The sequence below is a fragment of the Bradyrhizobium sp. USDA 4510 genome, assembly GCF_054059095.1.
In genome coordinates, this window is sequence record NZ_JBSSBT010000001.1 from 7056645 (window position 1) to 7114315 (window position 57671).

The following is a 57671-nucleotide window of genomic DNA, read 5'->3' on the forward strand; positions in this document are numbered from 1 at the left end:
CCGGCCCTTCGGCGGGCGCCAGTTCCACCTTGAGCGTGAAGGTGGTGCCCCCGCCGGCGCGCCGGTCCGCGACGATGTCGCCGCCCATGGCGCGCGCGAGCTGCCTGACGGACGACAGGCCGAGCCCGGCGCCGCCGAACCGCGCGGCGATCGAGACGTTGGCCTGCGAGAACGGCCGGAACAGGCGCTTCACCTCCGATAGCGTCAGGCCGATCCCGCTGTCGGAGATCGCGAACGCGACGCCGATCTTGTCGCCCGACCTTGCCTTGACCATGCCCACCGGCACGATACGCAGCTCGATGCTACCCTGCTCGGTGAACTTCACCGCGTTGTCGATCAGATTTTCCAGCGCCGCGCGCAGACGGACGGGATCGCCGACCGCGAAGGCAGGCAACTGGTCGGAGACCTCGACGGAAGCCTGCAGCCCCTTGGCCGCCGCGCGGCCGGCGAGCGAATCCGCTGCGTGACGCGCCAGCGTGCGCAGGTCGAAGAAATCCTGCCGGATCTCGAGCCCCGGCCCCTCGCTCCGGGCGGCGTCGACGAACAGGGTCGCAAGGCTCGCCAGATGTTCGGCGCCGGCCTTGATGGTGTCGACCCAGCGCCGCTCGCGCTCGCCGAGATCGGATGTCGCGAGCAGATTGCTGATCGCAAGGATTCCGGTGAGCGGCGTCCGCACCTCATGGGCAAAGGCGGCAAGCGCGGCATCGACCATGCCGGGACCGGCCTTCGGGGCCGGCTTGGGCACGGCCCGCTTGCGGCGCGGCCTGGCCGCCACCTTGGCGGCGCGGGCCTTGGCAGTTCGTGTTTTGGCAGTTCGTGTCTTGGCAGCACGCGGTTTGGCGGCGCGCGCCTTCGGCGGCGTCCTTTTGGATGGCCGCTTGCTGCGCCGTGCGCGCGATTTTGACGCCATGGTCTCCGTGATCCCCACCCCGGTCAACAACATGGCATGCCAGGCGTGCCGGAGTCACGGCGACGTTTACGGCGCGCCCGCGCAAAACGCCATCATGCGATCAATTGGCCAGAATCTACGGCAAGCCGACCAGGCGGCGGATATCGGCCGGGCTCGCCCCAGCCGCCCGCAATTCGCGCAGTCCGGTCGCCTGGGTCGATTTCGACAGCTTTTGGCCGGCCGCGTCTCGGATCAGCCGGTGGTGCCGGTAGTTTGGCGCGGGCAGGCCGAGCAGTTCCTGCAACAGCCGATGCACGCTGGTCGACCAGAACAGGTCAACGCCCCTGACGACATCGGTAACGGCCCTGCAGGGCGTCATCGATCACGACCGAGAGATGGTAGCTGGTTGGGGTCTCCTTGCGCGCCAGGATCACGTCGCCCCAGGCCTCAGGCCGGGCCACGACGTCTCCGCTCTCGCCAGCCGGCCCCTCGCCCGCTTCCAGCCAACGCAGCTCACCGGCGCGCGCGCGGGCTGAGGCCATGTCGAGCCGCAACGCGAACGGCACACCCTGCCCGATCAGCCGGTCGCGCGCCGCGGCCGACAGCGATTTGGCCAGCCCCGGATAAAGCGGCGCGCCGTCCGGATCGCGCGGCCACGCGCCGCCGGCCTCGCGCTCCGCGACCAGCCGCGCGATCTCGGCCCGGCTTTCGAAGCTCGGGTAGACCAGCCGCTGGGCCGACAGGCGGTCGAGCGCCGCGCCATAGGCGCCGAAATGCTCGGACTGCCGCCGCACCGGGGTCTCCCAGGCGATGCCGAGCCAGGCCAGATCCTCATAAATCGCCTGCTCGAATTCCGGCCGGCAGCGCGTCGCGTCGATGTCCTCGATCCGCAGCAGCAAGCGTCCGCCCGACTGCCGCGCGAGGTCGTGGTTGAGCAGCGCCGAATAGGCGTGGCCGAGATGCAGGTAGCCGTTCGGACTCGGCGCGAAGCGGAAAACGGGTGGCATGGTGATCGGTCACGCGTCATTGCCGGACTTGCCCCGGCGACTCTGGTTCATGCGCCCGGACAAGACTCTGTTACGATAGGAGATCGATGCGCGGGTCAAGCCCGCGCCTGACAAGCCGATGCAGACCCCGCAAATGCTGATTCACCTCGAAACCCAGGCCGACCTCGACGACGCGATCCATAAACTTGTCGAGCAGGACCGCCGCCTGCGCCCGATCCTGGAGCTGACCGGCATGCCGGCGATCCGGCAGCGCGAGCCCGGATTTGCCGGGCTTGCCGCGATCATCTGCGGCCAGCAGCTCTCGACCGCGAGTGCGGCGGCGATCTGGGGGCGCGTCAGCACGGCGTTCGACCCGTTCCACCATGACGCGATCCGCAAGGCGCGGGCCGACCGGCTCGGCCGGCTCGGGCTGTCGGCGGCCAAGATCAAGACGCTGAAGCACATCGCGCGCGAGCTCGCCGAGGAGCGGCTGAACCTCGACGTCCTTGCCAATGAGGAGGCCGATGCGGCGCACAACACGCTGACGGCGCTGCCCGGGATCGGCCCGTGGACCGCCGATGTCTATCTGCTGTTCTGCCTCGGCCATGGCGATGCCTGGCCCGCGGGCGACCTCGCCGTGCAGGAAGCGGTCAAGGTCGGGCTCGGCTTGAAGGAGCGGCCGACGCCGAAGCAGATGGCGCCGCTTGCGGAGCCGTGGCGTCCGCTGCGCGGCGCCGCAGCGCATCTGTGGTGGGCATATTATCGCGTGCTCAGAAATCGCGAGGGCGTGATCGCCGGTGCAAAGTAGTCGTGGAGAAAAACACACCAACTGCGTGATCGCGTGATATAGAATCAGCAGAGATATAGTTTTTCAATTTGCCGGCCTCGCCCATTTTGCACGCGCAGCACGTCCTTATTGCAAGGAGACGGACCTGATTTCTTTCCGTATCCCGCTGACGCTTCTCTCGTTATCCCTGGGCGCGATCGCCGCGGCGTGGTGGTGGCTCGGCATCCCGGTCGACCTGCCGCGCGCGCCGATCGATCCGAACGACAAGGTGCAATGCATCTCGTACGCGCCGTTCCGTAACAATCAGACATCGCTTTCGCCGGCGACGCAGGTCTCGCCGGAACAGATCGCGGAAGACCTCGCGCAACTCGCGAAGATATCCGACTGCATCCGCACCTATGCGACCGATCTTGGTCTCGATCAGATTCCCGCACTCGCGGCCAAGGCGGGGCTGAAGGTCATCCAGGGCATCTTCCTCGATCGAGACCGCAAGAAGAATGCAACGCAGGTCGCCACCGCGATCCGCCTCGCCCAGGAATATCCGGAAACCATCATCGCGCTCGTGGTCGGCAACGAAGTCTTGCTACGCAAGGAAATGTCGGCTTCCGACCTTGCCGCCACGATCCGCTCGATCAAGGCGCAGGTCTCCGTGCCCGTCACCTATGCCGACGTCTGGGAATTCTGGCTGAGCAATCGCGAGCTTTCCGACGCCGTCGACTTCGTCACGGTTCACATCCTGCCCTATTGGGAAAATGTTCCAATCCGGGCGGAAGATGCCGCCGCTCACGCCGACGAGATGCGCCGGCAGATCGCCGCGGCTTTTCCAGGCAAGGAAATCTTTATCGGAGAAATCGGCTGGCCCAGCGAGGGGCGCATGCGCGAGTCCGCGCTGCCGTCCCGCATCAATCAGGCGCGAGTGGTTTCGGAGGTCCTCGACCTTGCCCGGCGCCAGCATTTCCGCGTCAACCTGTTCGAGGCCTATGATGAAGGCTGGAAGCGGGAGATCGAGGGCACGGTCGGCGGCTCCTGGGGCCTGTTCGATTCCGAGCAGCGCATGCCGAAATATCCGCCGGGCCAACCGGTCAGCAATTTTCCGCTCTGGAAGCTGCAAATGGTCAGCGGAATGGGCCTGGCGATCCTCGTCTTCGGCGCGGCATGGCTGACCTTACGCCGCAAGCCGAGAAAGCCCGCATTCGCGTCGTGGCTTGCAGTCGCGCTATCGGCGACCACGGCTGGCATCCTGTTTGGCGTCGCCGAGCAGAGATTGGTCTATGAAAGCTACGGAACGGGAGGCTGGCTTGTGTGGGGCTCGCTGCTGGTGGCGGCCACGGCTTCGCCGGTGTTGAGCGCCGACGCCCTGATGTCGGGCCGCGCACCGCCCAGCTTTTTCGAAGTGTTGGGTCCGAAGGGTCACCACACTGAATCGGTGCTGGCAACCCTGCACGGACTGGCCTTGATGATCACCGTCGTGATCGGCACGGCGACCGCAATCGGTCTCGTGTTCGACCCGCGCTTCATTGATTTCCCTTTCGCGCCTCTCACCATGGCGGCGGTGCCCTTTGCGGCCGTGACGCTGCTCAATCCTCCCACGAAGGGAATCCGCCCACTGGCGGAGTCGATCTTTGCCGGCATTTTCATTGCAACGGCGATCTACACAGGATTCAACGAAGGGGCGGAGAACTGGCAGTCGCTGTGGACCTGCGCGGCCTTTGTCCTGCTCGCGGTGACGCTGTTGCGGGCGCGTGCTTGACAACGCGACCTAGAGCGTTTCCCGTTCCGATGGAATCGGAACGGCGCTCTAGATTCTTGTTTTGACGCGTTTTCTTCACGCGAACCGGTATCCACTTCGCTCGAAAACGCTCTAGCCGCGCAGCCTGACGCGATCCTCGCGCGCGCAGTCGGTGACGAAGCCGATGACGGCGCGCACCGCGGGAAGCTCGACCAGATCGGGATGGGCGAGCAGCCAGAGATCGGAAAGGCTCGAGAGCTTTTGCGGCGCGACCCGCACCAGATCGGGGTAGTCGGCCCCGACCAGGCAGGACAGCGCGCAAATCCCGAGCCCGGCCCGCGCCGCCGCGAGCATGTCGCCCTGCGATGAACAGCGCATCACCAGCGTGCCCTGTCGGGTGATGACGTCGCTCCAGCGCGCCAGATGCGCGTTCGAGGCCTGGTCGGCAAAGCCGATCACATGGTGGCCCCGCCACTCGTCCCGCCGCTCCGGCAGCTTGCGGCCTGCCGCATAGTCGCGGGAAGCGTAGAAGCCGGTGCCGAGCCGCCCGATCTTGCGCCCGATCAGGTTCTCCTCGCCCGCATCGACCGGCCGTAGCACCACGTCGGCCTCGCGGCGGCGCACGCTGGCCGGGAACGGATGGGTGATGATCTCGAGCTGGATGTTGGGGTGATCGCGCAGGAACGGGCCGAGGCGCGGCATCAGCCAGTGCGCGGCCAGCGTCGCGCCGATCGACAGCTTCACGACACCGCGCGCCTGCCCACCGGTGGCGGACGCGGCCGCCTCCGCGCGCAAGGCCGCCGCGGCCATCGCTTCGGCGTGCTCGCGGAATTTGCGGCCATGCGACGTCAGCGACAGGCCGTCATTGGAACGCGCGAACAGGCGGGTGCCGAGTTGCTGCTCGAGCGCCGCGACGTTGCGGCCGACGGTGGGATGGCTGATGCGCAGCCGCCGTGCCGCCCCGGCAAGGCTGCGTGTCTCCGCCACCGCGACGAATGTCTTGCAAAGCTCCCAGTCCATGCCGCTCCCCTTCTTGCGACATCGTTCATTTCTGGTCGATCCGATGTTCAATATTGAACGTCATGACCGAGCCGTCCAGCCTTATATTGCCGCGCCAAGAGCGCCACCGCTCCAGCCATCACAATAAATCGCGATCCGCCCCGGCTGCCGGCCGGGCGACGCGCATGGAGGATCCGAAAATGACGCTGCCCGTTTCGCTCGCCAACAGGCTTGAACTGCCGGTCGTCGGCTCCCCGCTGTTCATCGTCTCGGGGCCCGAGCTCGTGATCGCGCAGTGCAAGGCCGGCATCGTCGGCTCGTTCCCGGCGCTGAACGCCCGCCCGGCCGAAAAGCTCGACGAATGGCTGACCCAGATCGAGAACGAGCTCGGCGAGTACCAGGCGCTGCATCCGGAAAAGAAGGTCGCACCCTACGCCGTCAACCAGATCTGCCACGCCTCCAACGACCGGCTGATGCGCGACATGGAAACCTGCGTGAAGCACAAGGTACCCGTGATCATCACCTCGCTGCGCCCGCCGTCCGAGATCGTCGAGGCCGCGCACTCCTATGGCGGCGTGGTGTTCCACGACGTCATCAATGTAAAGCACGCGCGCAAGGCCGCCGAGCAGGGCGTCGACGGCCTGATCCTGGTCTGCGCCGGCGCGGGCGGCCACGCCGGCACGCTGTCGCCGTTCGCGCTGGTGCGCGAGGTCAAGCAATGGTTCAAGGGCACGATCCTGCTGTCGGGCGCGATCTCCGACGGCTGGAGCATCGCATCCGCGCTCGCGCTCGGCGCCGACCTCGCCTATATCGGCACCCGCTTCATCGCGACCGCGGAAGCCAACGCGGATATCAGGTACAAGCAGGCGCTGACCGAATACGCCGCGCACGACATCATCTATTCGAACCTGTTCACCGGCGTGCACGGCAACTATCTCGGACCGTCGATCGCGGCGGCAGGCCTCGATCCGGGCAACCTGCCGGTCGCCGACAAATCCAGCATGAACTTCGGCTCCGGCGGCAACATGAAGGCCAAGGCTTGGCGCGACATCTGGGGCTCGGGCCAGGGCATCGGCCAGATCACCGACGCCCCACCGGTCGCCGAACTGGTGGCGCGGCTCAAGTCCGAGTTCGCCGCGGCGCGCAGCGACTTTCTGCGCACCAGCGCCTGACGCTGTTTCACAAAGTCCGGGAGTGAACCATGAAACGAGCGCAACACGCGCTTGCAGCCGCGCTTGCGGTCTGCGCGATCGCCGGCACGGCCGCCGCCGACAACGGCAACGAAGCGATCCGAATCGGCCAGACGCTGCCCTATAGCGGACCGGTCTCCGGCTTCGGCACCATCGGCCGCGCCCAGGAAGCGTTTTTCGCGAAGGTTAACGCGGAGGGCGGCATCAACGGCCGGCAGGTGAAATTCATCACGTTGGACGACGCCTATTCGCCGCCGAAGACCGTCGAGCAGACCCGCAAGCTGGTGGAGCAGGAGGAGGTGCTGATGATGTTCGGCTCGCTCGGAACCGCCACCAACAACGCCGTGCACCGCTATCTCAACAGCAAGAAGATCCCGCAATTGTTCGTGCTGAGCGGCGCGACCAAATGGGCCGACCCGAAGACCTATCCGTGGACCATGCCAGGCATGGCGTCCTACGAATCTGAGGGCGTGGTCTATGCCAAATATGTGCTGCAGGCCAAGCCCGACGCAAAGATCGCGATCCTTGCGCAGAACAACGATTTCGGCCGCGACTATGTCGCCGGCTTCAAGCGTGCGCTCGGCGGCAAGGCCGCGAGCATGATCGTCGCGGAAGCGAGCTACGAGACCTCAGCGCCCACCATCAGCTCGCAGCTCGCGACCCTGAAGGCGTCCGGTGCCGATGTGCTGTTCGGTGTCGTGCTCGGCAAGTTCACGCCGCAGATGATCAAGGGCGTGGCCGAGATCGGCTGGAAGCCGGACCTGTTCTTCGTGCCGACCTCCGCGTCGTCGATCTCGTTCCTGGAGCCCGCCGGGCTCGAGAACGCGGTCGGCCTGATCTCGTCCAGCAACCAGAAGGACACGATGGATGCGCAATGGGCCGATGATCCCGCCGTGAAGGACTATCTTGCCTTCATGAAGCAGTACCTGCCCAATGCGGACCTCAGCAACTCGAACTACTCGGCGGGCTATCATTATGCGACACTGCTGATGGCCGTGCTGAAGGCCTGCAAGAACGATTTCAGCCGCGAAAACATCATGCGCCAGGCGGCGTCATTGCGCGACGTTCCGCTGCCGCTATTGTTGCCGGGCATGACGGTATCGACCGGGCCGGACGACTACCTGCCGTTCCAGCAGTTGCGGCTGCGCCGGTTCAACGGCAAGAGCTGGATCAGCTTCGGCGAGATCCTGGACGATCGCTAGAAGACGAGGCGCGACATGATCATCAGCGGCGAAAGACAGATCAGCTACGGCGACATTCACGCCCGCATCGCGCGGGCGGCCAGCGGCTTCCGGGCGCTCGGCGTGCAGGGCGGCAAGCCGGTCGGCATGATGCTGCGCAACGATTTCGCGCTGTTCGAGGTGGTCGCGGCTTCGGCCGCGCTCGGCAGCCCGGTGGTGCCGATCAACTGGCATCTGAAGGCCGACGAGGTCGCCTACATCCTGTCCGACAGCGGCGCCGACACGCTGGTCTGCCACGCCGATCTGCTGCCGCAGATCCGCGACGGGCTACCGCCGGCAATCAAGCTGCTCGTGGTGACGACGCCGCCGGAGATTGCCGCGGCCTATGGCGTGGCGCCGGCGCTCACCCGCGTGCCCGACGGCATGACCGACTGGGACGTCTGGCGCGAGACGCATCAACCGCTGACCGACGCGCCGATCGGCGCGGCGCCGATGTTCTACACGTCGGGCACTACCGGACTGCCGAAGGGCGTCAAGCGCAAGCCGATGCGGCTCGAGCAGCAGGCGGCGGCCGCGCCGCGTCGGCGCCATCACCTATGGCGTCAAGCCGAACGAGGATCAGGTGATCCTGATGAACGGTCCGATGTATCATTCGGCGCCGCACTCCTACGGAATGCTCGCGTTCCGCAACGGCTGCAAGATCGTGCTTGAGCCGCGCTTCGATCCGGAAGATCTGCTGCAACTGATCGAGCGCCACCATGTCACCCACATGCATATGGTGCCGACCATGTTCGTGCGGCTGCTGCGCCTGCCCGAGGAGACGCGGCGCCGCCACGACCTGTCGTCGCTGCGCTTCATCGTCCACGGCGCGGCGCCCTGCCCTGTCGACGTCAAGCGCGCGATGATCGAGTGGTGGGGACCGGTCATCAACGAATATCTCGGCTCGACCGAGACCGGCATCCCGGTCTGGCATTCGTCAGCCGAAGCGCTGGCCAAGCCCGGCACCGTCGGCCGCGCGATCGAAGGCGGCATCGTCAAGATCTTCCGGCCCGACGGGACGCAATGCGACGTCGGCGAGCCCGGCGAGATCTTCATGCGTCAGACGTTGATCTCGGACTTCGACTATCACGGCAACGCCAAGGCGCGCGCCGAGGCCGATCACGACGGACTGATCAGCGTCGGCGATGTCGGCTATCTCGACGCGGACGGCTATCTGTTCCTGTGCGACCGCAAGCGCGACATGGTGATCTCGGGCGGCGTCAACATCTATCCCGCCGAGATCGAGAATGCCCTTATCGGCATGGCAGGCGTCCGCGACTGCGCGGTGTTCGGCGTTCCCGACGACGAATACGGCGAGCGGCTGTTCGCCTGCGTCGAGCCGGAAGCAGGCATCACGCTTTCGGTTGCGGCGATCCAGGATTTCCTGCGCGACAAGCTCGCCAATTTCAAGGTGCCGAAGGATATCCGCTTCATGGACGCGCTGCCGCGGGAAGCCACCGGCAAGATCTTCAAGCGCAAGCTGCGCGACCTCTACCGCGAAGGACAGCTCGGCTGAACGATCTGACGGCGAAGCGAACGGCGTTTGAAACTTAGTTGCTGTTGCAAACGGCCGGCAATCGACGCAACGATGCCGGCACATCCTGAGCCCGCATCACCGCCATGAACTCGACCGACTTCATCGTCATCCGCAACGATCTGCAGCAGTGCAAGGTGATCGAGACGCAGTTGCCCGATGCCGCGGCGCTGCCGGCCGATGCGCTGCTGGTGAAGGTGACCCGCTTCGCCTTCACCGCCAACAACATCACCTACGCCGTGATCGGCGAGCAGCTGAAATACTGGCAGCTGTTCCGGGCGCCCGAAGGCTACGGCATCATCCCGGTGTGGGGCTTCGGCGAGGTGCTGGTATCGAAACATCCGATGATCGCAGCCGGCGAAACGCTGTTCGGCTATTTCCCGATGGCGACCCATCTGGTGATCGAGGCTACCGACGTCAGCAAGCGCGGCCTGCGCGACGGCGCCGCGCACCGGCAGGAGGTCTCGCCGGTCTACAACGCTTACGCCCGCGTCTCCGGCGATCCGACCTATGCCGGCCGGCAGGGCGATTTCCGCGCGCTGCTGCTGCCGCTGTTCATGCTGTCCTTCCTAGTCGACGACTTCCTGGCCGAGAATGCGTTCTACGGCGCACGCCGCGTCATCCTGTCGTCGGCCTCGAGCAAGACCGCGTTCGGCCTCGCCCATCTCGTGCACAAGCAGGGTATCTCCGTGATCGGGCTGACCTCCAAGGGCAATGTCGATTTCGTCAGCTCGCTCGGTTGCTATGACGAGGTCGTCACCTATGACCAGGTTGCCGCGATCCCGGCGGCCGAGCCGACAGCCTATGTCGACATGGCCGGCAACAGCGCGCTGCGCGAAAGTCTGCACCGGCACTTCGGCACGCAGATGGTCTATTCCGGCCGGGTCGGGCTCACGCATCGCGCGAGCGAGCCGGAGGGAGCCGACGCTGCCCGGCGCCAACCCGGTGTGGTTCTTCGCCCCGGACCAGATCCGCAAGCGCGCCAAGGAATGGGGTCCGGGCGGCATCGACCAGCGTTTTGGCGTCGCCTGGGCGGAGCTCGTGCCGCATCTGCCCATTTGGCTCGACGTCGTCGAGCGGCGCGGCCCGGCCGCGGTGCGCGAGGCCTATCTCGATACCCTGCAAGGCCGCGTTCCACCGGATCAAGGCCTGATCCTGTCGCTGGCCGAATAGGCGCTATCTCGTCGCGCCCTTTCTGCACGCCTTCGAATGGGTATAGGCTTCGCGGAAAGGGAACGCCGCCAAGAAAATATCAGCAAGGCGGCCGATGGCGAGAAACGCTCAATGCTCGACAAGACGGACGATATTTCGGTCGCCGCCGACAATTGGCTTGTGCAGTTCGAAGATGCGCTGGCGAGCCCGGACGATGTGCTGCTGAAGCCACTGTTCCATCCCGACAGCTACTGGCGCGACGTGCTGGCGCTGAGCTGGAACATCCAGACCGTCAACCGGGCCTTCGCAATCATCGAGGAGCTGCCGGCGCATGCGCGTCGCAGCGCGCCGCATGACTTCCGCATCGATGCCGAGCGCGCGGCGCCGCGCCGCGTGACGCGCGCCGGCACCCATGCGATCGAGGCGATCTTCAAATTCGAGACGGCGGTCGGCCGCGGCCATGGCATCGTGCGGCTGATCCCCGATGCCGCCGACGACGATCGCCTGAAGGCCTGGACCTTGCTGACGGCGCTCGAGGAGCTGAAGGGTTTTGAGGAGCAGCAGGGCCACACCAGGCCGCGCGGGCAGTCCTATTCGCGCGACTTCCGCGGCCCCAACTGGCTCGACCTGCGCAAGGCATCCGCCGAATATGCCGACCGCAACCCTGATGTGCTGGTGGTCGGCGGCGGACAGGCCGGGCTTGCGATCGCCGCGCGGCTGCAGCAGCTCAAGATCGACGCGCTGATCGTCGACCGCGAAGCACGCGTCGGCGACAATTGGCGCAAGCGCTATCACGCGCTGACCCTGCACAACCAGGTACAGGTCAATCACCTGCCCTACATGCCATTCCCGCCGAACTGGCCGACCTACATCCCGAAGGACAAGCTCGCCAACTGGTTCGAAGCCTACGTCGACGCCATGGAGCTGAACTTCTGGACCGGCACGGAATTTGTCGGCGGCAGCTATGACGACGCAACGGGGCGTTGGACCGTCGAGCTGCGCCGCGCCGACGGCACGACACGGACAATGCAGCCGCGCCATGTCGTGATGGCGACCGGCGTCAGCGGCATTCCCAATCTGCCCGACATCCCCGGTTTGAAAGATTTTGGCGGCAAGGTGATGCATTCCAGCCGCTACGAGGACGGCGAGAACTGGACCGGCAAGCGCGCGCTGGTGATCGGCACCGGCAACAGCGGCCACGACATCGCGCAGGACCTGCATTCCTCGGGCGCCGAGGTCACGCTGGTACAGCGCTCCTCGACGCTGATCACCAATATCGAGCCGTCGGCGCAGCTGGCCTATGCCGCCTACAATGAAGGTACGCTCGAGGACAACGATTTGATCGCGACCTCGATGCCGCTTGTGCTCGCCAAGCGCAGCCATGTGCTGATGACCGAGCAGTCGAAAGAGCTCGACAAGCCGCTGCTCGACGGCCTCGCGCGCAAGGGCTTCAAGCTCGATTTCGGCGATGGCGGCACCGGCTGGCAGTTCAAATACCTGACCCGCGGCGGCGGCTACTACTTCAACGTCGGCTGCTCCGATCTGGTCGCGAGCGGTGCGGTCGCGCTGCGGCAATTCGCCGACATCGACACCTTCGTGAGCGAGGGCGCGCGGCTGAAGAACGGCGAGATCGTTGCCGCCGACCTGATCGTGCTCGCGACCGGCTACCGGCCGCAGGAAGAGCTGGTCAAGAAACTGTTCGGCGAGGCGATGGCCGCGCGCGTCGGCCCGATCTGGGGCTTTGGCGACGGCCAGGAACTGCGCAACATGTACACCCGCACGCCGCAGCCCGGCCTGTGGTTCATCGCCGGCAGCCTCGCGCAATGCCGCATCAACTCGCGCTATCTCGCATTGCAGATCAAGGCGATCGAGGAAGGCCTGTTGCCGCGCGACGTCGGGCCACGGGCGGATTTTTCCTAACCCCACCATCGTCATTCCGGGCTGGTCCGAAGGACCAGACCCGGAATGACGAGCTTCCGGGTTCGATGCTGCGCATCGCCCCGGAATGACGGCTCAGAGGAGAGACAACATGCCAACCACCCTCGGCACCGGCGAACACCGCTATCGCGTGGTGGAGAACTTCGCAAAACTCCCCGACGGCTGGAGCCTGACCGATGTTGCCTCCGTCGCGGTCGACAGCAAGGACCGCGTCTACGTTTTCAACCGCGGCGACCATCCGATGGTGGTGCTCGACCGCGATGGGAATTTCATCAAGAGCTGGGGCGAAGGCGAGTTCTCGCGTGCCCACGGCCTGCATATCGACGCCGACGACAATCTCTATTGCACCGATGACGGCGACCACACCGTGCGCAAATGCTCGACCGACGGCAAGGTGCTGCTGACGATCGGCATCCCGAACAAGCCGGCGCCGTTCATGAGCGGCGAGCCGTTCCACCGCTGCACCCATACCGCGCTGTCGCCGAAGGGCGAGATCTATGTCTCCGATGGCTACGGCAATGCCTGCGTCCACAAATACACGCCGGATGGCAAGCTGATCAAAACCTGGGGCGAGCCCGGCACCGACCCCGGCCAGTTCAACATCGTGCACAACATCGCGACCGACGCCGATGGCTGGGTCTATGTCGCCGACCGCGAGAACCACCGCGTCCAGGTGTTCGACGGCAACGGCAGATACGAGACGCAGTGGAACAACCTGCACCGGCCCTGCGCGCTGTGCTGCTGCGGCGGTGGCAAGCAGCCGAACTTCGTGATCGGCGAGCTCGGCCCCGGCATGGCGGTGAATCGCAAGGTGCCCAATCTCGGCCCGAGACTGTCGATCGTGGATCACACCGGCAAGCGCATCGCGCGCCTCGGCGGCGAGCAAGGCCCCGGCGTCGAGACCGGCAAATTCCTGGCGCCGCACGGCATCGCGCTGGATTCCCGCGGCGACATCTATGTCGGCGAAGTCGGCGTCACCGACTGGAAGACCAGCTTTCCGGACACCGAGATGCCGGCCGCGGTGCGCGTGACGCGGTGCCTGCAGAAGCTGGAGAAGGTTTAGATTCAGTCTCCCACCGTCACTCCATCACCGTCACGCTGAGGAGCGCGCATCGCGCGCGTCTCGAAGGGTCGACGGCCCCCGGCTGGTGGCCGTGCATCCTTCGAGACGCCGCTTCGCGGCTCCTCAGGATGACGGGTCGAAAAGCGTTCCCGCGCAATCAAATCTCGCCGATCACCTCGCGGCGGCGCTGCTCGGATTCTTCCGCGTAGCGCCGCATGGCGTGCGCTTCGGTGAGCAGGCCGATCGGCCGGCGGTCACCTTCGACCACGGCGAGCGATTCCGCTTCGGCCGCGTCGAACACCGCGATCGCCTCCTGCACGTTCATGCCGGGATGCAGCACCACATCGGCATAGCGCAGAATCGCGGCAAGCCCCTTGTCGGCCTCGATATCGGGCGCATGCGCTTCGGCGACCAGCGCAAGCCCGGCGTAATGCCCCTCGCCGTCGACCGCGACGACCTGGGTCTTCGAGCCCGGGGGGAATTCCTCGCGGAACGCCTCGATCGGCATCGCGGCGTTCACCGTCGTCATGTCCTGCCGCATCATCTTGCCGACCGTGAGATCGCGGATCCAGCCGATATCGGCGGCGCTGCGGATGGTCTCGCCGCGCAGATGCAATCGCCAGGTCGCGAACGAATAGCCGAATAGCTCGCGCGTGATCGTGGTCGAGATGATGACCGCGACCAGCACCGCGGTGGTAAGCCAGAGGTTGCCGGTGGATTCCAGCGCGATGAACGACATCGTCAGTGGACCGCCGATCACCGAGGCCGACAGCGCGCTCATGCCGATCACCGCATAGGCGTTGGGGTCGAGGTTCAGCCCCGGCCACACGATGTCGACGCCGGCGGCGAACAGCCGGCCGCCGAGCGCGCCCATGAACAGCGTGGCGAAGAACAATCCGCCACGAAAGCCCGAGCCGAGCGAGATGATCGAGGCCACCGCCTTCAGCGCGAACACGCCGGCGATGAAGGCAAGCGGCATCGCCACGATGCCGGCGAAGCGCAGCGCGCCATGGCCCGACGACATCACCTGCGGCGTCAATAGCGCCATCGCGCCGACCGCAAGCCCGCCGAGCGCCGGCCGCAGCGGCGGCCACAGCCGGCTCTTGGTCAGCAGCGCCTCGCACAGCGTCACCCCGCGCATGATCGCAATGCCGGTCAGGGCCGCGACCATGCCGAGCAGCGCTGCAATCGCAAGATCCCGTCCGAGCACATCGCCGACGGTTCCGACGCCGACGCCGAGCGGCAGCGGTTCGAAGGCATGGGCAACGAAGTAGCCGGTCACCGCCGCCACGCCGACCGGGGTCAGGCTGGCCGGCGTATAGCCGCCGATCACAAGCTCGAAAGCGTAGAACGCACCCGCAAGCGGCGCGCTGAAGGCGCCGGCGATCGCCGCCGCCGCACCGCAGCCCACCATGATTCGCTGGTCGTTGCGGCGGAGGTGAAAGCCGCGCCCGAGCGAGGCGGCGAGGCCGCTGGAGAGCTGGGTGTAGCCGGCCTCGAGCCCGACCGAGCCGCCGACGCCGCTTGACCAGATCGTCTGCAGCGCCACGATCATGCTGCCGCGGAACGACATCCGCCCGCCATAAAGCGCGTTGGCCTCGATCGGGTCGATTTCGCGGGCCGGCCGGACCCGGAGCAACAGAAGGAACGCAAATCCCAGCAGCAGGCCGCCGATCGTGGGAACCACGAGCGCGCGCACGGGATCGATGCTGGGCTGGCTCGACAACCGGTCGCCGGGCGGCAGATTGAACAGCACCGAATGCAGCACCGTGACGAGGCTGCTCATGACCGCCACCACGAGGCCGCCAATGGCGCCGATCAGCACCGCCAGCACCACAAGGCTCGTCTCGTGCGCGCGCACGAACGCGCGCAACCGGCGCGGCGCCTCGAGATAGCTTGAGGTCGTGGTCATCGGCAAGGTCCGTCACTGGCCGACAGGGCCTTGCGGCTCCCTTTACGGGCCTCGCGGGTGGGAGGCAATCGGGGCAGGAACATGGCAGGGCGCGGCGGATAAGCCGCTCATTGCTCTTCACAATCCCGTCACGCTGCCTGTAGTATGTGAGTGCATGCTGCTTCGCAGCTAATGGGAGTCAGGAGCGTTATTTGAACGCACATGTCTCGCAAGGCGGTTGGCCGGTGCTGGTCTTGAATGCGGACTTCCGGCCGCTGAGTTATTACCCGCTGTCGCTCTGGTCCTGGCAGGACGCGATCAAGGCGGTGTTCCTCGATCGTGTCAACATCGTCGAATATTACGACCGGGCGGTACGAAGTCCTTCCTTCGAAATCCAGCTGCCGAGCGTCGTATCCCTCAAGTCCTTCGTCAAGCCGACCACCCACCCCGCCTTCACCCGGTTCAACGTTTTCCTGCGCGACCGATTCAGCTGCCAGTATTGCCTGTCGGGCGACGATCTCACCTTCGATCACATCATTCCGCGCAGCAAGGGTGGCCAGACCACCTGGGAAAACGTCGTCGCCGCCTGCTCGCCCTGCAATTTGCGTAAGGGCAATCTGACGCCGCAGCAGGCCAAGATGTTTCCGAAGCAGACGCCCTACGCCCCGACCGTGCATCAGCTGCATCGCAACGGCCGGCTGTTTCCGCCGAACTATCTGCACGAGAGCTGGCTCGATTATCTCTACTGGGATACTGAGCTCGATCCGTAGAGCGCGCTGGCGCGCATCGTCGTCCCATCGAATGCAAGCCGTACTGCTGTGATTTGGATCAGGCGGGTCGCTTGGTGAGGGCCGCTTCACCCTCCTCGCGCCCGGGAACGCTGACGTGGACCTCGTGCCCCATCCTGATCGCCAGAGCCGCGGCGGCCGCCGCGGATTCGAATGCAGCTTCCTTGGTGGCGTATCCGCCGTTGAGATTGCCGTCGTGCAGGACGCCCCATTCCTCGCCGGCTGCAATCACCGCATATTGAGCCAATCCCATCGTCTCCTCCTTGCGCCAGCGGCGCTGCGTCAGGTCTCATTCCGCTTGTATCTGTCGCGGACGACCTCCTCGCCGGCCTGCACCGTGCGCCTGCTGCGAAAATGGTGTTGAAGCACGCCGAAGATCAAAGCGGTCAGCAGCACGAGCGCTCCGATGCCGTAGATGATCTCAAGGCCCATATCCATTTGGTCTCTCCAGGCCCTGTTCTCAAAGCCTTGTTCTCGAAGCCTTGCTCTCTTGCCGCCCGCCGGGGCGGCATCGTTCATCCGCTCTTCGCGGCACTGTCGATGCTTTCGCGGTGAATTTCGCGGGCGTCGCTGCCGATCACCGAGATGTAGTAGCCGCGGCCCAGATATTCCTGTCGGGTCTCCGCAAGGTCGATGGCGAGCCGCTTGGCCACCGCAATGGCTTCATCGCGGTCGGCAACCGGCTGACCGGTTGCATCGATCACGCGCTCATCATTCACGATCGCGAAATGAAAGGCGGACATTGGCTATCTCCGCGCATCAATGCGTGTTCGATTCATGCCACTTTTCCAGGTCCGGCTTCTCGTCTCCGGAGGCCTTCGCGTCTCCTGAGCGCCTCGCATCTCCGGAGCGCTGCTCCTTCTCCGGGTTTCCCTTCCACGGCTTGTCGGTTTGCGCGTGGGAACCCCAGTCGCTCGAGCGTCCGGAATCCTGCGTTACCGGCTTTCTGTTCATGACAATCTCCTCAAGAACAGAAGCATCTGTATCCCGATGTGTTCCTAACCCGCCGCGCTCAAGGTCCGCCCGCAACCGAGCATAACCAGCGCATCGAGGTCGATCCCGCAGCAGTACTGACACTCCCTCACGCAGGATCGCATTCGCGTGATCATCCGCGATGTTCGTACTATATCGTTGCATCCTAATAGTTCGCATCCTATCTAGTTTACATGCCTTCACAGTCCCATATCCACGCCGAGATCGGCCGCCTGGTGACCAGACTGGCCCGGATCTGGCGCCGCGAGTCGGATCAGGCCTTGTCCGACCACGGACTGTCCTACGCGACGGCGATTCCGCTACTGGTGTTGTCCCGCCAGGGGGAAAACGTCCGGCAAGGCGTGCTCGCGGATGAACTGGGAATCGAGGGGCCTTCACTGGTGCGGCTGATCGATCTGCTGCAGTCTGAAGGCCTGGTCGAGCGTCGCGAGGACCCGACCGACCGGCGCGCCAAGACGCTGCATCTCACCGCGGCCGGCGGAGCCAAGGTAGAGGAGATCAATCGGGTGCTGCGTCGCGTACGGGCCAGCCTGCTGAAGGATATCGGCAGCGCGGAACTTGCGGTAACCTTCGAGACGCTGCAGCTCATCGAGCAGCGGGCGAGCCGCCTGCAGGACGCCAGGACTGCGCCAGCCAGGACTGCTCCAGAGGCGAAATAGTCATGCGCGCGGAAGAGCCGTTCCTGGTCCGCCACGCGGATCTCATCTTCGCGTTGAAGACGTTCGCGGCGTCGATGCTGGCGCTTGTCATCGCCCTGGCGATCGATCTGCCGCGTCCCTATTGGGCGATGGCGACGGTCTACATCACCTCGCAGCCGCTGGCCGGCGCGACCAGCTCGAAGGCGTTCTTCCGCGTGATCGGTACGCTGGTCGGCGCGAGCGTCACGGTCGCCCTGGTGCCGAACCTGGTCAATGCACCGGAGCTACTGTGCCTCGCGATCGCGCTCTGGGTCGGGCTCTGTCTCTATTTATCGCTGCTCGACGGCACGCCGCGCAGCTATGTCTTCATGCTGGGCGGATATACCGTCGCGCTGATCGGCTTTCCGTCGGTGGCCGAACCGGGCAGCATCTTCGATGTAGCGCTGGCACGAGTCGAGGAGATCTCGCTCGGCATCATCTGTGCGAGCCTGGTGTCGACGGTGGTGTTTCCCCGCAGCGTCGCGCCGGCGGTCGGCGGCCGCATCAGGAGTTGGCTGTCGGATGCGCGCCGTCTGTCCCGCGACGTGCTGCTTGACCGCGGGACCGGCGAGACGCGCCGGGCCCAACGCCTCCGTCTTGCGACCGACATTGTCGAGATCGATACGCTGGCGACCCATGTCGCCTATGATCGGCTGGCCGACGCCGGCACCGTGCGTGGCCTCGGCGAGGTCCGGCTGCGCATGCTGATGCTGTTGCCGATCATCACGTCGATCGAAGACCGGCTTACCGCACTTGGCGAAGCGGCGCTGCAACGGCAACCGGAGCTGCAACGCCTGATCGGCGATCTCGCCGCATGGATCGTGGACGAGGACCGCCAGCGGCAATCCGGCGAGCAGATCCGCACCGCAATCGCCGAGCGGCAATCTGCGCTCGACGGCATCGCGCCGCGGGAACGCATCATCACGATCAGCCTGCTGCTCCGGCTGCGCGAGCTTGCCGACATTTCGGCCGACTGCCGCGCGCTGGGCGATGCGATCACCGCGGGCCGGGATATCTCCAGCGTCCAGCTGGCGTTCCACCCGGAGTCGGGGGCCGCACCGGTCCGTCATCGCGACCACGGCATGGCGCTGTGGTCGGCCGCGGGCGCGGCGGTCGCCATCCTGATCTGCTGCGGCCTGTGGATTGCGACCGGCTGGGCCGATGGCGCCTCGGCGCCGATGATGGCGGCGGTCGCCTGCTCCTTCTTCGCCGCACAGGACGAGCCTGCGCGCAGCATCCGGGCCTTCGGCCTGTTTTCACTGGTCGCGATCGTCATCGTCGCAATCTATCAGTTCGCGCTGGTGCCCGGCATCTCCCATGTCGAGGTCCTGATCGCGGCACTGGCGCCGACCTTCCTCCTGTACGGCTTTTTGATCGCACGACCCAAGACCGCGCCGATCGGCATGGCGCTCGCCGCCAACACCGCGACGCTGCTCGCGCTGCAATCGACCTACAGCGCGGATTTCGCCAGTTTCGCCAACACGTCGGTCGCCTTCTTCCTCGGTGTTGTGATCGCGGAGATCGTAACGCGGATCGCACGCGGCGTCGGCGCCGAATGGATCGCCAAGCGGCTGATGACGTCGAGTTGGCAGGCGCTCGCGGTCGCGGCCGAGCGGCGCGGCCACGGCGATCGCGCGCAGTTTGCCGGCCTGATGCTGCATCGGCTCGGACTATTGGTCCAGCGCATCGCCTTCATCTCCGAGAGCGATCGCCGTGATGCCGACAGCCTGGTCCAGCTCCGCATCGGGCTCAACATCATCGACCTCCGGCGGGCCCGCTACGGCCTCGCCGCAGTGACCGTGCGTGCCATCGACGACATGCTGGACGACCTCGCGGCGGCGTTTCGCGCCCGTGCGGACCAGGCAATGCCGGCCGAACTGTTGTCATGCATCGATGCGGCGCTGACCGCGGTCGTCAAGGACCCCAATGAGCGCGCGCGGGACGATGCGTTGCTCGGCCTCGTCGGCATCCGCCGCGGCCTGTTTCCGGATGCACCCGCGTATCGATCGCAGCCCGAGGAGAGCTTTGCCGCATGAGATATGAGCTCGACATTTACGGCGTGCTCGTTCCGGCGCTGCTGCTGTGGCTCATCGTTGCCTATGCGCTGAGCGCAGTGGCGAGCCGGATCTTGCAGCGCTTCGGGTTCTACCGGCTGGTCTGGCATCGCGCGTTGTTCAATTTCGCCCTGTACGTATGCCTGCTCGGCGTCGTGGTTTATCTTTCGGAGTTTCTGCCATGAAAGCGAATTTCGCCTGGCTCGGCCGGGTTGCGCTGACCGCGGTCGCCGTCGTCGCCGCACTCGCTGTCGCTCGCGCGCTCTGGGTCTACTATATGGAATCGCCATGGACTCGCGACGGCAGGGTCCGCGCCGACGTGATCCAGGTGGCTCCCGACGTCTCCGGCTTCGTCACCGACGTGCTGGTCAGGGACAATCAGCCGGTGCGTCGCGGCGACATCCTGTTCCGGATCGATCGCGCCCGCTTTGCCCTGGCGCTGAAGCAGGCCGATGCTGCGGTCGCCGGCCATCGCGCGACGCTGGATCAGGCCGACGCCGACCTCAAACGCTACAGCTCGCTGACCACCGATGCGGTGTCGCAGCAGAAGCAGGAGCAGGTTCTGGCGACGCAGCTGCAGGCCAAGGCGGCCTATGACCAGGCGGTCGCCGACCGCGCCGTCGCGCAGCTCAATCTGGATCGCAGCGAGGTGCACGCTTCGGTGAACGGCACCATCACCAATATGGACCTGCGGCCGGGCGCTTACGTCACCGCAGGCAAGGGCGTGATGGCGCTGGTCGACACCGACACGCTGCATGTGGAGGGCTATTTCGAGGAGACCAAGCTCGCGCGCATTCGCGTCGGCGACAAGGCGCAGATCCGGCTGATGGGCGAGCCGGTGCGGCTCACCGGACATGTCGAGAGCATTGCGGCCGGCATCGAGGATCGCGACCGCGCGGCAGGCGCGAGCCTGCTCGCAAACGTCAACCCGACCTTCAGCTGGGTTCGGCTCGCACAACGCATCCCCGTGCGCATCGCGCTGGACCACCTGCCGGATCGCATCGCGCTGGTCGCCGGCCGTTCGGCGACGGTCGAGATCATGGACTAGCCGGCTGGCCGGGCGCATCCGCGGCGACAGCATCGAGCCGGTGCACCTTACTGCGGCTCGTCGACCACTCGCCTATCGCACGCCGTAGCGTGTGAAATCGTCGCCGATGCTGCCCTGGATCGCCTTGGCCGCCGCCATGTCGGTATTGCCGCCGGCCTTGTCACCCTGCTTCAACTTCGCCAGGCCGCGGCCATAAAGAGCGCTTGCGAGCTTGGGATCGATGCGAAGTGCGGAGCTGTAGTCGGCGATCGCCGCGCCCAGCTCGCCGGTCTTCAGATAGATAAGGGCACGCGAGTCATACGTCGCGGCGTTGGTTGACGCCAATTGAAGGGCCTTGTTGCAATCTTCCAGCGCCGCCTGCAATTCGCCGAGGATGGCCCGGCTCCAGCAGCGTCCGTTCCACACCCCGTCGAGCTTCGGCTCGAGGCGAATGGCCTCGTCGTAGTCCTGCGCCGCGCGCGCATAATCGTTCTTCTTCAAATAGGCGCCGGCGCGGTTGGCGAAGGCCTCGCCGTAGTTCGGGTTGAGTTTGATCGCCTGATCGAAGGCGTCGGTCGCGCGATCATATTCGCGCTTCCTGAGATAGGCCACGCCGCGGTTGTTGAACGGCTTGGTGTAGGTCGGATTGAGCTCGATCGATCGATCGAAATCCCGGATGGCGCCGTCATAGTCTCCCTTGGCGGCGTAGGCGTTGCCACGGTTGTTATAGGCGATCGCGAGGCCAGCCTGGGTCATGTCCTGCCCCGCATCGATCAGCGCCGTGCAGGCAGCAATGCGCGCGTCGGCCGGTGTGCGATCGAGGCCGCTGCACAATCCGATAGTGCGGAGATAGCTGTCCTTCTTCGCGTTCTGCGCGACCGCCGGCAGCACGGGGAGCGTCGCAACGAGAAGCGATATCAGGCTGACAATTGCGCCGGCGCTTGCACGAAGTTTCATATCGGGCCTTGCTTGCACGAAACGGGCTGCGCCTGGCCTAGCACCCTCGACAGATGTTGGGATTGAACTTGTGAAGGGTGTTTTGCTCAGGTTGCTGCGGCGTTCGAGTCCCGACCTTCCTGACCTTGCTCTTGCCCTCTTCAACGAGCGTGGCGAACCTCACCGTTCCATCGTCCGATATCTCGATGCGTGGCGTGGTGCCTCGAATGCCCATCGTTGCGACAGGGGTGTCGATCTTCATGTCTCCGGTCTTCGCAATGTTGCCGGCAACGAAGGTGAACGTCCCATTGGTCAGTTTGAGCAAGGTCGAGTTCGACTTGCCGTTCGGGTCGTACACGAACTCGGTCATCGCCATCTTGGCGTTGCTCGACAGATTGAACGAAGTGCCGTCGGAGAAATTGATCCCAACGCGTCCGTCGGCTCCAGTTTGCACCACGTCGCCCAGATACACGGGGTCGCCGACCTGCGCCTGAGGCAGTTTGCCGGGCAGCCCTGCCTGAACGACGACTGCATTCGGATGCTCGATCGTGACCGAACCGGTGGCGGCTACGACCCTTCCGATGAATTTCAATTGGATATTGTCCGGTTCGGTTTGCGCCTGCACCTGGCCGGGCGTGAGCGTTGCGAGCGCCAGGACGAAGCTTGCAAGCAATTGAACAATCAAATGGATGCGCACGATCCCCTCCTCGAAAAGGTCTTGTCGTGCCGGGGCTCGATGGGTGACCGGGACCACCGGGCCGAGACCGCAGGACCTTGAGTGCCAAACGAGTTGTCGCAGACAGGCCTAAATGCCTGACGCAGTTCGACTAAAAATTAATAAGTGGACAATTTGCATGGTAATCATACTATTAATTTTGCGGGGCTGCACGCGCGATAAAGGACAGCTGATCTGACCTTTTCGTAAGGCTCCCCCGCAGTATTGGAATTCCATTTTTACTGCCGAATTTGGTTTCAATCAGGACGTTTCAGCGGACAAGCCTATGGCTGACGGCGCGGGGTTTTTCGCCGCGTGGCCGAACCAAGCCAAAATAAAAAGACTGCGGCGCCACTTTCCGCTCGAACTGCCTAACAGGCAAAAAGCCAATGTCAGTTGCGTCCGGCGTAGAGTTCGGGGACGCGTGCATGGCCGTTTTCGGCCAGCCGCCCCGCTTAGTTGGCACTGTTCGGACGGCGATCGGCTGCGGCACGATCGCGGGTGCCCGGGGCATACCGATTCAAATCGTAGCTGGCGATTCCGTTCGCCAGGGTGACGTCATCGAGGTCGGAGCCGGCGGGCGGATCGAAATCCGCCTGGTCGATGGCAGGGTGCTCAATTTGCCGGCCGGCACCCGGCTGGAGTTGGACATCGCGCAGGACCCCACCGGGGGCTTGCGGCCGGGTCTGTTCGCGAAAACCAGAAGCCTCTTCCGCCTCATCGGCAGCCGGCTCGCAGGGTCTGGCGTCCTGACGGCGGACACACCGGTTGGCACCATCCGCGCCAGCGGCCTCGGCATGCTGTCGCTGGCCGCCCTGACCTTCTCGCTGCTGGAGGACGCCCGGGCCGCGGAGCCGAACGTCACGCTCCTGGACGACGACAACATCAAATACAAGGACCTCCACCACGGCGTGTTCGAACTCGTCACCAAGGAGGCGATCCCCCGTCACATCGTCGTCGAGGATCCCGAAGAGACGATCATCCTGAGCAGAAGAGGCTCCTCCGTCGGCGTGAACCATGCCACGAATTCCCCTTCGCACATGGAGGAATTACGGGAGGCCCAACAGGAGACCCTTGCCTATTTCGAGAAAGGACCGGCATCGAAAGGATCCGGCATGCCTGCTCTCGAAGGCGGACAACTGCTGCTGCCGATCAATTTTATTCAGCAGTCCCCGCTGTCGCCGGTGCAAGATACGCTCGGGCCGCTGCCGGTAGCGACCTTCGCGAAAAATGATCTCTTCAAGCTGCCGCCGGTTCCGCCGAAGTTGAACCTCGGAGCGGGGCCGACTGAAATCGATACGGTGATATTTGACGACTTCAATGCGGCGAGCGGGACCTTTTCCGCGAGCAGCATCAAGGGCGGCGCACTGAAATTCGGCATCAGCGGAGGCGCCACAGGCGATACGGTGCTGGGACAGGCGACATACGACGTGTCGAGCGTCGGTACTTTTGGCACGCTCTATCTCAACAGCGCGACCGGAAGCTACACCTTCGTTCCGAACAATACCGCAATCAACGCGCTGAAGGCCAACACGACCCAGAGCTTCGTGATCACGGTCTCGGACGGCGCGCTTTCGGCCAGCGAGAGCTTCGACATCAGCATCCTGGGCGCCGATGACGCCTCCATCATTTCCGGCACCAAGGCCGGCGCGGTGGTGGGTGCGGTCGGCGTCAGTCATGCCTCGCCCGGCCTGCTCATCGCAAACGGCACGCTCACCGACACCGATGTCGACGATCCCGCCAATACCTTCACCGCCGTGAACGCGCCGACGACAAGCGCAGGTGGCTACGGCTCATTCACGCTCACAACGGCCGGCGTGTGGACCTATACGCTCGACAACGCCAACAGCTCCGTGCAAGCCCTCCATGTCGGCAACACGCTGACCGACAGCTTCACGGTGACCACGATCGGCGGAACCCCGCAGACGGTGACACTCACCATCCACGGCCCGCTGATCGAGGTTGGGACCGCGCCATCGCTGACGTTGAGCGAGACCCATCTGACAGCGACGACGCTGGACGACAATATCGCCGGCTCGGCACCGGACGCCGCGCTGACGACGACATCGGGCGAGTTCTCGGCGGCATTCGTCACCGAACCGGGTCTGACGGTCAGCTACGCACTGACGATCACCGGCGGCAACGGTACGGCGTCAGGGCTGATCGATTCGCATACCGGCCTCGCTGACCTGCTGGTTCTGAACGGCAACACCATCGAAGGCCATGTCGGCACGGCAAGCGGGGCGCTCGCGTTCACCATCACGGTTGACCCGGCCACGGGTCGCGTGACCTTCGTCGAGCACCGCGCGGTCGAACAATCGTCGGGCACCAGCCCTGACAGCGGCGAAGGGATCGCGCTGGGGACCGGCCTCGTCAACCTGATCGCGACGGTCACGGAGAGCGACGGCCAGTACCAGGATCTAAGCATCGATCTCGGCAAGCAGCTGACAATCACGGACGATGGCCCGCGCATCGAGGCGGCGGGCACAGCCCCATCGCTGACGCTGAGTGAGACGCATCTGACGGCAACGGCGCTGGACGACCACATCGCCGGCTCGGCACCGGACGCGGCGCTGACGACGACTTCCGCCGATTTCTCGACCGCGTTCACTTCGGTGCAAGGCGCCGATGGCGCGACCATCCGCTACGCGCTGACGATCACCGGCGGCAACGGCACGGCATCGGGGCTGATCGACTCGCATACCGGCCTCGCTGACCTGCTGGTTCTGAACGGCAACACGATCGAAGGCCGCGTCGGCGCGACCAACGGCACGCTGGCCTTCACCATCACGCTCGATCCGGCCACGGGACGCGTGACCTTCACCGACTACCGGCCGGTGGAGCAGCCGCTCGGCACCAGCCCGGACAGCGGCGAAGCCGTATCGCTGGCCGCGGGCATCGTGGGCCTGATTGCCACGATCACGGACAAGGACGGCGACTTCCAGAGCGCCGGCCTCGACCTCGGCAGCAGGCTGACCATCAGCGACGATGGCCCCTGCATCCGGGCCAATTGCACCGCTCCGTCGCTGACGCTGAGCGAGACGCACCTGACGGCAACGGCACTGGACGACCATGTCGCGGGCTCGGCACCGGACGCGGCGCTGACGAAAATTTCCGCCGAATTCTCGACGGCGTTCAGCTCGCTCCAGGGCGCCGACGGCGCGACGACTCACTATGCACTGTCGATCAACGGAGGTGACTGCACCCCATCCGGTCTGATCGATTCGCATACCGGCTGCTCCGACGTGCTGGTTCTGAACGGCAACACCATCGAAGGCCATGTTGGCACAGCAAGTGGCGCGCTGGCATTCACCATCGCGGTTGATCCGGCCACGGGATGCGTCACCTTCACCGAATATCGCGCGGTGACGCATCCGGCCTGCGCCGGCCCTGACAGCGGCGAAGCCGTGTCGCTGACCGCCGGCGTCGTAAGCCTGGTTGCCACCATCACGGACAAGGACGGCGACTTCCAGAGCGCGTGCATCGACCTCGGCAAGCAACTGACGATCACGGACGATCACCCGACCATTTGCGGCTTCCCGGAGACCTTCGTCGCCGCTCAGGATCATCAGACTGCGACAGGTACCTACGATATCAATTTCGGCGCGGATGGCGATGCCGCGATGTTCGTTGCCGTCCACAACGGTCCGGTCGGCTGCTCGGGATATGATCTGGCCACATCATGCCTGGGCAACGGCATCACCGCGGTGCACGTCACCGGACATGGCGATGATTACAACTTCTACTATACGACCCATGAGGTGGGCGGCGGCGTCGAGCTCGACGCGTATCTTACCGATTGCGGGGGTAGGTTGGACGATCCTTATTTCAAGTTGCTGATCAATCCGGATGGAACATTCTGCTTTGATCTCGAGCACGCCGGGCCGTCGAAGGACGTCACCGTCCATGGCTCCGATTTTGATGCCCCGATCTGCGGCACGCCGTCATTGACGGCTCCGGACGGACAACTGGTTATTACCGGGTCGGACTGCGCCGGCCAGCCGCTCGATGTCAAGGCATCGGACTGCGGTATTGCGGTCGGCGACAGTGGACTGCAGATGGACCCGGCCGAGCAGTTGAATCTCGCGTTCACCGAGAAGCAGTCGCAGGTCGGCTTCAATCTCACGGAATGGCAGGGCTACGGCACCGCCGGTGTGATCCTCAAGGTTCTTGATGGCAGCGCCGACGTTCACGACTTCTGCATCGATGTTCCCAGGCCGCTCTGCGGCAGTGCCGGCTTCGTGGTGCAGGAGACATCGGATGCTTCGCTGATCGACACCTACACCTTTGATGCCACGACGACGACGTATACGCTTTACGTTGACAGGTCGTTCGATCAAGTCCAGGTCGACTACGATCGGGTGGAAGCCGGGTGTCCCACCTTCGCGATCAACAACATCAGCTATACCGAAAAGACGAGCATCAATGCGGATCTGCTGTTCGATGTGACGGCGGTCGATGCGGACGGCGATTCGGCGACGAGCAGCCTTCAGGTCGATATTCAGTGCCACACGGCGGGGATGGACACCTTCATATTCGCCGCCAGCCAGGACAGCCCCGCGCCGCCGGTCGGCGCCAGCGCTCCCGCACCCGATGTTAGTCCGATGTCAACGAGTAGCCACGAGGACGCGGCGTTGTCTCAGGCAATCCTGCCCTTTGTAGACGGCGGAACGTCGGGAACGACCGAGCAGTCCTTTCATTTCGCGGAGCCTTCGAGCCTTGAACAGCAGGGAGCTTCGTCCCCTCCACAGTTTGATCAAAGCCTCGCATGGTTCGGCCGCCACGACGATTCCGCCGGATTTCAGCTGGCGCAAGGAGTTGCAACTGGTGGAACGCCGGCAATGGGGCCGGCTGTCCCGGAGCACCAAACAGATTTCTTCCCGGACCATACGCCGGACGCCGTCGTGACCCATCCGCTACACGATCTGATCATGTAGCGATCGCTTCTTGTAGCGATCCCTTCGTCTAGCGATCCCTTGGGCGCGTGGCCGGCACTCCGGCCCGCGTCGGACGTTGACGCGGGCGGCCGGCAGCGTTTCTCGTGTCAGTGCCAGCCCTCGCCGGCCTTCAGCGCCGCCGAGAGGCTGCGCACCGGGCGCGTCACCAGCGGGTCGAGGTCGAAGCGCTTTTCAAGCATCTTGAGGATCGACGTGGTGTCGAAGTCCTCGTGCGCGACGCCTGACTTGTTGAAGCGCTTGGCGATCAGGAGCGCCGGAATGCGGGTGCCCGGGCCCCACTGGTCCGCAGCCTTGGCTTCGGCACCATGGCGGTTGAACGGCGGCGGGGGAACGTGATCCCACTGCCCGCCGAACTCGTCATAGGTGATGACGATCAGCGTGTCCCTGCCATCCGGCCCCTCGACGATCGCCTTGACGAGATCGACGAGATGCTGGCTGCCTTCGGACTCGCTGGTGTAGCCCGGATGCTCGTTTTCCTCGCCGATCGGCTTGATGAAGCTGACCTGCTTCAGCCGGCCGGTCTTCGCCGCCTGGATGAACTCCGCCTCGTCCTTCAGGCGATCTTTGCGGGCCTGCGTTCCGGGCGCGTAGTTGGCGAAGTAGTTGAACGCCTGATGGTGGTACTGGAAATCCACGTCCGGGCAGTTCGGGAACACCGCCGTGGAAACATGGTTCGGGTCGGTGCAGGTCGTACCGTTGCCGTTGGTCCAGCCCGAAGCGCCGACGTCGCCGTTGGCGTTCGACCAGCCGCCCGAATACCAGGCCCAATCCACGCGCTTTGCCGACAACCGATCGCCGATGTTCGGCGTGTGCAGCGGCGGCAGGCGCTTGATGTCGGCGGTTCCCGGGGAATAGGGCTGATAGAACGGCTGCGTCGTGTTGACCGCGTAGTCGCCGCAGGCGAGGCCCGCCGGCAGGCCGGCCTGATTGCACTTCGCCGTCAGCTGCGCATCCTTCACGGTCGAGAGCGGCGTGTAGAGCGGCGTGCTGGTCGGCATGCCGTTGGCATCGACGATCGAGTGGAAATCGTTGGCGCTGCCGTCATTCAGGGCACCGACGAACTGCGGCGCCGCGGCGGCGACCAGGAACTGGTGGTTGAGGAACGAACCGCCGAAGGCGCCCTGGAAGAAGCTGTCGGCAATGATGTAGTTCGGCGCGCCGTTGCCGTGGAGATAGGTGTAGATGGGCAGCTTCTTGGTGTCGTAATAGCCCATCACCAGACCCGCCGCATCACTGCCGGTCATGTAGCGGTTTTGCCGGCCGCCGTTGAGCTGGTACTGCTCGCTGTAGAAGCGGTGCACGATGTCCGCGGTGCAGCCGCCGGGCGCGCCGGTGCCGTTGAGGAAACCGTGAGCCGCGAAAGCGCCGAGCGGCTTCGGGCAGGTCGTGGCCGAGGTCGGAATGAATTCATTGATCTCGAACGGCTTGTTCTTGAAGGCGCTCAGGATCGCGACCGTGCCCGTATTGTCGGTGCAGCTGGTCGGTTGCGGCGACGGAGAGGTCAGGTTGACGTCGTTCTGCAGCAGACAGGCATAGACGGTCTGGTTGTCCTGCCGAACCTGCAGGGTGTGCGCCTGATCGGCATAGGATGTGCCGTTGATCCGGTCGCGGCCGACGTCGCCCCAGTGACCGTAGAGGTTATCGAAGCTGTGGTTCTCCTGATAGATGACGACGATGTGCTTGTACTGGTGCACGCCTTCATGGCCCCGATCCCGCAGATCGCGCAGCTCGTCCCTGATCTCGTGCTTGAACTCATCAACGATCTTTTCGACCAAATTCTCTGCGTTTGCTACCGGCGAGATGGCAACGGCGCCAGCAACAACCGCGAGCGCCGGAATGGCTCCCCAAAGCCGCATAGTGCTCTCCTGATTTTAGAAAGAAATAGAAATGGAGCTACACGCTATGCAAAACACATTTCGCTGGGATGACTGTTTTTCGACGCGCGCGCAAACGCGCGGAAGGATGCTCGCGCACCAACAGACTTTCATCCTGTCAAACGCAGACTGCGTTGCGCTTCGCTGATCGAGCGTCATCAAACCGCAATCAAAATTCGTCTATCCAGTCAGATGGTCATTGATCCTGCCGACTGGAAACTGTCACCTCCGTGACATCTTCCGACGCACGGCAGCGCATATGCATTTGTGACAGGGGCGTTTTCGCGCAATGGCTTGGGATATTCTCGTGTCCGGCTCCGGAAAACATCGTGCGACAGCCGCCGATCGCGGCGTCAGACCGGCACGGGGCGCGTGGCTGGCGCTCGTCGTTGCCCTGCTCCCGTTGCGCGCGACGGCGTTCCCGCTCGGCGGCGACCAGACCGTGCTGCCGACCGGCACCGAATTTTCCGAGGAAGCGCTCGCGCGGCCGCGCGAACTCTTTCATTCCGAAGCCGTCGGCGGGCGAAAGTCCTATTTGGTCAATCTCGGCGAGCTTGCGTTCAACTCGCCTTCCATCCTGGGGGGCAAGGCGCGTCAGGCCGAGATGAGCTGCGGCACCTGTCACGTCAACGGCGCATCGAACCCGAAACTGTTCGTTCCGGGCGCATCCTCCCGCCCCGGCACCTTCGATACGACCAGCCTTGCCTTCAACGCGAATACGTTCAACAGCATCCTCGATCCGGTCAGGATTCCGAGCCTGCGCGGCGCCCGCTTCCTCGCCCCCTACGGACATGACGGGCGCATCACCTCGCTGCGCGACTTCGTCTATAATGTCATCGTCAATGAATTTTCCGGTCCGAAGCCGCGCGACGAGGTTCTCGACGGCCTCGTCGCCTATATCAACGATATCGATTTTCTCCCCAATCCGAAGATTGCACCCGGCGGCAGGCTTGCCGCGCAGGCGAGCCTGGCCGAGCGCCGCGGCGAGGCGCTGTTCTTCAAGCCGTTCCCGAAGCAGGCCGAGCTGAGCTGCGCCGGTTGTCATGTTCCGGGTGGTACCTTCAACGACCAGATGCGCCACGACGTCGGATCCGGTGGACTGGTGAAGACCCCGACTTTGCTGAACGCCAACTTCAACGCCCCGTATTTCCACGATGGCCGCTACGACACCTATGAACAGGTGGTCGATCATTTCGATCGTGTGTTCGACCTCGAACTATCGAGCCAGGACACCCAGGACCTCGTGGCCTATCTGAATGCGGTCGGCGACGGCGAACGCCCGTTCGACAAGGACGGCGTCATGCTCCGGATGAAAGAGGTGCTCGAGCTCTCGAGCGTCCTCGAGGTCGCGATCCCGGCTGCCGACACCGCGGTGGTGTCACTGGCCGTGACCGGGGTCGGGGCCGAACTGCGCGAACTGACCGAGCGCATCCCGGACATCAGGAACACCTCGATCGGTGGCAAGGACGAGCGGCTGGCGGCGCGCGCGATCCTGAAGGACCTCGTTCTCACCCTGCGCCGCATCGATCTCGACGTCGGCGCCGGCCGTATCAACGATGCGATGGCCGAATATCGCAACTTTGCGCAGCTGGTGCACTTCGACGTACCCGTCGCTCTGAAAAAGGCCGAACCCTGGTCGCTGTTCAACAGCAACGTGCATCAGTCGCACTACACCGCGCTCGGCCGGATCCTGCCGGTGACAAGCCAGCAGTCGCAATAACGGACAGCGTGCTCACTCCGAAGCCGGCGGCTCAACCCATACGTCACTCTGCTGGATCCGACGGATCAGCGCTTGCGGGTCGAACTTGCGCAAGCCTGCGGGGATTTCAAACGTCTGCGCCGGCTGCGGCTCGTCGCGGATGTGATCGGCAGCGATCACCGTCCCATCCGCGGTCTTGATCCGTACCGGAAATCTGCGCGCGCGGTCGATCCAGCCGACAAAGCTCAAACCGGACGGCGCGGCGATTCGAAAGACATCGGTATCGTGCCCCGCGATCCTTTCCGCTCCATCGCGCTGGCAGTGCCACGTCGCGAGGTCAATCGGCGCGGACAGCTGCGCCATCGCCAGCCATTGCCGGCAGGGATCATCCGGATCGACCGGAATGAACATCCGGGTGAGCGGGCTCGATTGCCGCGCGTCCATGTAAGCCCGTGCCGCCGGACGGACGAAATAGGCCGCGGGCTTGCCCGTATCGATCAGGAAGAACCCGTCGGGCAGCGCGCTTGTCTCGATCCGTGCTTTTCCGCCCGAGACCCGCAAGGCTCCCATGGCGGTTGCCGTGTCGTCCTTGTTCGCGACGAGGTCGGCGGAAAACTGCTGCGCCATGGCCGGGATCGCCGCGCCGGCCAGGATGGCGACGGCAAGCAGGCTAGCCGCGACGCTGCTGCTGATCGCGCACGTCTTCCTATTGCGTTTCATCGCATGTCTCCGGTCGATCAGGTGGCAGGGACACAACATGACGGCGCCGACCGAACCATTGGTTCGATCGGCGCCGCCCTTGGATGCAGTCAAGACCTCGCCGTGGGCGAGAGCTTGATCACTCGGTGTAGGACAACGTGACCGGCTTGCTGAAGTCGAACGCGTCGAACATGTCGGACAATGCCGGGCTGTTGGTCGGAACATACTCGTTGTTCTTCGAGTAGGTCGGGTTCGGCAGGTTGTCGCGGCTGCGGTTCGTGAGCGGCTGGAGAGCCCAGTTGCGCTCGATGAACTTCAGCAGCGAAACGTGGTCGGCGTAGTTGTGGTTGACCTTGCCGCCCGTCGAATAGGGCGAAAGGATCAGGGTCGGAATGCGCGGTCCGTCGCCGAAGAAGTCGATGGACTGCTGGTAGCCGGAATCCCAATAGCCGCCGGCCTCGTCCCAGGTGATGAAGACCGCGGTTTCAGCCTTCAGCTCCGGATTGTTGTCCAGCGAGTTGAGCACGTTTAGGACATAGGCCTCGAACAGATCAACCTTCGAGCTCTGCGGATGACCGTCGAGCAGGCCGTCCGGCTTGCCGAACGACACCGCAGGCAGCGTGTTGTTCCGGATCGCCGTGATCAGATCGGCAGTGTCCTTCATGTGAGCCTGACGCACGGCCGGGTTGGCCATGATCGAGGTCGCATACTGGAACGGATTGCAGATCTGGCAGTAGGCAACACCGAGCGCGTGCGCCGGATCGGCGACCGCAGCGGCGCTGAGGTTGGGGTTCGACGGATTGGCGGCAACCGCGGCGTTGGAAAGCGCCACGGCGTCGTTGAACGCGCCACCATAGAACGCCCAGGAGACGTTCTTCTCCATGAGCGCATCGCCGATCGTGCGAACCGACGACGGCGGCACGTTGTTACCGCCCGACAGCGCGCCGTTCGGCAGATAGCCCGGGTTGACGTTGTTGAGCATGTAGTAGTGGTTGGGCTTGCAGTTCGGCTCCGCCGCGTACGGCAGATTGTTGAGGTAGGTGACGATCGGCTTGACGCCGGGCTGGAAGACATCAGAGCAATTGCTCCAATTGCCGTCGACAGTGTAGCGGTTGACCGAACCCGCGACCGGATTCGGATTGGCGATCAGGTTGGCCGGCGGCGTCACCGGATTGCCCTTGCCGTCGCTCCAGAAGGCCGCGTCGCCGGTACCGAGCATGAAGTGGTTCGCGCCGGTGCCGCCGTGGAACGACTGGTGGAAGTTGTCGCTCAGGGTGAAGCGGTCGGCCAGCATCTTCAGGACCGGAGCCTGACCCTGCTGGGCATTGTAGAAGCCCATCGAGTTGGCCATGCTCTTGTTGGACGCCGAATAGGTCGCCATCACGAACGGGAACAGATCGTTCAGGCAGCCCGAATTGTTCTTCTTGGTGGCGTTGGCGGCGCTGCAGTCTTCCTGCTGCCAATCCTGATAGAAGCGATGCGTCGAGTCGCCGGTATAGTCGTCGTCGCTGATCTGCTCACCCTGCAACTGGAACGGTCCGTTCAGACCGCCGGCGCCGGGAATGCGGGTATCCAGCACACCGGTCGGCAGGCCGCTGAAGCCGGTGGTGAGGATATCGAGATCGGCCGGGTCCATGTCCTTCTCGACGCTGGCTTCGGCGATCGTCTTGAACGGGGGCGCGGTGTCGCTCTGCGCGGTCGGCGTGCCGGCCGTGTTCGGCTGCGGCATCGGGTTGGTCGCGTTGTAGGGCGACTTCGCGATGGTCGGTGCGCCGATATAGTACAAGGGCTGGCCCGCGACCGAGGACTGCTGCGCCTGCGCAAAGTTCGGTCCCGGCGTTCCATCCTCGTTGACGATGCCCTTCGACAACAGGTTGGAGATGGTCTGTCCCTTGCCCTTCGGCTTGTAGATGCCGAAGGTGTGATCGAGGCCGCGGTTCTCACCGATCAGGATGATGACGTGCTTGATCGGCGACGCGGTCTTCACGCCGTGATCGCCGTCACCATGATGGCCATGGTTCCCATGATTCGCACGATCGCCCTCTTCGTGCGCCTGGTGATTGTGATGCGGACGCTTGTCCCAATCACTGCGGCCGCCCGGATAGTGAGCAGCATATGCGGCCGTTGCGACGAGCACCGTTGACGCGATGCAGAGCGCGGTGCTGGTTCGCCAGTGCTTTTTGTAATTCAAACTCATTGTCGACCTCAGGGTGTTTGCGGTTAGCAACACACACTGCTTAGTGCGACAATATGACGCATAATTTTCGCTTACGTGAAAGCGCGCAAGAAATTTCGAAACGTTCAAATATTTTCTAAGGAGACATCTGCCGCCGCGCGGTGCATCTCCACGATTCAATCATGCAACCAATGATCGAAAATTGATCGAGCATCCGCGCCCGCAGCGCAGATCGCAAAATCACTTCAATACAACGCAATCAATGCGAAAGGTGCCTGGAGCGCATCACCTGGCGAAGTGCAGCATAATGTTGGTCATGCACGCCCTGATTGAATAGCGACCACGGCTCGGCGCTGGCCAACAGCGCCGGCACTGCAGCAGCCATCAGATTGCGATAATTCCTGAACTCGGTTGCGGCATCCGCGTTGCGCCCTGCCGCAACCGCCATCTCGATTCGCCGCAGCGTGAGCACGAGCTCCTTGAGGCCGTTGCGCGCAAGTACGCGCTGCTGCTCCCCGCCCGAGACGCTGGTGTTCTTGCGGTCGGGATACTGCTCGGTCAACTCGCGCAGTTCGCGGCCGATCGTATCGACCGCCAGCGCGACGATGTCCTTGTCACCTGCCGGAATCGCAGTCGCGAGCACCATCGAGAAATCGTTGATCTCTTTCAACGTTGCACCGGCACCGTCGCGCTCATAGGGCTGAACGCCATCGCCGACTGCCGTGAGATAGGCGACGAGGTCGCCCTTGTCCTGCGCCGAGAGCTCGAGCTGAAAGGTCCGGTCGAAATAATCGACGACCTGGTCGTAATTGTCGAAGCGGCCGTCGTGAAAGTACGGCGCGTTGAAATCGGCATTGCGCAGCGTCGGCGTCTTGAACAGTCCGCCCGAACCGACATCGTGCTGCTGGTGATCGACAAAGCCGGACGACGGAACGTGGCATCCCGCGCAGCTCAGCGCGGGATCGTGCGGGAACGGCTTTGCGAACAGCACCTCGCCGCGGCGCTCCGCGTCGCTGATCTTGCCGGCCAGCCGTCCGGCAGGACCAAGGCTCGGATTGGGCAGGAAGTCGATGTCGTGAATATACGCCACGATCGCATCGAGCGTCGCCGGCGACGGCTCGGGACCTGCGAACTCGTTGGTGATGACGTTGTGGACGAAGTCGCGCAGCGAGGCGAATCGGCCGTCTGCGCCGTAGGGCGCTAGATAACGGGCGCCGCGCAGGCTCGGGATCCGCACGGGATCGAACGCCAGATTGTTGGCCTTCGGATTGAACAGCGGACCGGTGGTGTCGAACGTGCCGGGCCGGCTCGACATCTTCGGCATGAAGAATTTGGCGTTGTTCGCGCCATTGACGTGGCAGGTGCCGCAGCTCACGCCGGCCTGCCGCGCCACCTCACCGAGCAGCCCGGGCGAATTGAATGCGAGATCGCCGAGATTCACCAGATACGACTTGGCTCCGGTCCGCTCGGACTGGAACACCTCGCGCGGCTTGTCGAGCGCATCCTCGTTCAGTTCGGTCGCGACAGGCAGCACGGTCTTGTCACCGTCGACCGGAAACGCCACCGCACGCCCGAGCAGTGCCAGGGCGATGACACCGGAGAGCAGCGTGGCCAGACGCAGGTGAAGCGATGTCATCGCGCCTGGGCCTCTAGGGTCGGCCGCTGCAGCCCGAGCTTTGCCGAGGCGCTCTGCAACGCAACCACCAGTTCCTCGCTGGTCTGGCGCAGATCGGCAATGTTGACATGCGGCAGGTCGGGCGTAGCGACGATCGCTTCGAGCTGTTCGATCCGGTTGGTCACCATCTCGTCGAGCTTGCCGTCGACCGTGTTGAGCGCGGCCGAGAAGATCGTGTGGTAGGCGAAGTCGATGCCGGCGATGTTGTTGCGCATGTCGTCCAGCGAGGTGCCGCTAATGCGCGACTCGCCGCCATCTGCCTTGCTCTCTCCGACTTCGTAGGCAAGCCGCACCGTGCCATCCAGAAGGCCCTGCGGCGTCAGCTTGATATCCTTGAGCTTGCCGTGGAGATCGTTCAGATGCTCGACAAGGCCGGTCGCATCCGTTGCAACGTCGGTGCTGGCAGCTCCGAACAGTTTCGCCTCGATGGCGTGGAACCCGCTGTCCGCGTTGGGCCAGGCGTCGATCTGCGCATCGAGCTCAGGCACGAAGCCCGCGGTGAACACCTCCGAGCGCTCCCAGCCGGCGCGCGCCGACAGCCAGGCCTTCTTCGCTCCGGGCAAATCCGCCGCTGCGGCGCGCTCGCGCAGTGCACGCGCGCCTGTCAGCGCACTGGCGACGCCCTCGATCAAATATGGCCGGTAGCGCTCGGCGCCCTCCTCGAGAGCGCCGGCATTCGCGGCGCGCACGCCTGCGAACGCTGCCAGCAAAGCAAGGCACGCCGCCACTTGCATCTTGTGCATAGTCAACCCACTCGTCTGCCACGAAGGGCTCGCGGCATGTAGCGGGGCGAACTATTGTCGGTATCCTATGCGGATTTGTGACAGCGCAGACTTTTTGTCGCATCTTTTCTGCTTCGCGATCGTCGATGACGATCACAATTTTGCAAACTCGTTCGCGCTGCTGCAGACGGATTGAAATTGGACTGTTCAACGCGCGTGAGTTGTTGCAACACAACGTCCGCATCTGTCACACTTGTCCGTCGCCATGCAGATTGATCGCGAAGCCCTTTATTTTATCGGATCTTACGGTGCGCTTTGCATGCTTTGCTGCGCGGTCGCGCTGATCGATCTTCGCCACGGCATCATCCCGAATTGGCTGAACCTTGCGATCGCGGCGCTCGGTCTCGCCAACGTCGTCGTCACCGAAGGCACGATGGCCGCCTTCACCGCCATGGCGATTGCGGTCCTGGTCGGCATCGTGTTCCTTCTACTGCAGCGTCTTTACTTCGCCTTGCGGCATGTCGACGGATTGGGACTTGGCGACGTCAAGTTTCTTGCCGCCGCGGCGATCTGGGTCGGCGCGACAGGCGTTCCGACCTTGCTGCTGATCGCGGCACTCGCGGCGCTCGGTGTTGCCGGCGGCCTGCAACTCGCAGGTCACGAGATGAAGCGCCAGACCTCGATCCCGTTCGGCCCGTTTCTGGCGCTCGGGCTTCTCGTGACGCCGGCCCTTCAGAGCTGGCTCGCGTTGAACTAGCATCTCGGTCCGACGCGCATCACATCTGGCGCCGCGCGGCCAAGGGCTTCCTTTCCGTGCTGACCGGAACCAGGCGGACATCGCCGCTCTCGTCGCCACCGGGCTGGGGCAATGTGAGCACGGCCCCCTGATCGTCCTTCTGCATCGTGACTTCGCGGCCGTTGATGGACCGCAGCTTCCATCCCTGGAAGTCGTCGCCGATCTTCAGCCGCAGCGCCGTCTTGGTCGACTGATCGAGAAAGATCCCGAAGCTTTCGTCATCTCCCGCGATGGTGCCGACCAGCGACAGCGGCGGTGGCTCGATCGCGACCTTGCGCGGCGGCGGCGGCGCCGGCTTGCTGACCTCCGGTTCCGCAACGACGGCAGGCGGAGGCCGCCGCGACGGCGAGAACACCGGCCGGTCGCGCGTGTTGGACAGCGTCTTGAGCGGGATGCCCCATAACGGATTGGCGCTGAGCGGCCGGGGCGTCGGTGCCGGCGACGGGGCCACCCGGACCGATGTCACCGGTTCGGACGGCGGCGGTGAACTCAGCACCGGTCCACCGAGGCGTGTATCGTCGAGCATCCCGGCGTCCAATGCATCGCCGGACGAGGCAGGCACCGCAGCCGGCGCCGAATAGGCCGACATCGCCAACAGCACGATGGTCGCAGCGAAGCGTCGCATCATTTGGCTCCTCGCCATTGTCCGGAGACGCCGAGCAGCACGCGCAGCTTGCCGGGATCGGCGCCCTTGGCGGCCTCGTCGGCGACGGGTTGCACGACCAGTTGGTCGATGAACAAAAACGGCATGCCGGCTTCCAGATCGTAGAGCACCTGCTGCAATTGCGCCTGCTCGATCTCGCTGCTCGCGACCATGCTGATGAAGCCGGCCTTGGCCGGCGCGTTCGGAACGTCGAGCTGCGTCGACAGCACGTTGCCGCCGGCCTTGATCACCGCACCCGACACCCGTTGCAGCAAGGTGGCGCCGGCCACCGTGACGGTCGCCCCCTCGAGATAGGCCGAGCCGGTCGGCATCGGCGGCTGACCGGGCGCGGTATTCGCCCTGGATCTCCCCTCCAGTTGCTCGAGCATTCCGGCCGCTGCCGCGACATCGCTGCGCAGGCCGATGATGTCGGAGAGTGACGAGATGACGACAAAGAGCAGCAGCACGAACAGGCCGAGATAGCTCGCGGTCGCGACCATTGGCGAGGTGCTGACAGCGGTCAGCGATCGGGATGCTGCGCTCATGAGCCGGACCCAAAATAAGCAGTGATGTTGGCCTCGACGTGGAACCGCTCGGCCGATTCATTTGCCGCACGCGTCGTCGGCGCGAAGAACGTCGCGCGGGTGAATTGCGGCGACTGCTCCAGCAACCGGATCAGGGATGGCGCATCCTGGGTCAGTCCGACCACCTGCACCTTGTTGCCCTCGATGCGAAGCTCCGTCACATAGGTCGTGTCGGGCAGCACGCGCGAGACCGCTTCCAGGACCATGACGCTCGACGGCGTCGTCTGCTTGCGCTTGGCCAGCAGGCCGAGCCCGGACGAGTCGCCATTGGCATCGAGACGCAGCGCGGCGCGGCGCTGCACGATCCGGTGTTGCAGATCGTCCTGCTCGGATTGCAGCCGCCCGCCGAGATAGATGTTCAGCAGCAGCGAGCCCGCGGCCGCGGCCGCTGTCGAGACCAGGCCGACGCGCAACAGGCGCGGAACCGAAGGCCCGGCAAGGCCGCGCAGCGACTTGTCGAGCAGCGTCACCTGCTGCGCGGCGCCGTCGCCGCCAACCGCCGGCGCGAACACCGCGATGGAGGCGGCGCCGAGCATCCTCGCCATCCGGATCAACGGATCGACCTTCGTCGCCGCGGTCGCGCCGAACGCGACTTCAATGCGGTCATTGGCGATCGGCTGCGGCGAACTCCAGCCAAAGACAGCATCGGCGGCGCTCCATGGTGTCAGCCGGTCGACCTGCGCGCGGATCATGCCGTCGAGGAAGTCGCTTGCCTGGCTCGGGAAATCGAGCACGCGGCTGACGATTTGATCCGATCGCAAACGTACCTCGATGCGGCTGCCGTCGAACGCGGTCTTCCACTCCGCCGGCAGCGGAGGCTGCGGCGCATCGTGATCGAGCCGGAACGAAACCGGCATCGAAGGCGAGCCACCCTTCGAGACCGCGAGGCGGGCGGTGAACGTGCCGTCGCCATTCTCGTCGAGCTCGATGCTGCGCCGGCGCATGAACCTGCCGGCGACGCCGTCGACGGTGGTCGCGACCGCGGTGATCCATTGCTCGAACCATTGCCGTGCCTCGGCAAGCATTGCCATCATCCTCTCTTGCGCAGCAGAACCGGGTTTCGCGGCTCGACGTCGTTTTGCCAGGACAACACCCGATAGGGCTCGACCTTGTCGCCGAGTGCGATCACCGCCTCGGATGTGGTGCGGTGACCGTTGCGGAAGCGGATCGAGATTGCGATCCGATAGCACGGGCTCTGCGCCGTCGATGCCGCACTTTGCTGGCTTGGGGCCTGCGTTCCGGCAGCTATGCCGTTCGGCGAAGCCGGGCGCGCCGCGAAGCCGTCCTGGTCCTTCCCCGACGTCTTATCGACGGCGAGAGCGACTTCCGGCGCGGCGATGGTCGGATCAACATCCGGACCGCCGTTGAACACCGTCACGAACGGCAACACGCGATCGACAAACGCTTCGGGGATGCCGGCGACCAGCGCCAGCTCGTTGACATGGGTGAACAGCCCCTGCCGCGGCGAATAGCCAAGCGCGTTGTAGCGTGCCGCCTCCACATTCTCGCTGCCCGGCGCGGGCCGGGTTCGCCAGCCGACGATCCGGTCGGCATATTCGGCGGCGGCGTCCTTGCCGGCGCCGAGCACGACGAACAGGCCGATCAGCATCTCCTTCGATGCATAATTCAGATCAAGGCGGCCGGCCTCCGACGTGAAGGTGACATCGACGCTGGCATCGTCGAGACCGAAATGAAACGTCCCCTGCTGCGGCCTCGTCTTCTCGTCCGTCAGCGTCAGCTGATAGGCGGTGAGCTCAACCCCGGCCGACACCAGCGCCTCGGTCTGCAACGACAGATCGCTGGCCGCCAGCGCGCGCGCCGACGCGGCCAGATAGGCCGAGAAGATGATCGCCAGCGACGACAGCGCCAGCAGGATCCAGAGCACCGCAACGATGACGAAACCGCGATTGGCCGGCGATCGGCCGATCTTGCCGGACGCGCCCATCACGTCTTCCCCTGATCGGTGGCACTGCCGGAACTCTGCTTGTCGCCGCAATTGCCGTCCGGCTTGGTGCAGTCGCTCGGAATCTGGACATGGACCGGCGCGATGGTCGAAACCGACAGGACGCGCTGGCTCGCCGCGTCGCGCACGGTCAGCCGGATCATCGCCGGCAGTCTGTCCGAGTCCTTCCACGCGCTCTTCCAGGCCCGGTCAGCACCGGCATAGGCGAACGACAGCCGATAGGGCGCGCGCAGCAGCACCACCGGGCTGGCGAGATGGACCTGTTCCGACAGCGACACCCCTTCAGCCAGCGGCGTGAACCGCGTCTGCGTGCGAACCGTGACGAACTCGCCGCGATCGCTCGTCTCGCCAAGGCGCACCACGTCGAGCCCCGCCCCGGCATTCGGCCCCACCGACGTGCGCACAAACATCACGGACAACTCCGATCCGTCGAACAGCGGCTTGTGGCTGTCGCGGTTGGCGGCAACGAACTCCGCGGCCGCAAGATCGGCGCCGATCCGCTCCAGCGCGATCCCGATCAATTCGCTGCGCTGGATCCGGTCGAGGCCCCTGTTCCAGCTCGGCAGCCACTGCGCCGTGATGCTGGCGAGCGCCGACAGCAACAGCCCCATCAGCGCCAGCGCGACGATGGTCTCGATCAGCGTGAAGCCGCGCTCGCCCGTTCGCTGGTCTGCCCATGCCCGGGTCATTCCGACGACCTCGGCATCAGGCGCACGGTGCGAATGTCGGACAGCGCACCGCCCGGAGATTTGACGCGAATCCGTACCAGCTCCGGAGCCCAGGGCACATTGCCCTTGGGCACCTTCCAGTCACCGCCGAGCGGACTGACATCAATCGTCCAGCGGTAGCCTTCCGCCTGCCCCGTCGAGGTGCCCGACTGCAATTCCGCGCGGGGCGGGATGCCGACCGTCATCAAGGTGCGCACCGCCTGCATCAGCGCCACGTGCTGCTCCAGCGCCCGCACGCCGCGCGTCTTGACGCCCATGACGGCGCCGATCGCAACGATCGAGACAGCCACCAGCGCCAGCGCCACCAGCACCTCGATGATGGTGAACCCCGCATCAGCGCGGTTAGTTGGCGGCGACGTCGCGAGCAACGATTTCAACCCTTCCGGTAAGCCAGTTGACGCGGACCTCATATCCAGCATCGAGCCGCGTCAGCGCGATGGAGCCGCCGCAGGAACCGCCATTGGCGAAGAAGCGGATCGTCGACAGCGCGGCGCGGCGCTGACAGCCCTGCGGCAGAACGGCATCGAGCCGCACGTCTTCGGGGATCCGCACCATCATGCGCGACGCACCGGAGTGGATCACCCGGCTCGGCGCATCGACCAGCGTCGCAACGCTGGTGCTGCGCTCGATGGCGGCATTCCGATCCGCCTTCAGCAGCGTCGCGGTCTGCAACGCATAGGCCTGCAGGCGCGATCGCGAGGTCTGGTGCGGAATGAACGGAAGCAGCACGGCCGCCAGCAGCGCGATGATGGCAAGCACGCACACCATCTCGAGCAGGGTGAAACCGCGCTGCGTCGCGTCATTCATGCTTGCCATGCATCCTTATTGGTCGTTGTTGTTGGCGGCGGTGGTCTTCTCGAGCGAGATATCGGCCGAGGTGCCGCTGCCGCCCTCCTGACCATCGGAGCCGTAGGAGACGATGTCATAGGGTCCGTGCTCGCCGGGCGAGCGATAGAGATAGGGGTGGTTCCAGGGATCGTTTGGCACGTTGCCGCCCTTCAGATACGGGCCGTTCCAGGCCGCGACCCCCGGCGTGCGCCGCACCAGCGCGGCAAGCCCCTCAGCCGTGGACGGGAAGCGCCCGGCGTCGAGATAGAACAGGTCGAGCGCGCTGGAGAAGCTCTGCAACTGAATGCGCGCGGTCTTGACCTTGGATTCGCTGAGATAGTTGAGCACGCGCGGGCCGATCAGCCCCATGATCAGGCCGATGATCGCGATCACCACCAGCATCTCGACCAGCGTGAAGCCCTCCTGCCCCGAACGCCTCTGGCTTTGCGACGGCGCGCGAGCGCGTTCCACTCGCGTGGCGAATGCCTCTATGATGGTGTTGCGCGATATCATGGCCGATGACCCCTGCTCTAACCGACTAGCTGCGTGACCGAGAGCAGCGCCGTCATGACCGACACGATCAGTCCGCCGACGACGGTGCTGATCGTGATGATCGCCAGCGGACCGACGATGCCGACGACCCGGTCCAGGCTGCGCTGCAATTTTGCTTCGTAGAATTCCGCGACCCGCCCGGCCAGCACCGGCAGCTGCCCGGTCTCTTCACCGAGCCGCAGCATGCGGACCGCCATCGGCGGCAGACTGTCCGCCACGGCGAGTGCTTCCGACAATTTGCCGCCATGGCGGACGCGGTCGGCGGCGGCGGTCCAGTTCGCCTCGTTTCCGGTCACTGACATGATGTCGACCAGGATGCGCAACGCGGCGGTGAGGTTGACGCCGCTGCCGAGCAGGACGCCGAGATTGCGGCAGAACAGGCTGGCCCGATAGAACTGGAAAGCGCTGCTGATGCCCGGCACCCGCGAAATTCCATTGACCAACGCGGCGCGCACGCGCGCCTGCCGCAGCAGCCACCATGCGAGCGCAATGGTCGCCGCGCTGATCAGGCTTGCCGCGGTGGCATTGGCGCGCAGGAAATCCGATACCGCAATGAAGCTGGCGAGCGCCGTGTCCGACTTGCCGCCGAAATCGCCGAGCACGGTCGAGAATTGCGGCAACACGAACAGCAGGAAGAACAGCATCACACCGGACGCCGCGACCAGCACGAAGGCCGGATATTGCATGGCGTCGGTCAGCTTGCGCCGCATCTGCTCGGAACGCGCGCGCTCGGTACCCAGCATCTCCAGCACAGAATCGAGCGTGCCGGAGATTTCTCCCACCCGGACCAGGGCGATGTACACCGGCTGGAACAGGGTTGGATGATCGGCGACCGCGTCGGCAAAGCTCTCGCCGGTGAGCAGGGCGGCGCGAATTTTCGCCACCACCGGACGCATCCGGCCCACGTCCGCGTCGCCCGACAGCAGCTCCAAGGCATCGTCGAGACGCGCACCGGCCTTGAGCAGCAGTGCGAGATCACGCGTGAACGTAGTGACCTCGGCCGCGCTCGGCCGGCCGAACAGGCTGCGGCCACCGGTGCCGCCGGATGCGCGCTTGTCCTCGGTGGTTTCGATCGGCAGCAGCTTGAGATATTCGATCCGCCGCGCCACCTCGGCCGCCGTCGGGGCGGAGATCGTGCCGTTCACGATCTCGCCGGCCTGGGTCAGAGCGCGATAGCGATAATTCGGCACGGCGTCACCGCACCGTTGCGACGCGGAGGATCTCGGCGGGCGAGGTCAATCCGGCGCGGCATTTGGCGACCCCATCGTCGAGCATCGTGGTCATGCCCGAGCGGATCGCCATCATATCGATCTTCAGCCCGTCGGTTCGCTCCCCGATCAGTTCGCGCAGTTCATTGGACAGTTCGAGCAGTTCGAACACGCCGAGGCGGCCGCGATAGCCGGTCCCGCCGCAGCGCTCGCAGCCGCATGGCTCGTGAATGATCTCGTCGGCCTTGAAGCCGAGCGCGGCGAGCCGGGGGTCCTCGGCGAAATCGGCTGTTGCAAGCGGCCGCGCCGTCTTGCAGCGCTCGCAGAGTTGCCGGACCAGACGCTGCGCGATCACGCCGCGCAGCACCGAACGCAACAGATAGCCTTCGACCCCGAGGTCGAGCAGACGCGGCACCGCGGCAGCCGCGGTCTCGGTGTGCAGCGTCGTCAGCACCAGATGCCCGGTCAGCGCCGCATGCACCGCGACATGCGCGGTCTCGGAATCTCTGACTTCACCGACCATGATCACGTCAGGGTCCTGGCGAACGAAGGACCGCAGGGCGGTGGCGAAGGTCAGCGCCGATCGCGGGCTTGATCTGGGACTGGTTGACGCCGGGAAGCTCGTATTCGACCGGATCCTCGATGGTCAGGATCTTGCGGCTCGGCTCATTGAGGATCGACAGGATCGTCGCCAGCGTCGTGGTCTTGCCGCTGCCGGTCGGCCCCGTGATCACGACCATGCCGTGCGGCAGCTTCAAGAGCCGCCGCAGCTTGGCTTCGTCAGGCTCGGAGAATCCGAGCTTTTCGACCACCAGCAAGCCGCGATCCTTGGGCAGGATGCGGATGACACAGGATTCGCCGTGCTGCGTCGGCATGATCGCGACGCGGATATCGATGTCGGTGCGACCGGCCCGCAGCCGCGCCGCGCCGTCCTGCGGCAGGCGGCGCTCGGCGATATTGAGGTTGGCGATGATCTTGATGCGGGAGACCACCGCCTGGGGCAGCACGCCCGACAGCGCGGCGACCGGCCGGAGCAGACCATCGATCCGTAAGCGCACCATCAGCCCGCCGGAGAACGGCTCGATATGGATGTCGCTGGCGCGAAGCTCGACCGCCTTTTCGATCAGATCGTTGACCGCGCGCACCACCGGCGCGCCGCTGGCGAGATCGCGCAGGCTCTCGATGTCGTCTTCGCGGGGCAGCGCCGCCGCGCTATCGGCGGCCTCGGCCTCTTCAGTGCTGGAAGAGTTGTTCAGCGCGATGGCGACGTCTTCCGACGATGCCACTTTCACATTGATATCAGCGCCAAGCACGATCTGTGCCGCGCGCAGCGTCGCCTGATCGGTCGGGTCGACGACGGCGAGCACCGTGGTCCCGTCGACCGCCCGGCACGGATAGACCATGGTCTCGCGCAGGAAGCGCGGCGAGAACGCCCCGACCAGCGGCTCGGCCGACGTCATCTCCTGGAGCGTCAACCGGCCAAGCGCAAAGAAGCGCGCGGCTTCGTCGGCGAAGTCGGTCGGCGAGAGGCTGGTGACCTCCCACAGCTTCGATTGCCTTGCGTCGGCGCCCTGCCCGGTCCGCTCGGCCGTTCCATCGCTCGGCGCCAGGTGATTGTTCTGACGCAGATAATCCACGAACCGAACGGACAGGTCGTTGGCCATTCTCGATATCCCGCCACACTATCCCGGATCAGTTCGTGCCAAGTGCCGCTGCGTGCCGTCGCGTTCGGCTCCCGGCAATTGTGCGGTTATCGATCCGAAGTGTGACAGCTGTGCGAAGTCACATCATTCGTCGCGCTCAAGAAACTTTGAGGGTGGCATCGCGGACACAAGCAGCGCGCCGGCTGCACAGTTTAGGTGCGATGCGATGGGCAGGTCGCGAACGACAATCATGTAACCAATTTATTTCTGTCATGTTCGATCGCTAAGAGTCGCTCCGGGGCAGGACCGATCGTCGCAAGCAATCGAAATTTCAGTTAGTCAAAGCGAAGGGCCTTCATGCAACGCGTAGGCACAGTGGGCCGCTGCCCGACGATCCGTGGCGGCCTCGCAGCCATTTTTGCCTTGACGTCATTGGGGCTGTTGGCGTCCTGCAATTCTGCGACGGTCGGCGAGAGCGTGGACGCATCCCAACTCGACGTCACCGACAAGGTGCGCTCGCTGGACCTGGCGCAGCGCCAGCCGCAACCGGCGAACGCACTGGCGGCGACGGGCGGCAGCCAGAGCGGCAGCGTCCGCGCAGCGATGTATGACGGAAGCGAAGTGACGGCGGTCGCGGACGCGCGGCCTCAGCCGGCGTCGAACGGCAATGGCTTCGATCTGAATTTCGAGAGCACGCCGGTGGCGACCGTCGCCAAGGTGGTGCTCGGCGACATCCTGCATGTCGGCTACACCATCGACCCGCGGGTGCAGGGCACGGTCAGCCTGGTCTCGGTCCGCCCGGTGCCGAAGTCCGACATGGTGTTCGTGCTTGAAAACGCACTCCGCCTGAGCGGCGTTGTGCTGCTCAAGGATACGGCAGGCTATCGCCTGACGCCGCTCGGCGACGCCGTCGGCGGCGGCCGCGTCGATGCCGCGGCGGCCAATCCCGAACCCGGATTCGGCATCTCGGTGGTCCCCCTGCAATATGTGTCGGCGCAGACCCTCATGAAGCTGACCGACAGCTTCGCCACCAGGGCGGGCGCGATCCGCGCCGACACGACACGCAACCTGCTGCTGATCCAGGGCACCGGCGCCGAGCGCCGCACCGCGGTCGATACCGTGCTCAGTTTCGACGTCGACTGGATGCGCGGCCAATCCGTCGGCATCTTCCCGATCTCGAGCGGCTCGCCCGCGCCTGTCATTGCCGAGCTGGAGAAGATCGTCGATTCCGGCGAGAACGGCCTCAGCCAGAATGTCATCAAGTTCATGCCGATCGCGCGCCTGAACGCGATTTTGGTGGTGACCAAGAAGCCCGACATGCTGCACACGGCCGCGACCTGGATCAAGCGCCTCGACCGCAACGACACGGCGCGGACCTCGGTCCATGTCTACCGCGTCAAATACGGCGATGCGCGCCAAATCGCGCGGGTCCTGACCGACATGTTCCTTGGCGGATCGTCCGGCAACCTGCTCGACAGTGCCGACAGCCAGCTCGCGCCCGGCTCCGGCACCTCGTCGACCTCGAGCGTCGCCGACCGTCTGTCGCTCAACAACAACAACGGCGCAAATTCAGGCATGAGCGGCTTCGCATCCCGCGGCACGTCGGGGACAGGCGCAACAGGCCAGGGCCTTGGCCAGGGATTCGGCGCCGGCGGGCAAGCGAACAATCCCAACAATCCGGGCCAGGGCAACAATGCCGCGCTGGATGCCGGACGCGGTGCCGGCGGCGGCAACGGGCAGCCCGTCATGCAGGACGTCCGCATCACGCCCGATGTCGTGAACAACAATCTCCTGATCTATGCCGACCAGGCCAACTACCGCATTATCGAGTCGACCCTGCTGCAGATCGACGAGCCGCAGCTCCAGGTCGCGATCGACGCGACGATCGCCGAGGTCACGCTCAACAACACCTTGTCCTATGGCGTGCAGACCTATCTCACCAGCCAGAACCTCGGCCTGAAGCCGAACACCGGCTCGATCCTCGGCACCCAGGCCACTTCCGCTCCCGCGACCACCACCGACGCGACCACCGGCGCGGTCTCGGTCGCGGGGTCGCTCACCAATGCCTTCATCAACCAGAGCTTCCCGGGCTTCAACTTCCTGATCGGAAATGCAACGCAGCCGAGCCTGATCCTGGATGCGCTGCACGCCGTCACCAGCGTCAAGGTGCTGTCCAATCCCTCGCTGGTGGTGATCAACAACCAGGTCGCGACCCTGCAGGTCGGCGACGTCGTCCCGGTCTCGACCGGCAGCGCGACGGTGCTGACCACGAGCAACACGGTGGTCAACACCATCGACTATCGCAACACCGGCATCATCCTGAAGGTCTCGCCACGCGTCAGCGTGAACGGCACCGTGCGGCTCGATGTCGAGCAGGAGATCAGCAACGTTCCCCAAAGCAGCGGCAGCACGGTCAACCTGACGCCGACCGTTTCGGAGCGACGGGTCAAGAGCCAGATCTCGGTGGCCAACGGTCAGACCGTGCTGCTGGCCGGCCTGATCAGCGAACAGCAGAGCGGCGCCCGCAACGCGCTTCCGGTGCTCGACCAGATTCCGGGCCTCGGTGACGCCTTCGGACATCAGAGCAACGGCACCCAGCGTACCGAGCTGATCATCTTCATCCGCCCGCAGATCATCCGCAACGGCTCCGACGCCCAGACTGTGGCCGAGGAGCTTCGATCGAAATTGCGCGGCAGCATCGCCACGACATCGACCAATGCGCCGATCACCACCAGCTATCACTGAGCCGGGCAGCAGGATGCGCCGCGTTCTCGCACAACGGACGGGCCTCTCGGCTTCGCTTGCGATCGCACTTTGGGCGATGACCGCCTCTGTCGCGAGCGCCGACAGCGTCGCGCGCGGATCGACTGCCTTCCATCGCGGCGACTATGTCCGGGCGGCCCGGGAGCTCGCGCCGGCCGCCGAGCGCGGCAATCCGCGCGCCCTCGGCATGCTCGGCTTCTTGTACGAGCACGGCTTCGGCGTGCCGCAGGCCTACGCAGCCGCCGCCGACTGCTACTATCGCGGCGCCGTGCAGGGCGACCCGTTCGCGCAGGCCCAACTCGGCCTGATGTACGACAAGGGTCACGGCGTTCCGACGGATTTCGTGCTGGCCTACAAATGGCTCAATCTGGCTGCGGCCCGCTCGAACGGGCGGCAGCGCGATGTCTATCTCCGGTTCCGCGATGCGGTCGCATCCAAGCTTTCGACCTATGAGATCATTGCCGGACAGCGGTTCGCACTGGAATGGGCCCCCGATCGGCCGGCGCCGGACGTGCACCTGACCGTCAAGTAATCGCGCCTTACGGAGGTGTGCGCACGAGGCTCGCCGACACGCGCCTGCCTCGTACCTTCCGCCGCCGCAACCGGCGCCAGCCGATCACGATCCCGCTGATCGAGATAATCGCACCAGCCGCCGATAGCAGCCACACCACGACGTCGTGCGCCGGCCAGATGCGCAGCAGCAGCGGGACATCGAGGCTGTGCAGCGCGTTGAACAGCCAGCGGTAGGACCGGCGGCTGTCGTCGCTGCGCTCGAGGATCTCGCCGGTGACGGGGGAGATGTGCAGCCAGGTGCGGGCGGGATCGTCGAACCCGATCCGCAATACCGGAAGCTCGCGCGCCTGGTGCAGCGTGTACCAATAGGCGTCGGGTTCATCGAGCTGCCGCGCTGATGTCATCGCAGCGCCGGGCATTGCGTGTCGGGCGGCAGCGATGACCTCGTCGCGCGAGAGGGTCATCCGCGCACCGGTCACAGGATCGGCGATGCTGCGGCCGCCGTTGCCGTCGTCGAGCAACATTAACCGGTGTCCGCCGATCCAGACGAAGCGGGCCTCCACCGCAGGCATCGATGGCGACGACTGGAAGCCAGCGACGATGTCGGCCGTGTCATGGCCGCTATAGCCGATCGCGATCTCGCGGGTGACGCCGCGGCCGGAGAACGCGCCGCCGGGATTGAGCGACAGCCAGCCGCTAAACATCCAGGTCAAGACGCAGATGCCGCCGATCAGGCCGGCGATGTGATGCCAGGCCATCCAGCCGCGATAGGGCGAGATGGCGCCATCAGCGTAGCGGCGCATCAGCCGCAGGCGGAGGACGCCGATCCAGAAGCCGGTGACCGCGACGACGAGGCAGATGCCGGAGATCCACAACACCACGTCGCGCCACAGCGAACCGTCCTTGCGCAACACGGTCGGATAGATCCAGTGCGGGATCGAGCCGAGCCAATTCCAGATCCGCTCGCAACGTGTGGTGTCGAGCGCGATCTCGCCGGTGCGCGAGGAAACATAGAGCTCGGTGCCATCGGCGTCACCGAGGCCGATCAGATAGAGCGGCCGCAACGGATCGAAGCGCGACGTGACTGACCATTGGTCGCGCGTAATCGTTTCGATCAAGCGAGGCTGCAAGGCATGCGGATGATGAGCGGCAATGGCCAGCGCCTGGTCCGGCGTGATCCGGTCAATCACGCTGCCGTCGGTCGCCGAAATGGTGATCGTCCCTCCCTTCCAGCCGGTCACCCGATAGACGGGCGTGTCGTCCATCATCGAAAGCCGCAGGTCACGCGGATAACGCTCGACACCTGCGATCGCCATCGCGCGATCAGGCGTGACCCGCACCTTGCTCCAGGGAATGACAGGAAGCGCGGCGAGGCGCTCGCTGTCGGTAAGGCGCGGAAAGGCCACGTACATCATGACGAGGCCGGAGATGAACCACATCGCGAACAGGAGACACGTCGCAATGCCGATCCAGCGATGGACGATATAGAGCCACCGCCGCCCGCGCCGGATCAGAGCGTTGCGCATGGTCAGAACTTCACGTTGACGGACAATTCGGCGGTGCGCGGCATGCCGAGCAGCCACTGCCCGGTACCGTTCGAGGTCACCGCGTAAGCCTTGTCGAACAGATTGTAGAGGCGGAACGCGACCGTGGTGCGGTCGTCCGGCTTCCACCTGACGCCGCCATTGACCACGTTGTAGCCCGGACGCAGCTGGGTGTTGGCAAGATCGGAGTACATCGCACCGACGATCTGCACGCCGCCATAGGCCGACCAGTTGGGCGCGAAGTCCCAGGTCAGCCAGACGTTCGAGACCTGCTGCGGCACGTTGACCGGGACATTGCCGTTGAAGCTGACGATCTTGCCGCCGACCACCTGGCTGTTGTTGTCGTATCTGGCGCGCAACAGCGCAAGATTGGCGTCGACGCGCCAGCCGTCGCTCAGTGCGAGCCCGATCGATCCTTCGACCCCGCGGGATGATTGCTGGCCGATCTGCAATGCCAGGCCGCCGGTGGGATTGCCGGGATCGGGAATCGTGAGCCCGGTCTTGACGATCTCGTAGGCAGCCAGCGTCCACTCGCCGCGGCCGCCCCAGAACGATTGCTTGACCCCGATCTCGGTCTGCTTGCCGGTCGCAAGCTGGAATGTCTTCTGCGTGGTCGACAGTGAGATCAGATTGCTGACCGGATCGACGCCGACCGCGTACTGGCCATAGAACGCGAGGTTCTTGATCGGCTCGTAAACGAGGCCCGCGCGCCAGCTAGTGCCCGATAGCGTCGTCTCAAAACTGTTTGCCGGCGTCTTGTAGTCGGTGCGGTCCACTTCGGGGCGATCATACCTGACCCCGGTCACCAGCGACAACTGATCGGTCAGCGAGAGCCGATCCTCGGCGAACAGCGCGTATTGATTGACGATCGCGTTGAAGCCCGGCGTGGTCGCCGTCGTCGTGGCGAAGAACGATCCGGGATCGAACACATAAGGATTGACCGACGACGCGCCGCCATAGGGCGAGTTGTTGGTATGGGTGAAGTCGATCCGGTTGACGTCGAACCCGGCGACGACCTGGTTCGCAAGGCCGAACACGTGGCCGCTGAAGGTCGTATCCATCCGGTTGCCGAGCTGCTTCTGGTCGTGGAATATCTCGATATAGCTCGTGCGATCGATCAGCTGGGTCTTCGGATTCCAGGTGTAGTTCTCGATGTCGCGCCAGTGCCGCTCGCTGGTCAGGTAATACAGCGTGTTGTTGACCTTGATGCCGTCGGCGACGTCCCACTCGGTCTTGAACCGGGTCCAGCTGTCCTGATAGCGGATCGCGCTGTCCGCTGCATTGTAGTTCTTGAAGCGCAGCGCGTCCTGGATCGCGCCGTTGATCAGCGGCGTGCCGAAATAGCGCGACGGGCTGCGATCGCCGTAATCTTCCGAGAGCGTGAAGGCGAGATTGTCCGACGCCTGCACCCGCACGGCAGCGGAGACCACCGCGTTCGAGGTCTTGTCGCGATCGACCCAGCTGTCCGACATGTTGCCGGTGGCGTTGATGCGGTACGACACATTGGGATTGATCGGACCGGTGCTGTCCACCGAGAGCCGCCGCGTCATGTTGCTGTCGAGCGAAACCTCGGCCTCGTTATAGGGCGTGCTCTGCGGCTTCTTCGGAATCACGTTGATGACGCCGCCGATCGCGCCTTCGCCGTACAGCACCGAGGCCGGGCCGCGCAGCACTTCGATGCGCTGCGTCGACCAGGTGTCATAGGGGAACGTCAGCGTGCCGGAGCCGATATAGAAGCGCGTGCCGTCATACAGCGTCATCACCGAGTTGCTGCCGGCAAAGCCGCGGGTGCTGAACGACAGGCCGCCATTGCCTGGCGCCGGCGTTGCGACGAACCCGGCCGCGTCCTGGGTGACGGCATCGAGCACATTATGCTGGCCGCGTTCAGCGATGGTCTGCGCCGTGATGATCTCGACGCTGGCCGGCGTCTGCAGCGGCGTCAGGTTGAGACGACTGCCGGTGCCGCCCTGCGTGGTGGCATTGAGCGTCGGCGATGCCGATCCCGGTACGCCCGACGCCGCGACGCGCGGGGCGTTGCCGGCTGTTGCAGGCCTCGGCCGTGGCCGCGCCGCAGCGGTCATGTCACGGCTGCGCGCCGCAGGCTTCGGCTTTGGCGCAGCGGAAGGCGCGACCTCAATCGGATCGAGCCTGGTTGGTGGCGGCGTTTGTGCCGAGCCTTCGGCCGGCAACAACAATGATGACAGGGAGCAGAGAAGACCGAGGCGCCATTTGCGCGCAACGGGAGAGGACGGAGACATGAAAAGGACTCGCGGTAACGTGGCACGTCACCGCGAACGTGGACTGGCGCATTGCCAAAAAAGGCAGTGCTCCGATCCCACCAGGACGCCCCCGCCCGATGTGCTCGCGTGTGACCACGACTGACGGCAGGTCTCCTGGCTCACGGGTCATCGCCTGTCGACGCCTTCCCGGGCCTGATGGCCCAGTGGCAAATTGACGAAAGGCTCGCCGTTTACAGTTGCGGGGACAGCTGCGGCATTGGGGTTACCCTCGCACCGCATTCCCTTTTGATCCCCGAAGGGAACCGTCGGCAAAAACGATAGGTGCTGGCTGCAGAGCTGTCAATTCGATGCGATTGTCGCAGACCTGCTTTGCGGGTGATGCTGCGGCGATGACACAGCGACGTCGAGGGCTGACGCCGAAAAGCAACCCGTCATCCTGAGGAGCGCGGCACGCGCGTCTCGAAGGATGCACGGCCCGGCTGGCGGCCGATTCATCCTTCGAGACGCCGCTTCGCGGCTCCTCAGGATGACGGGAAACGTAGGTTCGCGTCACTGAGCCTCGACGCATCCCTGCATCACCTCATCAATCTCCGCGCGTGACAGCGCACCCATCTCGGCGATGAACACGATGCGCGTGCGCGGCACGCCGGGCGACGGGACGCCGCCCGCAGCCAAGGTCGCGCGGCCGCCGGCGAGTTGAAGCACGGTCAGCCGCCCGGGCTGCTCCACCGTCTCGAACAATCCCTTCGCCCGCGCCAGCTTCGGCGCCAGTCTGCCGATCGCCTGCTGCAAGCGCGGCAGCACGACGGGCCGCTCCGAGGTCCAGCTCAGCGTGTCGAAGCGATCGGACGACGGCCGTCGCGGCGCGGTCTCGCGCGGCGCCGACACATGATCGAGGTCCGCTGGGAACAGCAGCGCGGCCGGCACCTCGCCATGCAAGGCATCGACCACCACGGCCGCCGGACGCACCGCGCGCACGGCGTCGCGGATCGCGGCGCACGCAGCGGCGTCAGTCAGATCGACCTTGCTCAGCGCCACCACATCCGCCGCCCGGAGCTGCGAGCGCAGCAGCGCATCGTTCAGCATCGCCGCAGGCTGCGTCGCGTCGACCACGCACAGCACGGTCTCCAGCGGCGCCTCCTTCCAGATCACGGGATCCATCAGGTTGCGCACGATGTCGGCGGGATCGGCGATCCCGCTGGTCTCGATCACGATGAATTCGGGACGCGGATCACGCCGCAGCAACGTGGCGAGCGTGCGCAGCAGGTCGCCCTCCAGCGTGCAGCAGATGCAGCCATTGCTCAGGCTGACCACGCCGTCGCTGGCGCCGGCGATCAGCTCGGCGTCGATATTGATCGCACCGAAATCGTTGACCACGGCGGCGATGCGCCGCCCTTGCGCATGCGCCAGCAGATGGTTGACGACCGTGGTCTTGCCCGCCCCGAGGAAGCCCGCGACCAGCAGGATCGGGACCGGCACCTCAGCCCCCCGTGATAGGCCGGCGCACCGGCCGGCCGGGACGCGCCGCGACATCGAGCACACCATCGCTGATCAGCGGCTGGCCGCTGACCACGAGATGCCGCACGCCCTCCGCCGGACGATTCATCGCCGAGAAGGTCGCGCGATCGCTCAGCGTCTCGTAGTCGAACACCACAACATCGGCGTCGGCGCCGACCTGCAGCCGGCCCTTGGCCCGCATCGCCGGCGTGCTCGCCGACAGGATCTCGGCCGGGATCAGCGCGCATTTGCGGATGCCCTCGAGCAGCGACACTTTCTTGCGCTCGCGCACCCATTCACGGATGAAGCGGGTGAAGCAGCCGGCCGAGCGCGGATGCGAGGTGGCATCGTCGGGCAGCGGCCAGGCGTCGCCGCTGTAGGGGCGGCCGTCCGACAGCGTCCACGGCATCGCGTCGGAGGCGATCGCGCCGCCCGGATACAGCACCGCCATATCGAGCAGATCGCGATGATGCGCGTTGTTCTCGATGTCGAGCACATGCCACAGCACCAAGGTCGAGGGCTCTTCGGCCTGTGCCGCCAGCAGCTCCTCGCGGCTGCCGAAGCGGTGACCGTCGGTCACGCGCTGCACCGAATCGTAGCCGAGGCCGTTGCGCTCCTCGAATTTCGGATCGCTGAAGAAGGTCGCCGCCAGCACGGTCGAGCCGGTGCCGTAGGGATAGGCCTCCACCGTGATCGGCAGGCCCTGCGCCTGCGCTTTCGCGATCAGCGCGACACAGCGCTCGATATCCGTCTTGCTCGACGAGTTGAAGTGGCAGATGTGCATATGCGCGCCGGTGGCGCCGGCATAGCCGATCAGGCGGATATAGGCTTCCGCCGCGCTCTCGGGATCGATCCGCGACATGTAGGCGACGTGGGTGAAGGTCGGCACCGCATGATCCGCCGCGAGCTGGCACACCGCGGTCAATTCCTGCACGCCGGCGCCCGGCGCATAGGCGTTGAGAATGCCGATGCCGATGCCGCCCTCATTCAGTCCGTTGGCGAGGCGCTCCAGGATGCCGCCGACTTCGCCTTCGGTCGCGACGTTTTCGATCCAGCGGCGATCGCGCATCGCGGCACCAAACGATTCCAGCGAGCTCTCCGAATTCGAGCCGGTCATCGCACCGATGCGCGCGAAGGCCCAGTTGGCGGCGGCGCCGTAGTTCAGCACCCTGCCCTTCTCGGCCTGGCGCTTGTACCAGGATGCGACCGGCAGCACGCCGGCCTCGAGGTCGAGCGAGGTCGTTACCCCGTCGAACGCCTGCATGCGGTCGGCCGGAATGGTCTGGCCATGCGCGTGCAGGTCGATGAAGCCCGGCGCCACCACGAACCCGGTCGCGTCGATCTGCCGTTCGGAACCGCCGAGGCCGGTGCCGACCGCGGCGATCTTGCCGTCGACCACGGCCACATCGCCGATCGCGTCCATCCCGCTGGCCGGATCCACCACCCGGCCGCCGCTGATCACCAAGCCACCCATCTCGCCACTCCCCGCATTCCAAAACCGACCGGTTTCCAGTCGAGCACAGAGAAGCGCATCGCACTGATCGCAGCAAGCCGGCCAGGGTTGTGGCGACATGCTGTGACGGAATATCCGCCGCGCCGTGATGGCGATTGCAGAGTGAGGCCCTTCCTACGTTCCGGTTGCACGCCGCGACGGCAGCCCGCGCCAGAGATCGGGGCCGGGCTTCACGCGGCTCGCCACGAGTTTCGGCGGCGTGCGGTCCCTGGCTATCGCCGCTTCGACCGCACGCTTGAGCCTGACATTGTCGATCTGCGCCAGAAAGCGCCGGATGACAGCATCCTGATCCGTGCCCTGACCGGAGATCGCCGCGCACAGCTCCGCGGTCGTCCTGCGGAAGAAGTGGAAGGCGTCATCGGCCGCGCCGCCCACCCGGTCGACCTCGCCGGCCACACCGAGCGCGTGCATCCGATCGTCGTCGTCGAGCGTCACGGCGAAGCGCAGCACGGCAAGCTGCCAGGCACGGAGCAGCTTGCTCTCCGGTTCGGTCGCATTCTCGCGCATCAGTCGAACACCCCGCGCGCCTGACGTCCTTCGGCTGTCGAGGGAGGTCGGACGCGGCGCGACTATCCTTGCGCGGGAATAGGTTTTCGAGGGGAGCGCGCGCCCGATCGCATAGGAATCGCATAGGCGGAGCGCGCCGAGGCCCAATTCGCTCAGATCCCCTCGAACTGCAGCCGCGCCAGCCGGGCGTAGAGGCCGCCCGCGGCGACCAGTTCGGCGTGGGTGCCCTGCTCGACGATCCTGCCCTGGTCCATCACCAGGATGCGGTCGCAGGACAAGACGGTCGCCAGCCGATGCGCGATCACCAGCGTGGTGCGGTGGCGCATCAACTCCTCCAGCGCGGTCTGCACCAGCGTCTCGCTCTCGGCGTCGAGCGCCGAGGTCGCCTCGTCGAGCAGCAGCAGCGGCGCATCGCGCAGGATCGCGCGCGCGATCGCGATGCGCTGGCGCTGGCCGCCGGACAGCGTCACGCCGCGCTCGCCGAGCTGGGCGTCGAAGCCTTCGGGCAGGCGGCGCAGGAACTCGGTGGCATGGGCGAGATCGGCGGCACGCTCGACCTCGGCGTCGCTGGCATCGGGCCGGCCGAACCGGATGTTCTCGCGGGCGCTTGCGGCGAACACCACGGAATCCTGCGGCACCAGCGCGATGCGCGCGCGCACCTCGGCCGGATCGGCCTGCCGGATCGGCACGCCGTCGAGCGAGATGGTGCCCGATTTCGGATCGTAGAAGCGCAGCAGCAGATGGAACAGCGTGCTCTTGCCGGCGCCGGACGGGCCGACGATCGCGACCTTCTCACCTGACCGGACCGAGAGCGACACTTCATCGACCGCAAGCGCGTTGGGCCGGGTCGGATAGGCGAAGCTGACATTGTCGAAACCGACATCGCCGCGCGCTGGCTGCGGCAGCGCGCGCGGCGACGCGGGCGCCGCGATCTGCGGCCTGACGCGCAAGATCTCGAACAGCCGCTCGGCGGCGCCCGATGCGGCCGAGACCTCGCCCCAGACCTCGCTGAGCTGGCCGAGGCCGCTCGCGGCGAACGCCGTGTAGAGAATGAACTGGCCGAGCCGGCCCGGACTGATGGTTCCGACCAGCACATCGTGCGAGCCGACCCAGAGGATCACGACGACGCTGGCGAACACGATGAAGATGACGATCAGCGTCAGCACCGCGCGCGCTTTGGTCGAGCTGCGCGCGGCTTGATAGGCCTGCTCGACCTCGCCGGCAAAGCGCGTCCTGGCGAGCCGTTCGCCGGTATAGGCCTGCACGGTGCGGATCGCGTTGACCAGTTCGGAGGCATAGGCGCTGGCATCGGCCAGCGTATCTTGGGCGGTGCGCGACAGCCGCCGCACCCAGCGGCCGAACGCCACCAGCGGAATCACGATGATCGGGATCGCGAGCAGCACGAAGCCGGACAGCCGCGGGCTGGTGATCACCATCATCGCGGCGGCGCCGAAGAACAGCATCAGATTGCGCAGCGCAATCGACACCGACGCGCCGACCGCGGACTTGATCTGCGTGGTGTCGGCGGTAAGCCGCGACACCAATTCGCCTGATCGCGCGGAATCGAAGAACGAGGGCGACAGCGAGATCAGATGCGCGAACACGTCGCGCCGGAGATCGGCGACGATGCGTTCGCCGATCGTCATCACGAGGTAATAGCGCGATGCGCTGGCGCAGGCGAGCACCGCGACGACCGCGATCATCACGCTGAAATAGCTGTTGATCATCGCGATGCCTTCGGGCGTGAAGCCCATGTCGATCATCCGCCGCACCGCGAC

45 protein-coding genes, 4 pseudogenes and 1 riboswitch (2 of these 50 cut by a window edge) are annotated in these 57671 nt (G+C 65.1%); of the genes and pseudogenes, 18 read left to right on the plus strand and 31 right to left on the minus strand.

Annotated elements, in window-relative coordinates; translation table 11 throughout:
- Together ACVMDN_RS32975 and gluQRS are read right to left on the minus strand one after the other, a co-directional pair.
- Positions 1 to 910: the 5' portion of an ATP-binding protein gene (locus ACVMDN_RS32975; RefSeq protein WP_076827504.1), read on the minus strand. Its footprint begins 422 nt before the window's first position; only the first 910 of its 1332 coding nucleotides appear in the window; its start codon is at positions 908 to 910; the stop codon falls past the left edge of the window.
- 115 nt (positions 911 to 1025) lie between these two features.
- Positions 1026 to 1896, minus strand: a pseudogene (gluQRS, locus tag ACVMDN_RS32980) (tRNA glutamyl-Q(34) synthetase GluQRS).
- Between the two features lie 133 nt (positions 1897 to 2029).
- Between gluQRS and ACVMDN_RS32985 the strand changes: the two are divergent.
- A complete protein-coding gene (locus ACVMDN_RS32985) occupies positions 2030 to 2683 on the plus strand; it encodes a DNA-3-methyladenine glycosylase family protein (protein WP_076827500.1) in 654 nt (217 codons plus the stop codon).
- 166 nt (positions 2684 to 2849) lie between these two features.
- Positions 2850 to 4412 (plus strand): glycoside hydrolase family 17 protein, encoded by a 1563-nt coding sequence (locus tag ACVMDN_RS32990; protein ID WP_076827415.1) that lies wholly within the window; start codon positions 2850 to 2852, stop codon positions 4410 to 4412.
- A 111-nt stretch (positions 4413 to 4523) separates the two neighbouring features.
- Here ACVMDN_RS32990 and ACVMDN_RS32995 read toward each other — a convergent pair whose 3' ends face one another.
- Entirely contained in the window at positions 4524 to 5411 is an 888-nt protein-coding gene (locus ACVMDN_RS32995; protein WP_141340062.1) for a LysR family transcriptional regulator, read from the minus strand.
- Between the two features lie 179 nt (positions 5412 to 5590).
- Here ACVMDN_RS32995 and ACVMDN_RS33000 point away from each other — a divergent pair, with 179 nt between their 5' ends.
- From ACVMDN_RS33000 to ACVMDN_RS33025, 6 genes and pseudogenes are all read left to right on the plus strand, one after another.
- On the plus strand, positions 5591 to 6562 hold the full coding sequence (locus tag ACVMDN_RS33000) for an NAD(P)H-dependent flavin oxidoreductase (protein ID WP_076827499.1): 972 nt from the start codon (positions 5591 to 5593) through the stop codon (positions 6560 to 6562).
- Between the two features lie 29 nt (positions 6563 to 6591).
- On the plus strand, positions 6592 to 7782 hold the full coding sequence (locus ACVMDN_RS33005) for an ABC transporter substrate-binding protein (protein WP_076827411.1): 1191 nt from the start codon (positions 6592 to 6594) through the stop codon (positions 7780 to 7782).
- Between the two features lie 15 nt (positions 7783 to 7797).
- Positions 7798 to 9316, plus strand: a pseudogene (locus ACVMDN_RS33010) (acyl-CoA synthetase).
- A 257-nt stretch (positions 9317 to 9573) separates the two neighbouring features.
- Positions 9574 to 10507, plus strand: a pseudogene (locus ACVMDN_RS33015) (DUF2855 family protein).
- A gap of 111 nt (positions 10508 to 10618) precedes the next feature.
- Positions 10619 to 12406 (plus strand): flavin-containing monooxygenase, encoded by a 1788-nt coding sequence (locus tag ACVMDN_RS33020; RefSeq protein ID WP_076827408.1) that lies wholly within the window; start codon positions 10619 to 10621, stop codon positions 12404 to 12406.
- 109 nt (positions 12407 to 12515) lie between these two features.
- Positions 12516 to 13487 carry a peptidyl-alpha-hydroxyglycine alpha-amidating lyase family protein gene (locus tag ACVMDN_RS33025; protein WP_076827407.1) on the plus strand — a complete coding sequence of 324 codons (972 nt, stop codon included), beginning with the start codon at positions 12516 to 12518 and terminating at the stop codon, positions 13485 to 13487.
- A gap of 157 nt (positions 13488 to 13644) precedes the next feature.
- On the opposite strand, the gene ACVMDN_RS33030 is transcribed toward ACVMDN_RS33025, so the two are convergent.
- Positions 13645 to 15399, minus strand: a complete 1755-nt coding sequence (locus ACVMDN_RS33030) for a chloride channel protein (RefSeq protein WP_076827406.1) — start codon at positions 15397 to 15399, stop codon at positions 13645 to 13647.
- A gap of 191 nt (positions 15400 to 15590) precedes the next feature.
- Here ACVMDN_RS33030 and ACVMDN_RS33035 point away from each other — a divergent pair, with 191 nt between their 5' ends.
- Positions 15591 to 16148 (plus strand): HNH endonuclease, encoded by a 558-nt coding sequence (locus tag ACVMDN_RS33035; RefSeq protein ID WP_016845270.1) that lies wholly within the window; start codon positions 15591 to 15593, stop codon positions 16146 to 16148.
- Between the two features lie 58 nt (positions 16149 to 16206).
- Here ACVMDN_RS33035 and ACVMDN_RS33040 read toward each other — a convergent pair whose 3' ends face one another.
- The 4 genes from ACVMDN_RS33040 to ACVMDN_RS33055 are packed head-to-tail and all read right to left on the minus strand — an operon-like array spanning position 16207 to position 17120.
- Entirely contained in the window at positions 16207 to 16419 is a 213-nt protein-coding gene (locus ACVMDN_RS33040; protein WP_028333636.1) for a hypothetical protein, read from the minus strand.
- 29 nt (positions 16420 to 16448) lie between these two features.
- Positions 16449 to 16685 (minus strand): hypothetical protein, encoded by a 237-nt coding sequence (locus ACVMDN_RS33045; protein WP_141340061.1) that lies wholly within the window; start codon positions 16683 to 16685, stop codon positions 16449 to 16451.
- Positions 16682 to 16909 carry a DUF6894 family protein gene (locus ACVMDN_RS33050; protein ID WP_057017740.1) on the minus strand — a complete coding sequence of 76 codons (228 nt, stop codon included), beginning with the start codon at positions 16907 to 16909 and terminating at the stop codon, positions 16682 to 16684. The genes ACVMDN_RS33045 and ACVMDN_RS33050 overlap by 4 nt, the downstream gene beginning before the upstream one ends.
- A 16-nt stretch (positions 16910 to 16925) precedes the next feature.
- Entirely contained in the window at positions 16926 to 17120 is a 195-nt protein-coding gene (locus ACVMDN_RS33055) for a hypothetical protein (protein ID WP_076827404.1), read from the minus strand.
- A 212-nt stretch (positions 17121 to 17332) separates the two neighbouring features.
- Here ACVMDN_RS33055 and ACVMDN_RS33060 point away from each other — a divergent pair, with 212 nt between their 5' ends.
- From ACVMDN_RS33060 to ACVMDN_RS33075, 4 genes are read left to right on the plus strand one after another with little or no spacing between them, the layout of a single operon-like run.
- Positions 17333 to 17818, plus strand: a complete 486-nt coding sequence (locus tag ACVMDN_RS33060) for a MarR family winged helix-turn-helix transcriptional regulator (RefSeq protein ID WP_057017738.1) — start codon at positions 17333 to 17335, stop codon at positions 17816 to 17818.
- Positions 17819 to 17820: 2 nt separating this feature from the next.
- The gene (locus ACVMDN_RS33065) at positions 17821 to 19872 is read left to right on the plus strand and encodes an FUSC family protein (protein ID WP_076827402.1); all 2052 of its coding nucleotides are present in this window, start codon (positions 17821 to 17823) and stop codon (positions 19870 to 19872) included.
- Positions 19869 to 20075: a DUF1656 domain-containing protein gene (locus ACVMDN_RS33070; RefSeq protein ID WP_076827400.1), complete on the plus strand. Its 207-nt coding sequence runs from the start codon at positions 19869 to 19871 to the stop codon at positions 20073 to 20075. Before ACVMDN_RS33065 ends, ACVMDN_RS33070 begins: the two co-directional genes overlap by 4 nt.
- Positions 20072 to 20938, plus strand: a complete 867-nt coding sequence (locus ACVMDN_RS33075) for an efflux RND transporter periplasmic adaptor subunit (protein WP_076827398.1) — start codon at positions 20072 to 20074, stop codon at positions 20936 to 20938. The genes ACVMDN_RS33070 and ACVMDN_RS33075 overlap by 4 nt, the downstream gene beginning before the upstream one ends.
- Positions 20939 to 21010: 72 nt before the next feature.
- Here the strand turns inward: ACVMDN_RS33075 and ACVMDN_RS33080 are convergent, their stop codons facing one another.
- Together ACVMDN_RS33080 and ACVMDN_RS33085 are read right to left on the minus strand one after the other, a co-directional pair.
- Complete coding sequence (locus ACVMDN_RS33080; RefSeq protein WP_076827396.1) at positions 21011 to 21874, minus strand: tetratricopeptide repeat protein; 864 nt, start codon at positions 21872 to 21874, stop codon at positions 21011 to 21013.
- Positions 21875 to 21911: 37 nt separating this feature from the next.
- Positions 21912 to 22550, minus strand: coding sequence for a FecR family protein (locus tag ACVMDN_RS33085; RefSeq protein ID WP_194295347.1), 639 nt, complete (start codon positions 22548 to 22550; stop codon positions 21912 to 21914).
- 446 nt (positions 22551 to 22996) lie between these two features.
- Here ACVMDN_RS33085 and ACVMDN_RS33090 point away from each other — a divergent pair, with 446 nt between their 5' ends.
- Positions 22997 to 27505: a DUF5801 repeats-in-toxin domain-containing protein gene (locus ACVMDN_RS33090; RefSeq protein WP_076827395.1), complete on the plus strand. Its 4509-nt coding sequence runs from the start codon at positions 22997 to 22999 to the stop codon at positions 27503 to 27505.
- A 107-nt stretch (positions 27506 to 27612) separates the two neighbouring features.
- Here the strand turns inward: ACVMDN_RS33090 and ACVMDN_RS33095 are convergent, their stop codons facing one another.
- The gene (locus ACVMDN_RS33095) at positions 27613 to 29382 is read right to left on the minus strand and encodes an alkaline phosphatase family protein (RefSeq protein WP_076827393.1); all 1770 of its coding nucleotides are present in this window, start codon (positions 29380 to 29382) and stop codon (positions 27613 to 27615) included.
- Positions 29383 to 29707: 325 nt separating this feature from the next.
- On the opposite strand from ACVMDN_RS33095, the gene ACVMDN_RS33100 reads away from it, so the two are divergent.
- Complete coding sequence (locus tag ACVMDN_RS33100; protein ID WP_244558794.1) at positions 29708 to 31120, plus strand: cytochrome c peroxidase; 1413 nt, start codon at positions 29708 to 29710, stop codon at positions 31118 to 31120.
- 12 nt (positions 31121 to 31132) lie between these two features.
- On the opposite strand, the gene ACVMDN_RS33105 is transcribed toward ACVMDN_RS33100, so the two are convergent.
- From ACVMDN_RS33105 to ACVMDN_RS33120, 4 genes are all read right to left on the minus strand, one after another.
- Positions 31133 to 31819, minus strand: a complete 687-nt coding sequence (locus ACVMDN_RS33105) for a hypothetical protein (RefSeq protein WP_244558793.1) — start codon at positions 31817 to 31819, stop codon at positions 31133 to 31135.
- Positions 31820 to 31937: 118 nt separating this feature from the next.
- On the minus strand, positions 31938 to 33989 hold the full coding sequence (locus ACVMDN_RS33110) for an alkaline phosphatase family protein (RefSeq protein WP_076827494.1): 2052 nt from the start codon (positions 33987 to 33989) through the stop codon (positions 31938 to 31940).
- Between the two features lie 244 nt (positions 33990 to 34233).
- Positions 34234 to 35610, minus strand: a complete 1377-nt coding sequence (locus ACVMDN_RS33115) for a cytochrome c peroxidase (RefSeq protein ID WP_076827391.1) — start codon at positions 35608 to 35610, stop codon at positions 34234 to 34236.
- Positions 35607 to 36392, minus strand: coding sequence for an EfeM/EfeO family lipoprotein (locus ACVMDN_RS33120; RefSeq protein WP_057017731.1), 786 nt, complete (start codon positions 36390 to 36392; stop codon positions 35607 to 35609). Before ACVMDN_RS33120 ends, ACVMDN_RS33115 begins: the two co-directional genes overlap by 4 nt.
- A gap of 298 nt (positions 36393 to 36690) precedes the next feature.
- Between ACVMDN_RS33120 and ACVMDN_RS33125 the strand changes: the two genes are divergently transcribed.
- A complete protein-coding gene (locus ACVMDN_RS33125) occupies positions 36691 to 37128 on the plus strand; it encodes a prepilin peptidase (RefSeq protein ID WP_063790104.1) in 438 nt (145 codons plus the stop codon).
- 19 nt (positions 37129 to 37147) lie between these two features.
- Here the strand turns inward: ACVMDN_RS33125 and ACVMDN_RS33130 are convergent, their stop codons facing one another.
- The 10 genes and pseudogenes from ACVMDN_RS33130 to ACVMDN_RS33175 form a co-directional block, all read right to left on the minus strand.
- Complete coding sequence (locus ACVMDN_RS33130; protein ID WP_076827389.1) at positions 37148 to 37795, minus strand: hypothetical protein; 648 nt, start codon at positions 37793 to 37795, stop codon at positions 37148 to 37150.
- Positions 37792 to 38355 (minus strand): type II secretion system protein GspM, encoded by a 564-nt coding sequence (gspM, locus tag ACVMDN_RS33135; RefSeq protein WP_076827386.1) that lies wholly within the window; start codon positions 38353 to 38355, stop codon positions 37792 to 37794. The genes ACVMDN_RS33130 and gspM overlap by 4 nt, the downstream gene beginning before the upstream one ends.
- A complete protein-coding gene (locus ACVMDN_RS33140) occupies positions 38352 to 39419 on the minus strand; it encodes a PilN domain-containing protein (protein WP_244558791.1) in 1068 nt (355 codons plus the stop codon). Before ACVMDN_RS33140 ends, gspM begins: the two co-directional genes overlap by 4 nt.
- Before the next feature lie 5 nt (positions 39420 to 39424).
- A complete protein-coding gene (locus ACVMDN_RS33145; protein WP_076827382.1) occupies positions 39425 to 40339 on the minus strand; it encodes a type II secretion system minor pseudopilin in 915 nt (304 codons plus the stop codon).
- Positions 40339 to 41046 carry a PulJ/GspJ family protein gene (locus tag ACVMDN_RS33150; protein ID WP_076827380.1) on the minus strand — a complete coding sequence of 236 codons (708 nt, stop codon included), beginning with the start codon at positions 41044 to 41046 and terminating at the stop codon, positions 40339 to 40341. Before ACVMDN_RS33150 ends, ACVMDN_RS33145 begins: the two co-directional genes overlap by 1 nt.
- Positions 41043 to 41462 (minus strand): prepilin-type N-terminal cleavage/methylation domain-containing protein, encoded by a 420-nt coding sequence (locus ACVMDN_RS33155; protein WP_244558790.1) that lies wholly within the window; start codon positions 41460 to 41462, stop codon positions 41043 to 41045. Before ACVMDN_RS33155 ends, ACVMDN_RS33150 begins: the two co-directional genes overlap by 4 nt.
- Positions 41428 to 41892, minus strand: a complete 465-nt coding sequence (locus tag ACVMDN_RS33160; protein WP_076827491.1) for a type II secretion system protein — start codon at positions 41890 to 41892, stop codon at positions 41428 to 41430. Before ACVMDN_RS33160 ends, ACVMDN_RS33155 begins: the two co-directional genes overlap by 35 nt.
- Before the next feature lie 15 nt (positions 41893 to 41907).
- Positions 41908 to 42426: a type II secretion system major pseudopilin GspG gene (gene gspG, locus ACVMDN_RS33165; protein WP_141340059.1), complete on the minus strand. Its 519-nt coding sequence runs from the start codon at positions 42424 to 42426 to the stop codon at positions 41908 to 41910.
- A 17-nt stretch (positions 42427 to 42443) separates the two neighbouring features.
- Positions 42444 to 43655 carry a type II secretion system F family protein gene (locus tag ACVMDN_RS33170; RefSeq protein WP_076827376.1) on the minus strand — a complete coding sequence of 404 codons (1212 nt, stop codon included), beginning with the start codon at positions 43653 to 43655 and terminating at the stop codon, positions 42444 to 42446.
- A gap of 4 nt (positions 43656 to 43659) precedes the next feature.
- Positions 43660 to 45337, minus strand: a pseudogene (locus ACVMDN_RS33175) (GspE/PulE family protein).
- A 336-nt stretch (positions 45338 to 45673) separates the two neighbouring features.
- Here ACVMDN_RS33175 and gspD point away from each other — a divergent pair.
- Positions 45674 to 48061 (plus strand): type II secretion system secretin GspD, encoded by a 2388-nt coding sequence (gspD, locus tag ACVMDN_RS33180; RefSeq protein WP_194295345.1) that lies wholly within the window; start codon positions 45674 to 45676, stop codon positions 48059 to 48061.
- 76 nt (positions 48062 to 48137) lie between these two features.
- Positions 48138 to 48611 (plus strand): tetratricopeptide repeat protein, encoded by a 474-nt coding sequence (locus tag ACVMDN_RS33185; protein WP_076827489.1) that lies wholly within the window; start codon positions 48138 to 48140, stop codon positions 48609 to 48611.
- A 7-nt stretch (positions 48612 to 48618) separates the two neighbouring features.
- On the opposite strand, the gene ACVMDN_RS33190 is transcribed toward ACVMDN_RS33185, so the two are convergent.
- From ACVMDN_RS33190 to ACVMDN_RS33215, 6 genes are all read right to left on the minus strand, one after another.
- The gene (locus ACVMDN_RS33190) at positions 48619 to 50118 is read right to left on the minus strand and encodes a cytochrome b family protein (RefSeq protein WP_076827372.1); all 1500 of its coding nucleotides are present in this window, start codon (positions 50116 to 50118) and stop codon (positions 48619 to 48621) included.
- Between the two features lie 2 nt (positions 50119 to 50120).
- Positions 50121 to 52394 carry a TonB-dependent receptor gene (locus ACVMDN_RS33195; protein ID WP_076827370.1) on the minus strand — a complete coding sequence of 758 codons (2274 nt, stop codon included), beginning with the start codon at positions 52392 to 52394 and terminating at the stop codon, positions 50121 to 50123.
- Positions 52395 to 52502: 108 nt separating this feature from the next.
- A riboswitch (cobalamin riboswitch) is annotated at positions 52503 to 52698 on the minus strand.
- A 227-nt stretch (positions 52699 to 52925) separates the two neighbouring features.
- Positions 52926 to 53855, minus strand: coding sequence for a CobW family GTP-binding protein (locus ACVMDN_RS33200; RefSeq protein WP_141340056.1), 930 nt, complete (start codon positions 53853 to 53855; stop codon positions 52926 to 52928).
- A gap of 1 nt (position 53856) precedes the next feature.
- Complete coding sequence (locus ACVMDN_RS33205) at positions 53857 to 55347, minus strand: amidohydrolase family protein (protein WP_076827367.1); 1491 nt, start codon at positions 55345 to 55347, stop codon at positions 53857 to 53859.
- A 153-nt stretch (positions 55348 to 55500) separates the two neighbouring features.
- The gene (locus tag ACVMDN_RS33210) at positions 55501 to 55893 is read right to left on the minus strand and encodes a hypothetical protein (protein ID WP_244558788.1); all 393 of its coding nucleotides are present in this window, start codon (positions 55891 to 55893) and stop codon (positions 55501 to 55503) included.
- Between the two features lie 152 nt (positions 55894 to 56045).
- Positions 56046 to 57671 carry the 3' portion of an ABC transporter ATP-binding protein/permease gene (locus tag ACVMDN_RS33215; protein ID WP_076827363.1) on the minus strand. The gene runs 231 nt beyond the window's last position, so the window shows 1626 of its 1857 coding nt (coding positions 232-1857); its start codon lies beyond the right edge, outside the window; the stop codon is at positions 56046 to 56048.

Bases quoted from the DNA above. Each gene is read 5' to 3' on its own strand.
- ACVMDN_RS32985 (WP_076827500.1), top strand. From the start codon at position 2,030: ATGCTGATTCACCTCGAAACCCAGGCCGACCTCGACGACGCGATCCAT.
- ACVMDN_RS32995 (WP_141340062.1), bottom strand. From the start codon at position 5,411: ATGGACTGGGAGCTTTGCAAGACATTCGTCGCGGTGGCGGAGACACGC.
- ACVMDN_RS33000 (WP_076827499.1), top strand. From the start codon at position 5,591: ATGACGCTGCCCGTTTCGCTCGCCAACAGGCTTGAACTGCCGGTCGTC.
- ACVMDN_RS33005 (WP_076827411.1), top strand. From the start codon at position 6,592: ATGAAACGAGCGCAACACGCGCTTGCAGCCGCGCTTGCGGTCTGCGCG.
- ACVMDN_RS33020 (WP_076827408.1), top strand. From the start codon at position 10,619: ATGCTCGACAAGACGGACGATATTTCGGTCGCCGCCGACAATTGGCTT.
- ACVMDN_RS33025 (WP_076827407.1), top strand. From the start codon at position 12,516: ATGCCAACCACCCTCGGCACCGGCGAACACCGCTATCGCGTGGTGGAG.
- ACVMDN_RS33030 (WP_076827406.1), bottom strand. From the start codon at position 15,399: ATGACCACGACCTCAAGCTATCTCGAGGCGCCGCGCCGGTTGCGCGCG.
- ACVMDN_RS33040 (WP_028333636.1), bottom strand. From the start codon at position 16,419: ATGGGATTGGCTCAATATGCGGTGATTGCAGCCGGCGAGGAATGGGGC.
- ACVMDN_RS33045 (WP_141340061.1), bottom strand. From the start codon at position 16,685: ATGAACGATGCCGCCCCGGCGGGCGGCAAGAGAGCAAGGCTTCGAGAA.
- ACVMDN_RS33050 (WP_057017740.1), bottom strand. From the start codon at position 16,909: ATGTCCGCCTTTCATTTCGCGATCGTGAATGATGAGCGCGTGATCGAT.
- ACVMDN_RS33055 (WP_076827404.1), bottom strand. From the start codon at position 17,120: ATGAACAGAAAGCCGGTAACGCAGGATTCCGGACGCTCGAGCGACTGG.
- ACVMDN_RS33060 (WP_057017738.1), top strand. From the start codon at position 17,333: ATGCCTTCACAGTCCCATATCCACGCCGAGATCGGCCGCCTGGTGACC.
- ACVMDN_RS33065 (WP_076827402.1), top strand. From the start codon at position 17,821: ATGCGCGCGGAAGAGCCGTTCCTGGTCCGCCACGCGGATCTCATCTTC.
- ACVMDN_RS33070 (WP_076827400.1), top strand. From the start codon at position 19,869: ATGAGATATGAGCTCGACATTTACGGCGTGCTCGTTCCGGCGCTGCTG.
- ACVMDN_RS33075 (WP_076827398.1), top strand. From the start codon at position 20,072: ATGAAAGCGAATTTCGCCTGGCTCGGCCGGGTTGCGCTGACCGCGGTC.
- ACVMDN_RS33080 (WP_076827396.1), bottom strand. From the start codon at position 21,874: ATGAAACTTCGTGCAAGCGCCGGCGCAATTGTCAGCCTGATATCGCTT.
- ACVMDN_RS33090 (WP_076827395.1), top strand. From the start codon at position 22,997: ATGGCCGTTTTCGGCCAGCCGCCCCGCTTAGTTGGCACTGTTCGGACG.
- ACVMDN_RS33095 (WP_076827393.1), bottom strand. From the start codon at position 29,382: ATGCGGCTTTGGGGAGCCATTCCGGCGCTCGCGGTTGTTGCTGGCGCC.
- ACVMDN_RS33105 (WP_244558793.1), bottom strand. From the start codon at position 31,819: ATGAAACGCAATAGGAAGACGTGCGCGATCAGCAGCAGCGTCGCGGCT.
- ACVMDN_RS33115 (WP_076827391.1), bottom strand. From the start codon at position 35,610: ATGACATCGCTTCACCTGCGTCTGGCCACGCTGCTCTCCGGTGTCATC.
- ACVMDN_RS33120 (WP_057017731.1), bottom strand. From the start codon at position 36,392: ATGCACAAGATGCAAGTGGCGGCGTGCCTTGCTTTGCTGGCAGCGTTC.
- ACVMDN_RS33125 (WP_063790104.1), top strand. From the start codon at position 36,691: ATGCTTTGCTGCGCGGTCGCGCTGATCGATCTTCGCCACGGCATCATC.
- ACVMDN_RS33130 (WP_076827389.1), bottom strand. From the start codon at position 37,795: ATGATGCGACGCTTCGCTGCGACCATCGTGCTGTTGGCGATGTCGGCC.
- gspM (WP_076827386.1), bottom strand. From the start codon at position 38,355: ATGAGCGCAGCATCCCGATCGCTGACCGCTGTCAGCACCTCGCCAATG.
- ACVMDN_RS33140 (WP_244558791.1), bottom strand. From the start codon at position 39,419: ATGCTTGCCGAGGCACGGCAATGGTTCGAGCAATGGATCACCGCGGTC.
- ACVMDN_RS33145 (WP_076827382.1), bottom strand. From the start codon at position 40,339: ATGGGCGCGTCCGGCAAGATCGGCCGATCGCCGGCCAATCGCGGTTTC.
- ACVMDN_RS33150 (WP_076827380.1), bottom strand. From the start codon at position 41,046: ATGACCCGGGCATGGGCAGACCAGCGAACGGGCGAGCGCGGCTTCACG.
- ACVMDN_RS33160 (WP_076827491.1), bottom strand. From the start codon at position 41,892: ATGAATGACGCGACGCAGCGCGGTTTCACCCTGCTCGAGATGGTGTGC.
- gspG (WP_141340059.1), bottom strand. From the start codon at position 42,426: ATGATATCGCGCAACACCATCATAGAGGCATTCGCCACGCGAGTGGAA.
- gspD (WP_194295345.1), top strand. From the start codon at position 45,674: ATGCAACGCGTAGGCACAGTGGGCCGCTGCCCGACGATCCGTGGCGGC.
- ACVMDN_RS33185 (WP_076827489.1), top strand. From the start codon at position 48,138: ATGACCGCCTCTGTCGCGAGCGCCGACAGCGTCGCGCGCGGATCGACT.
- ACVMDN_RS33190 (WP_076827372.1), bottom strand. From the start codon at position 50,118: ATGCGCAACGCTCTGATCCGGCGCGGGCGGCGGTGGCTCTATATCGTC.
- ACVMDN_RS33195 (WP_076827370.1), bottom strand. From the start codon at position 52,394: ATGTCTCCGTCCTCTCCCGTTGCGCGCAAATGGCGCCTCGGTCTTCTC.
- ACVMDN_RS33205 (WP_076827367.1), bottom strand. From the start codon at position 55,347: ATGGGTGGCTTGGTGATCAGCGGCGGCCGGGTGGTGGATCCGGCCAGC.
- ACVMDN_RS33210 (WP_244558788.1), bottom strand. From the start codon at position 55,893: ATGCGCGAGAATGCGACCGAACCGGAGAGCAAGCTGCTCCGTGCCTGG.